This window comes from uncultured Microbacterium sp. (assembly GCF_947488465.1).
In the GTDB taxonomy this organism is placed as follows: Bacteria; Actinomycetota; Actinomycetes; order Actinomycetales; family Microbacteriaceae; genus Microbacterium.
Map to the genome: position 1 here is coordinate 970,848 of NZ_CANKZA010000001.1, position 57,395 is coordinate 1,028,242.

Below are 57,395 nucleotides of genomic sequence, written 5' to 3' on the forward strand. Positions count from 1 at the left end.
TCGGCCTGCGCGATGTTGCGGGCACCGGGGATCACACTCGTGACGCCCGGGCGCGAAGCGATCCACGCGAGCGTCGCCGCGGGCAGCGTCAGGCCCTCCGGCACCGCTGCGGAGAGCTCCTGCACCGCCTGGAGGCCCGTCGCGAAGTCCACACCCGAGAACGTCTCGCCGCGGTCGAACGCTTCGCCGTACCGGTTGTACGCGCGGTGATCGTTCGCGGCGAAGGTTGTCGTGGTCGAGTACTTGCCGCTCAGCAGGCCCGACGCGAGCGGCACTCGCGCGAAGATCGAGACACCGGCATCCACGGCGTGCGGCAGGACCTCGTCGAGCGGCTTCAGCCGGAACGGGTTCAGGATGATCTGCACGTTCGTCACGTTCGGCCGCGCAATCGCCGACAGCGCCTGCGCGCACGTCTCGACTGACACACCGTAGGCGGCGATCGCGCCGTCCGCGACGAGGGCATCGAGCGCGTCGTAGGTCGCGTCGGCGTCGATCACCGCCGACGGCGGGCAGTGCAGCTGCACGAGATCGAGCGTCTCAACGCCGAGGTTGCGGCGCGACCGCTCAGTCCAGGCGCGGAAGTTCTCGGGCGTGTAGTTGGCTGGCTCTTGCGCGAGGCGCCGCCCCATCTTGGTCGCCACCGTGATGTCGTGCCCGGGGCGCGACGCGAGAAAACGCCCGATCAGCTGCTCGCTGCGGCCGTCGCCGTAGACGTCTGCGGTGTCGAAGAGGGTAACGCCCGCGTCAGCGGATGCCGCCAACACCGCCAGTGCGTCATCTTCGCTCACATCGCCCCAGTCGGCGCCGAGTTGCCAGGTGCCGAGGCCGATGGACGAGACGGAACGGGTGGTGCGGCCGAGCGGCTTGTGATTCATAGGGCCAGCGTACGGTTGCGACCTCGGCTCATGCTGTTCCGGGCACCATTGGTCTCGATCGGGACGCTGTGACGACGAAAGATGACCGCAATGCGGCGCCGCCCACTCCTCAAGGGCGGGGCACAGCTGTTTCGACAGACAACGGTTGGCGAGGAGTAAGTGCAGTAGCAACACGTGGCGTGCGCACACCGCTCCACACGACGCCCAGGAGAAGAAACACCAAGGGGGCGGTGTAGTACATGGTGTTACCGAAGAACGCCGATACAAGATAGGTCGCGACCGCCGCCGCGGCATACACGGTGATGTTGTCGACAGCCCTCCCCTGCTGCGCTACCCGTCGGAAGACGACAATCAACGCGCCGAGATATGCCGTCAGCGCTGGCACGCCGAAGAAAGCCGCGTACTGGAGGTACTCATTGTGCGGGCGTCCGTAGCCGCCCGCGAGAAGGTCGGCCGTGCTCTCAATGCCGTTCCCGAACCACGGACTGGATGCAATCATGTCCAGCGTCTGGACCCAGAGACCCCAGCGTCCCGAACCCGAGGCGTCTGCGTCTTCGCCTGACGAGATTGCCTGTGCGTCCGCGCCCAGCGAGACAAGTTCACTGAGAATCCCCACCCCGCCCGACACTGCGGCGATGTGCACGACAGCGGCAACCGTGATGAGCGCAAGCGCTCTTCGAACGAAGAGCCGACCGAGGACCACGAGCCACCCAATGACACCAACGCCAACGAGGGCCAGGGCGACATACGCGCCCAGTGTGTCGTTGAGGAGAAGTGTGAAGAGGATGGAGCCGAAGACGCCGAGCAACAGCATCCGCATCGGCCGGCGAACCGCGAGAAGTGCTCCGCACGCGGCGATAGCTCCCCCGACAGCAAGCATGTAGCCGTAGTGGTTGAGATTCTCAAAGTAAGCGCTCACTCCGCGCGGCAGGGACCAGACACCGCTCGCAACGACACCAGAACCCACGGTGAACAACGTCACGGCGCACGTGATCGTCACCAGAGCCAAGACGCCGCCCACGATCAACCGCCGTAGCGAGCGGCGGAACACTCGGCTCGCGAGAAAGAAGAACCCGACGTAGCTGGCATAAGCGAAAACGGACTCGCGCCGATAGCCATCGCCGCGCCACGTCGCATCGGTCGGGTGCAATAGAGAGGCGATCACTAGCCAGGCGATGAAGGCCAAGAGGAGCAGGAAGGGAAGCTGCTCGCGGAGGAACGACCGATCGAACGTCAGTCCTCGCCCCAGCAACCTATCGATCATCAGCAACGCCCCCAGGGCGAGCGCAGCCACTCCGACTTGCAGATCGATCGACGCGAGCATCCCGATTGAAATACCGGTGGGCTGTTCAATGGCCCACAGCAGGAGTGGTGCTGCGAGCCAATACAAGAGGACAACCGTCGCAAAGCGCTCGTAGAACACATCGGGGATGTGGCTCATCGCCTCGCGCACACTCGGCGCGCGGAGCACCCGTTGGAATGCCTTCATCGTCGTCGCGATCTTCCTGTCGGGTGCGGGTTGAGAGCGTCAGGGACGACGATATCGGGCTGGCCCGCTCCGGAAGGGCGCGAACTCCGGCGGGGCGTGTTGTGGTCTCGACATACCGCGCCTGCAGCACGCCACTCGACCACCGGAGTGAGCGCGCGGCGCTCGACCACCGGGCGGACGCATCCCGCCGCGCGCGCAGCCCCGGCATCCCGGGCAACATTCGTCGCCACACAGAGAGCAAGGTGACCGAAACGGCCCGCAACGCCAGCCCCAGCCGTGGCCCCACCGTCAGACGAAAGCGAGGGCCGGGGATGCTCCCCCGGCCCTCGCTGGTCCTATCCCTCGATCAGGCGCGAGCCTTCGCCCGGCCCTTGCCCTGCACCGTGATGGTGCCGGTGACGGCCGCACTCTCGACCTCCGCGCCGCGGCGGGCGGCGCGCACCTCGGCGAACGAGGTGCCGTAGTACGCGGCCTCCATGAGGGTCTTCATGTCGGCGATCATCGGCATGCGCGGGTTGGCGGGTGCGCATTGGTCGCCGTAGGCGGCCATCGCCAGGTCGTGCAGACCCGCGATGAACGCGGTCTCGTCGACACCCTGAGCCTGGAACGAGCGCTCGATTCCGACGCGGTCACGCAGCTCCTCCACGGCGCGGGCGTAGCTTTCGACGCCCTCCTCCGGCGTGGATGCCGGGAGCCCCAGGTGCTTCGCGATCTCCTGGAACCGCTCGGGCGCGATGTAGCGCTCGTACTTCGGCCAGCTCGTGAGCTTGGTCGGAACCGTACCGTTGTAGCGGATCACGTGCGGCAGGTAGACGGCGTTCGTGCGACCGTGGACCAGCTTGTAGGTGGCACCGGTGACGTGGGCCATCGCGTGCACGATCCCCAGGAACGCGTTGCCGAACGCCATGCCCGAGATGGATGCCGCATTGTGCATCTTCTCGCGAGCCTTGATGTCGGCGGCATCCGTCGATCCGGGAACAGCCTTGGCGCTGCGCTCGATGTTCTCGAAGATGAGCTTGATCGCGTGCAGGCACAGGCCATCGGTGTAGTCGTTCGCGTACACCGACACGAACGCCTCGGTCGCGTGAGTCAACGCGTCGAACCCTGCGTCAGCGACGAGGAAACCGGGCAGCACACGCGTGAGCTCGGGGTCGATGATCGCGACCGACGGGGTCAGCGCGTAATCGGCCAGCGGGTACTTCATGCCGGTCTCGTCGTCGGTGATCACCGCGAACGGGGTCATCTCCGAGCCGGTGCCCGACGTCGTCGGAATGCACACGAGCTTTGCGAGCTTCCCCATCTCGGGGAAGGTGAAGGCGCGCTTGCGCACGTCGAAGAACTTCTCGCGCATGTCGGAGAACTCGATCTCGGGGTTCTCGTACAGCAGCCACATGACCTTGGCGGCATCCATCGGCGAACCGCCACCGAGAGCGACGATCGTGTCGGGGTTGAACTGGCGCATCTGTTCGGCGCCGGCCTTGACCTCCGACACCTTCGGCTCGGGACGCACCTGGTTGATGAGCTGCACCTGCACGCGGTTCTCTCGACGGTTCAGCACATCCATGATCTTGTCGACGTAGCCGAGCTGGGTCATGGTCTGGTCGGTGACGATCGTCACTCGCTCGAGGCCGCGCATGTCAGCGAGGTATTTGATGGAGTTCGGCTCGAAGTAGGTCTTCGCCGGGATCTTGAACCACTGCAGGTTGTTATTGCGCCGTCCGACGCGCTTGACGTTCAAAAGGTTCACCGCCGAGACATTGTTGGAGACCGAGTTGTGCCCGTACGAGCCACACCCCAGGGTCAACGAGGGCATGAAGGCGTTGTAGATGTCACCGATGCCACCGAGCGCCGAGGGGCTGTTCTCGATGATGCGGACGGCCTTGACGACCGCGGCGAAATCGGCGATGACCTGCTGGTCGTTCGAGTGGATCGCACCCGAGTGCCCGAGGCCGTCGAAGTCGACCATCTGACGCGCGAGGTCGATGCCTTCAGCGGGCGTTGCCGCACGGAGAACGGCGAGCACCGGAGCGAGCTTCTCGCGCGTGAGCGGCTCGTGCGGGCCGACGCCGGAGACGTCCGCGAGGATGATCGAGGTGTCCTCGGGAACCGAGAATCCGGCGTGCTCGGCGATCCACTGCGGCGACTGGCCGACGACCGTCGGGTTGAGCTTAGCGCCGGCGCAGTTCTCACTGCCGGCGGCGATACCGAAGATGAACTCCTCCAGCATCCGCTTCTCGTCTGCCGTGGCACGGTAGGCGTGCAGGCGGTCGAACTCGGCGAGCGCTTCATCGGCGATCGGCGCGTCGAGGATGACGGCTTGCTCCGACGCACACACCATGCCCATGTCGAACGACTTCGACAGCACGATGTCGTTGACGGCGCGACCGACGTTGGCGGTCCGCTCGATGAAGGCGGGAACGTTGCCCGCACCGACGCCGAGCGCAGGCTTGCCACACGAGTAGGCCGCACGGACCATCGCGTTGCCGCCGGTGGCGAGGATGAGTGCGACACCGGGGTGGTTCATGAGCTCACCCGAGGCCTCCATGGAGGGCTCGGTGATCCACTGGATGCAGTTCTCCGGTGCGCCGGCAGCGACGGCCGCATCGCGGACGATCTTCGCCGCGGCGGCGGAACAGTTCTGTGCCGACGGGTGGAACCCGAAGACGATGGGATTGCGGGTCTTCAACGCGATGAGCGACTTGAAGATCGCGGTCGAGGTGGGGTTCGTGACAGGGGTGAGCGCGCAGATGACGCCCACCGGATCGGCGATCTCGGTGATGCCGGTGAGTGCGTCGTGCGAGATGACGCCGACCGTCTTCTGCTTGATGATCGAGTTCGTTACGTGCTCGCACGCGAACATGTTCTTGACGGCCTTGTCTTCGAACAGGCCGCGGCCGGTTTCCTCGACAGCCATGACGGCGAGGTCGCCGTGGTGATGGAGGGCGGCCACCGATGCTTTGCGCACGATGTGGTCGACCTGCTCCTGTGTGAAGGTTGCATACTCTGCGAGCGCGACCTGCGCGTTATCGACCAGAGCATCGATCGAGATGGACATGACGGGTTCTCCTCACCCGGTACGGATGGCAGCATCCGTACCCTTGCTGACCGGGTCGAGATCGTGTCTCTCGGCCTTCTTCTCCCAGTATGCACCTTGTGGTCTGACCACACAAGGTTTGGGCCGTGAATAATCCCCGACACCCCCGCGGCGACGCGCCCGCGTCGACGTGCGCCCTGATGTGACCATGACGAAGGGTGCCGGTTCCTCGCGCTGACGCTGGCGTTCGTGGCGTGCGTGGTTGCCGCGTTCGAGTTCCGACTCATCGGCGACGCAATCGAACGCACCACCCTCGCCGCGTTCTACGAACAGCCCGCCGGTGCAACCGACGGCGCCCCCGGCAGCATCATCCGCAGCGAAGAACTCATCGGCGTGCCCTTCGACGCCCGCGCCTGGCGCATCATGTACCGCACGACCGATGTCACCGGCGCGATCGTCGTGTCGACGTCGGGATCGAGGGTCTCCGGTTCATGCTCGATCGGGGATATGTCGTGGCCGCCACCGACTACGTCGGCATGGGCACCGATGGACCCAACTCCTACCTCGTCGGCGAGACCGCCGGCAACGCGATGTTGGATGCCGTCCGCGCCGCCGAAGCGCTGACGGAGACCGGCGCGAGTACCGATGTCGTGATGTGGGGACACTCGCAGGGCGGGCAGGCGGCCCTGTTCGCCGCGCAGCTCGCACCCACCTACGCACCCGAGCTGACGGTCAAGGCCGTCGCCACGGCGGCACCGGCAGCCGACCTCACCGCCCTCATGGGCGACCACCTCACGGATGTGTCCGGCGTGACGATCGGCTCGTACGCCTTCACTGCGTTCTCGGAGGTCTATGCCGACCGGGGTGCCACGCTCGTTTCGAGCCTCACGCTGAGGGTCGATTCCTCGCCCGCGGCCCGCTAGCGTCAGAACGGGTGGGAGGAGAACACCATGGCGGAGTTCGACACGATCATCATCGGCGCGGGGGTGTCGGGCGTCACGGCCGCGAAGCTGCTGCAGCGAGCGGGGCAGCGGGTCGTCGTGCTCGAAGCGCGTGACCGGATCGGCGGTCGCACGTGGACCGATCGGACGGACGGCGACCCCACCGATCGCGGGGCATCGTGGATCCACGGCATCGACGACAGTCCGGTGGCCGCGGCGGCGACCGCGTTCGGCATGCGGACGGTGGAGTTCACCGTCGGCGGCTATCAGCCCGACAGTCGGCCCATCGCGCACTACTCCCCCGACGGCATCCGGCTGACTGACGACGAGGCAGCGGCGTATGTCGCGGACATTCACGCGGTGAATGCTGAGCTCGTGGAGGTGATCGCGGCATCCGCCCCCGGAGATTCGTACCGCGACGTCACCGAGGTCGTCCTTGCCCACCAAGGCTGGAGCCCCGAGCGCACACAGCGGGTGCGCGAGTACGTCGAGCATCGCGCCGAAGAACAGTACGGCGTGTGGATCGAAGAGATGGGCGCGCACGGCCTCGACGACGACACCGTGAACGGCGACGAGGTCGTCTTCCCGGACGGCTACGACCAGCTCGCGACGCACATCGCCGAGGGACTCGACATCCGCCTGCACCACGTCGTCGACACCGTGTCTTGGTCTGCCGACGGCGTCACCGTCCGCACCGCCCACGGCGAAGAGTTTCGGGCGGCGAGCGCGATCGTCACCGTCCCGATCGGGGTGCTCACCTCCGGCGCGTTCACGATCGATCCCCCGCTCCCCGACAGCCACGCCGATCCGCTCAGCCGTCTGAAGATGAACGCGTTCGAGAAGATCTTCCTCACGTTCCGAGAGAAGTTCTGGGACGACGGCGTCTACGCGATCCGCCAGCAAGGCCCCGAGGGGCGCTGGTGGCACTCCTGGTACGACCTGTCGGCCCTCCACGGCACGCCCACTCTGCTCACGTTCGCCGCGGGCCCGGCCGCCGCGCAGACGCGGGCGTGGGATGCCGCAGACGTCGTCCAGGACGTCATGAGACAGCTCCGTCGTCTGTACGGTGCGGACACTCCCGAGCCGACGGGGGTGAAGATGACCGCGTGGCAGGATGACCCGTTCTCGCACGGGGCCTACGCGTACATGGCGATCGGCTCACTCCCCGAGGAACACGACCAGCTGGCCGTGCCGATCGGCGGCGTGCTGCACCTCGCTGGCGAGGCCACCTGGAGCGATGACCCCGCGACCGTCCCGGGCGCGATGCTCTCCGGCCACCGCGCCGCGCAGAACGTGCTGGGTCGGGACATTCCGATCGAAGACGTCTGGGCCTGACGGGAGTTGTGACCGCCGCTTTGCCTAGCGGATCGCGGCGCGGCGCCGCACTTGAGCGTTGAGGCGCTCGGACATGACGAGGCCGAGCGCGACGAGCACGGCGAGGAACAGCGGCAAGATCCACATGCCGGTCCACGCCGAGATCGCGCCGAACAGGGGCGGAGCGAACGTCGAGCCGGTGTACGCCGCGGCCATCTGGATGCCGATGATGGCCTGCGAGTTGCGACGCCCGAAGTTCACGGGAGTGGAGTGGATGATCGCGGGATAGATCGGCGCGCATCCGAGCCCGAGGATGACCAGTCCCGCGAGCGCGACCACGGTGGTCTCCAGCGGGAGGGCCAGCAACACGGCGCCGAGTCCGACTGTCACGAATCCGCCGCGGATGAGCTGCTGATCACCGACGCGGTCGGCGAAGAAGCCCGCGAGAAAGCGCCCCGCGGTGATGCCGAGGAGGAAAAGCGACGCGAACGCCGCCGCGGTGGCGGGCGCGACACCGCGATCGGTGACGAGATAGCTCGACGCCCAGAGGATCGCCGTGCTCTCCAGCGCGCAGTAGGCGAAGAACGCGGTGAGGATCAGGAGCACGCCCGGGATGCGGAGCGCCTGCGCCAGCGGGACGTGCGCGCGATCGGCGGGTTCGTCGCCGTCGTCGTGCGCGGGTAGGGCGACCGGATTGACTTTGCCCCACAGCGGGATGCTGATGAGCAACGCGAAGGTGAGTGCCGCTTGCAGGATGCCGACGATCAGGTAGGCGCTGGACCATCCCCAGCCGGAGGTGAGGGTGAAGCTCATGATGAACGGGCTGATCGACGCGCCGAGACCCCAGCATCCGTGCAACCAGTTCATGTGGCGGGCGGCATAGTGCACCGCGACGTAGTTGTTCAGGGCCGCGTCGACGGCACCCGCCCCGAGTCCGTACGGGATGGCCCAGAGGCACAGCATCCAGAACGAGCCGGAGGTCGAGAAGCCGACGAGGGCGGCCGCCGTCATCCCGACGCTGACGGCGGTCACGACGCCGACGCCGAACCGGCGCGTGACCCGCTCCGAGGCGAGGCTCGAGAAGATCGTGCCACCGGCGATGATCATCGTGATGATGCCGGCGAAAGCGATCGGAACGCCGAGATCCTGGTGCATCATCGGCCATCCGGCGCCGACGAGCGAATCGGGCAAACCGAGACTGATGAAGGCGATGTAGATGATCGCGAGGAGGAGGGAGTACACGGCGGTGTGGGCCTTTCACGGGCTGCAAGCAGGAACACGAAAGGCTCCTGCAATTCGCAAGAGCCCTTCGTGTTCTTTCGACCGTCGGGATGACAGGATTTGAACCTGCGACCCCTTGACCCCCAGGCGTCCAGACGGCGTCGTCGAGGCCGAAATCCGCGTGATTCCGGGCCTCAGGTCATGCAGCGCACGTCACGAGATGCATGGTTTGCATGATTCTGGTCCCCTTCTGGTCCCCCTCCGCCACCGCCTCCCGCGTCTCCCAATGAGCGGTGCTTCAAGTGCCCGAGCACCCAGATTGATCCGCGCACGAGATTCCGAGGCGGGCCGAGGTTGACCGGGTCGAGGGCGCTCAGCAGCACCTCCGAACCCACTTGCGGCGTGCTGTGACCCGAATCCAACCGCCGCAGATGTCTGGGCGCTCTTGCGATTCCTCGATAGCACCACAATGCCCGGACCTCACGTTGCGATCGAAGTCTCGATCAAGCCCTGCCTATGTGGGGAGGCGGCAACGGCTCCTCGCCGCGGGTAGCCAGCCACATTGTGTGCTCCCGACTGATTGCTTCCTCAGCATCCGCCACCGCCTGCGGCCAGTCCTTAGCGCTCACGCCGCGGAGAACATCTGCTTGAACGGCCAGTTCACCTGCCGCCACCCTGTACGCGGAGGTCAGTTGGGAGTGTTGCTTGATCGCCAGCCAGGCGGCTCCTCCTGCAACGAACGCAGCGACGATGCCGGCGAAGTCGAACGGCTCGTCGCGACCTAGGGAAAGAGCGGCAGCTACGATTGCCAGCAACTCACCAAGAAGAAGCGCATAGCGCCACGCCGTAGCACGGACCTCGTTCTTCCGGGCGTTAGACGAGTACCAGGCGCGCTGTTCTTCTGTCCTTTGTTCGAGATAAGCGTCTCTGCGTTCGGAGAATGAAGATCGACGGAGATCGAGCATGCTCTCTGTGAGCACCGCATCGCCAGGACCAACGTTGATTCGGTCCTTGCCACGTTGCAAGACTTCGCTGACTCGGGTTCGAAGCAGTGCCTCAGCTTCTTGTTCAGTGAGAGTCGGACCGAAAGGCTCTCCCTGGACGGCGAAACGCCATGCGAGTGTCTTGGTTGACTCGGCGACCGCGCGTCCGGCGTACCAGTCGCGTTCGGGCTGAAATCGGATCAAAGCTAACTCGGCTAGTGCGGCTACTACGAACGCGAGAAGCACTACAAGGCCAGAGATGTCGAAACTTCCGATGGCGATGCCCAGCGCCGCGGCGAGCGTTGCGATTAGAAGCGCAACTAGTCGGGAGGCGCTTAGCCGGACGTACGCTGTTTGTCCGCGCCCTGACGCTTCGCTTGCCGCATCGTGGATAACGGGCAACGTGATGCTCCCTGGCCCGCGGGAGTTGTTGTGACTGCTCATCGCGTGCATGTACTCATCGTGTTGGTGGGCATCGACCTACCGCGGCTCGTCGCTGCGATTGCTCGCTCGATGGCATCGTCAAACTGATTGACATCTGCTGGAGTGTTCCAGTCGAGAATTTCAGCGCCGTACTCTGTCAACCCTTCGGGGACTGGGGCGTCGGGATCGATACGAATGCCAATGATGCCCTTTCCCTGTTCCTTACTCCACTGGATCTCTTTCTCGACCCACTCACTTTGGGAGGTCTCCTTCCCGATGAGAACGATTGTGGCCGATGACCCTTTGATCCGCTCCTTGATCTTTCGGCTGATGTAATCCGCGTCCTGGCTCTTCACGGGGTCGAGCAGGTGCCGTCCCGTGAAGTCAACGTTGACGTGCTTGTTGTACGTCATCAGGTTCAAGCCACGGGCTTTCATCTGATCGGCATGCTGGTAACTGATAAAGACTCGACGGGTCATGCGCCCTCCTCGGCGGGAGCGAGCGTTGCCATCTGCTTGCACAACGGACACTTCTTCAGCAGTGCGCCGCTCTTGATGACATATCCGCACTCTCGGCATCGCCACTTGCGGTTCCTGGAACTGTTGGGCACCTTCGAGAGCTCAGCGTCTGTCTGGTAGTACTCGGGGGCGTCTGCCCAGCTAAATCCGGCCTCTCGCCCCCACGACGGATACGCGTAGCCTGATCGAGCACGCGCGAACGCTTCGATTCGCTCGACTTCCCCCAAGTATTCGGCTGTGCGGTCAGGGCGCTCGTCGCATATCCGGCGAAGAGTCGCCACAGTCTCAACATCGATCGGTTTCATCGTGCGGAACTGCGTAGAACAGATCGCTGCTAACGGCTCTGCCAGATCGCTCGCGAGGATGGGGTCTATGAAGTGCATCTTGTCGGCAGCGAGGGCGTAGTCGCGGTTGACCGCACCCTGGGTGCCTTCCGTGTACCAGCCAACGTGGTAATACCCGGAGATCACTCTCCCCTGGTGCGGCTTGCGTGTCGTGAGGAAGAAGATGGTGGCCGCGCCATCGAGAACGATCCGATTTCGCATGGACGGCTCACAGGTGGAGAACAGGCCGTATGTTCCGGTCTCGATGTTTGGGTCGCTCTTGTTATCCGCACGTCGGGTGATCTCGCGAACTGGCCATCGGGCGAGGGGCTCAGAGAAGTAGACAGACAGGTAGCCGCGGCCAGCATCGGGGAGCTCGCGCCACGGGTCGCCAAGGCGACGCGCCGCTGCGCCTCCCTCGTGATCCCGGTTCTGTCGCATAGCTTGATGCTAGGGGTGACCTCTGACACATCCCGGGAGCCACGCTGGGCTGAGCGAAGGAGCTGGTGATGGCCAAGACTGATCTCACCATCCGTCGCGGTGCGGTCATCGTGTTCGAGGGCCTCGATCAGACTGGTAAGTCGACTCAGTTGAACCGCCTCCGTGGCTCGCTCGACGCGGAGTCCACGGTGTTCGCTCACATGCCAAGCGGCTTCACTACGTTCACCGAGCGTGTGTACAGAGCGCTGGAGGGCGAGACCGCTGACGAGAAGCCCAGGTCAGGCCTCGCCCAGCAGCTAGCGCATCTCGCGTGCCATGCGGAGTCGGTGCCTGATCTCAAGCGAGCTGCGGAGACGCGATCTTTGATTCTGGATCGTTGGTGGTGGTCCACCCTCGCTTACGGCTGGTACGGCGGATCAGTGAAGCAGTCAGGACTCCCTGAGTCGAGCTTCAAGGAACTCATCGACACGATCTGGTCGCCAATCATGCCGTCTATTGTGTTCGTTTTCCTCGAACCCCACCACCTCGACCCGAACAACGCTCCGGGCGTACAGGATGGCTATCGAGCACTCTTGGACGAGTATGCCGAGTCCGCGGTTGTCGTCCCGGTAGCGAGCGAAGAAGAGACACACTCGTTTGTGACTGAGACGCTTCTGAATCGCGGACTTGCTGCCCGAGTTGAGAATCGATGAGGCGCGGTGGCCGTCTATCGAGATGTGGAGCAGGCGTTCTTAGCCGAGTTGCATGCCGTTGCTGACTCTGGAGAACTTGTTGAGGTCCGCGGAGAGCGGACCCGCGAGCTGCGGGCGCGACTCATCGAGGTGTCTGACATTCGGTCTCGCCACGTTGTGCTCCCCCACCGAAACAACAACGTTTTTGCCTCGATAGCGGAGAGCATGTGGGTGTTGGCGGGCCGAAACGACTTGAGCTTTCTCAGCGCCTATTTAGAGCGCGCGGTCGACTTCTCGGATGATGGCCTGACATGGCGTGCTGGGTACGGCCTCCGGCTCCGAAGCTGGAACGGCGTGGATCAACTCGCGGAGATTGTGAAGATTCTCCGGAGAGACCCGCTCTCGCGGCGTGCCGTCGCGAGCATCTACGATCCCGATCGCGACTTCGTGGAGAGTCGAGATATCCCATGCAACAACTGGCTTCACTTCCTCATGAGGGATGGGCATCTCGACCTCCACGTGGCTGCCCGCAGCACTGACATATGGTGGGGATTTTCAGGCATCAACGCTTTCGAGTGGACACTACTGCTTGAAGTGATGTCGCGGTGGCTCCGATGTATGCCTGGGCGACTGGTCTTCTTTAGCTCTTCCCTGCATCTCTACGAGCGCCACTTCGACCGGGCTTCACGACTTCTAGCCAGTCAGCCGAGCCCGGCGGCGTCCGACGCGACAGGGCAGCCGCAATTCGACACAGATTGGGAGGACGCCCCCGCGGCGTGGGCCGAGTGGATGCGTCTGGAGGCCGGCATCCGCTCTGGCCAAGACCTCGCGGCGCTCGACTGCAACCTCACCGACCCGCTCCTGCTCGCATACATTCGAATGATCGATCTATATTGGTCCGCGCAAAGTGGAGCCGAACCCAGCGTCCTAGACGACAAGCTAGTTGAACTTGGAGACAGCCGGCTTGCCGCCGCCGCGCGCGAGTATCTCGAACGAACTCAACGGTTGCAGCATTGAGCCCGACGCGCTAGGTAGCTGATGCGAGCGCGTTCGAACGGCCGGCGACCCGCTGGTTGATGCCCCACTTTGGGGGGAAAAACGGCCTTACTGGCGGGCCTTGCGGTGCGAACTGCTGTTTGATCCTGTTGCGACTGCCGACTCCACGCACATTGGGGTGCATTACTCGCGCGTACTTGTCGGTTTCGCAAAACAGGTTCTGGCAGTCAATGAGCGTCAAAGCTCTACCGAATAGATCGTCAAAAACGATGCCTTGATCTTCGAACTGCGCCTGTTGCGTGTCGACCATCCATCGGATGATGTCTTCGGGAGGTACACCATTGAGCTGCGGGAAGCACTTCGCGATACCACTGCGCGCGCCCGGTCCAGGCACGACAAAGTCGTTCTCATCGAAGTCGATCACCGAGGTGTAGTTGAGGTCGATCGCCAGTTGATAAGAGAGGAAAGGACCGAGTGAAGGAAACGTCGAAATCGTCTCAAAGACCTGGCTAAGGGACCTAGCGTGCTCGATCTGCGTGGCAACCCCGGAACGGATCATGTGCTCGGTCAGCAGCAGATGGTTGCGATGCTTCCGAACCGCGCCGAACGGCGGGGGCGGAACGATATACGCCGCAGAGTAAACTCTCTCGCCGGTAGCAATTCTTGCGTCGAGAACCTTGCTGTAGGCATCGACATCGAATGTGGATGTTGTGATCTGACCGAATCTTGATTCCAACGCTTCCCATGTCGATGGCTTGTTGAAGAACCGAAACAGTAGAACGCGTAAGACGAGGTTTTCGGGGTCCTGGGGTCCCTCGTAGGCGATACGTATTAGATCTTGTGATACGCGGTCGGCGGCGCGGTAGGCGTTAGTGAAGCGATACTTGGACAGGACTACGTCATCGGTCCATGGGCCAGGTTCGCCGCGTAGCCTCGCGTGATACACGTGCTGCCGTTCGGCCGCGAAGTGCCAGTAGGACGAAAGCACCTCTGAAACGCCGACGTTGTGCCGACCAACTCTCACGCGCCGCATCATGCCTCCTGTCGGTGCTTACCTCCGGCTCCCACGTGTGTCTAGGTTGTCACGAGGGGGCCGGCAATGGCCGGAGACGCGCCACCGTCGCTTGTGGTTCAGGCGTGCGTTCTCCGCGCGCGAGCGGTTCGACCGGCCATGAGTAGAAGGCTGACTGGTCCGATCCAGAGGAACTTGAAGGCGTTCCAGACGAACAGCAGGACTAGCAGGTAGAGCCACCCGGCGCCGCCGTCGTTGATGATCGTGGTGCAGATCGCGGCGGCGTAGAGGTAGGGCACGGCGAGGAGCATCGCGGGGATGCCCCATTTGAGGCCGCGTCTGGTGCGGATGGCGTTGATGAGCAGGTTGGTGGGTGCGTAGCGGAGTACGCCGTAGCCTCGTGCGCTGAGCGCAACGGATGTGCGGAGCATCGCGGGTCTCTCTTCCTCGTCATAGCGCGACGGTGTTCCGTCGTGGAGGCGGCTATGAACCGAGTGCCCTCAGAGGGGCTGTCCCGAAGGACCCGCGTAGTTGGCGAACCTGCCTCGTCATCCAGCGTACGACGGGCGTGCGACAGAGGGAACCCTGTCGGTGGGCGGGCGTGTACCTCGTCGGTGACCTTCGGAGTGAGAGGACACCGATCATGGCGGCGCTGGCGGAGCAGGTACAGGGTGAGCGGATAGCGCGGGTCGCGCTGTCGATGATCGCCGAACCCAACGACCCGACCACCGGCCGGGTTCTCGCCCATCACAACGGGATCGAGACGCTACGGCTGATCGACTCCGACGACGTGCCCGGCCTGCCGCGCGCCGACGTGCTGATGTGGCGCGCGCGGCTGGCGGCGCGGATCACGCCCGACCTGCCCGATCAGATCGCTCAGGCCGAACGGCTCGGGTTCGGCACACTCATCCCGGCCGACAAGGACTGGCCCGCCGGATTGAACGACCTGGGTGAGCGTGCCCCCTATCTGCTGTGGACGCGTGGGGCGGCTTCGTTCCTGACGACGGCGCTGAGCGATCGCGTCACAATCACCGGCTCCCGAGCCGCCACCTCCTACGGCGAGCACATCACCGGCGAGCTGGCGACAGGTATGGCTGATGAGGAACGCATCGTTGTCGCCGGAGGCGCGTACGGGATCGAAGGAGCCGCACACCGCGCTGTCCTCGCGGCCGGCGGGCAGACGATCGCGGTTCTGGCCGGCGGTGTCGACCGGCCCTACCCTGCCGGACACGGCGACCTACTACGCCGAGTTGGTGAGGTCGGCTTGCTGGTGAGCGAGGTGCCGCCAGGGGCCGCGCCGACCCGGCACAGGTTCATCGCCCGGAACCGGCTGATGGCGGCGCTGTCGGGCGCCACCGTGATTCCCGAGGCCAGTGCCCGGTCAGCGGCGATGACCACCGTCCTCGCGGCACGAGACCTCGACCGAGGTGTTGGGGCTGTGCCCGGTCCGGTGACGAGCGCCGCCAGTAGCGGGACGAACGAGCTGATCCGACAGGGCCAGGCGACGCTCGTCACTCAGTCCAGCGACGTGATCGCGTTGCTTGACGCCGATGCTCCCGGACACCCAGTCTCGCGCTCGGAGGTCGGACGGGATTTCGGTCAGCGGCGGCCGTCACCGGGAACGCCGGGACGCTCGATCTGACCGCCTGGTCCTCAGCCTCACCGCACCAGCCTTGGGCAGCGCTCACAGGCGCGGTGCGGGCCGAGTCACGGCGCTCGGTCGCACTTGTTCCCTCGTCGCGTCATCGCCGGAAAGGGATAGCGCGCGGTTGAGGGCGGCGCGGGTTCGTGCGGCGTCGATCTTCTGGCTGGTGCTTTCCGGCGCCGGCCCGAACGGGCTGCGATTGTCGATGATCTGGTAGCGGTCGCGGTAGGCAGCGACGGTACGCGCGGCGCGTCTCCACGCGTCGCGCTGCTTCTTGACGGTTGGCTCGGTGCCGAGCTTCGTGGCCCAGGGCTCTTTGTCGGTGAGGGCGCTGTGGAGCACGGCGTCGGCGCGCTGTTCGATGAGGTCGCGGCGCTCGTCCAGGGCTCGGCGCATCTCGTCGGCCATCGGCCCGCCAGCGTCAGGGATCAGGCCGGCGATCAGTCGAGGTGGTTTGCGGGTGCGGCCAGACCCGGCCGGTCTGGCCGTAGCGCGTGCGAGTCGGGCGTGGATCACGGAGGCGATGTCGTCGGCATCATCCACGTTGCGGGCGGCGATCAGTCGCGGGAGCAGGGTGTCGAGGTCGTGGTGGTTGGCTTCGGCGTGCCGCAGCTCGGCCGACAGCGCGCCGTAGGCGTCGGAGTCGAGCACGTAGCCGACTTGCTCGGGCGTGAGCCCGGCAGCGGCGAGCAGTGTCGACCAGCGGTCGTGCTGTGCGGCTTGCGCGATCGTGTCGAACTCGGCCGCGAGCTGGGTGATCGATCCCCAGTGTTCGTGCTCGGCGGTGATCGTCTCGTGCGCCGACAACTCCGCGCCGACGTGCTGGAGCACGCCGTACAGGACGCTGCGGGCGGTGGTGTTGGGGTTGTCGCCGGGATGCGGCTCGGTGTGTTCGTGATCGTCGCGGTCGACGGCGACGTAGGCGTGGTTTCGCTCGGCGCCGCGGGTCATCGAGACGTAGAAGTTCTCCCGCGTGGTCGTCGGGGTGACCACGACGTGAGAGGTCTGGGTGGTCACGCCCTGCGCCCGGTGCGCGGTGATCGCGTAGCCCAGGTCCAGATGCTCGGCCACATAGTCGGCAGGTAGGACGATCCCGCCGCCGAACCGGCGCCCGGTTGGGCGGATGCTGACCGATCCGTCCTCGCGGACCTGGGTGATCGTCCAGCGGTCGCCGTTGCGGACCCACCGGAGGCCGTTGCGCAGCCGGCGATCGTTGCGGCGGGTGATGACCAGATCGCCTTCCGACGCGGCAGTTCCATCGTGCAGGCCGACCTCGCGGGTCGGGTTCACTTGGCCGTCGATGATCCGATCCGCCCGCGCCCTGTCATTCAGCGTGATGACTGTCTCGTGGGTCTCGGCGACGAGGATCGACGCGAGGCCGGAGGAAAGATCGCGTCGCCAGGCGCTGTAGGCGGCGTCGATCATCGTCTCGGCGTCGCCGCCGGTAATCCGGCCGTGGTCGATGAGCGTGTCGATCGCTTCGGTGTGGCCGTGGCGGAGCTGTAGCGAGGTGGTCTTCTCCCAGGCGTGGGTGAAGCGGTGCAGGTCGTGAAGCTCAGGTGTGTCGTCGCGGGAGTGGACCAGCAGGCCGAACGCGCCGCCGGCGTCGACCGATTGGAGCTGGCCCCAGTCTCCGACCAGCAGGGCCTTCGCTCCGGCCCTCTCGACCTCGCGGGTGATCCGGTCCAGTGAGGCGCTGCCGGCGAGGGAGGCTTCATCGATGATGACGAGCTGACCCGCCTCGAACGTGGTGCCGTGCATGAGGTGGTTCTGCCACCACTTCGCCGTGTTCTCCGTTGCGATCCCCAGATCGTCAGCGAGGACCTGAGCGGCGACCGCCGAAGGCGCCAGCCCGACCACGGACCCGGCGCCGTGCTCCTTCTCCCACGCTCGGCGCAGCGCGTTCATGGCGGTGGTCTTCCCAGCGCCGGCCGGGCCGACCAGCACATCCACGACCCGACCGGACACGGCGATCGCGGCCAACGCCGCGGCCTGGTCCTCGCCAAGCACCCGGCCGCGCGCGTCGGGCGTGCGGGCGATCCGCTCCACCGTCTCCAACGCCACCGCGGGGCCGGCCGTCGCGTCGGCGCGGGCCAGGAGGCGGTCTTCTGCGGCCAGCAGAGCCTCGGATGAGAACAGCGTCGAGTGCCGGGGACGGAACCGCGTCGTGCCGTCCGGACGGCGGAACTCGAGCGGGCTGGTCGCCTGCTCCGGCGGAGTGAGCCGCAGCGAGGCACGCTCGGCAGCGTCCACGACCAGACCGGTGATCGCTTCGCGGTCTTCGACGCTGGCGAACCGCCAGCCCATCAACTGACGGGACGCTTCAGCGTGCAGGTTCCACCGTGTCCAGGTCGAACGCTTCTCACCAAGCGTCTCCATCACCGCCTGCCCGACCTCGCCCACCACGTCCAGCGGCACGTCGTCGGCGCGGAGCACCCGGCGCGCCTCGGCGCCGCTGGTGAGGGCGCGTGCCCATCCGGTCGCGTCCTGGTCTAGCACACGGCCGGCGCGTTGCCGCCACTCCGCGGTGAGGTCGGCCAGCGATCTGATCTGCTTCTCCGGCCGGGTGGCGAGCGTCGCTTGCGCCCGCAGTTTCAGCACCGTCCGGGCTGAGGGCTGTCGGCCGTGCGTGGCGACGTACTCCGCGATGAGCCGATCCTTCTCGGCCTCGATGTGCCGGGTGCGGGTGGAGAACTCGGCCACCAGCTCGTCGGGCACGCCCTCGATCTCCCACGCCGGGTTCCGGTCCCGCCCCCGTTCCCGCGCCTCCCAGTCCAATCCGAGTGTGCGGGTCATCCGGTCGGCTAGGGCAGCGTTATACAGCTCGGAGACAGCGACGACCGCCGAGTGCATCGGCCGCCCGGCGAGGGTCCGCCAGCGGCCGTCTTGGACGGTCAGCACCTTGTTGCTGATGACGACATGGGTGTGCAGCTGGGGGTCACCGGCCCGGCTGTCGTAGTGATCGAACGCCGCCGCGACGACCCCGGCGACGTCGACGTGCGCAACCGCGCCGTCCGGGCCGGTTGCACCGACACGGGTTGCTGCAACCTCGCGCTCGAGGAACGCAACCAGCTCTGCAACCGCCGCATGATGGGCGTCAGCAATCAGCGACTGCGTGCCCGCGTCCGCGACCGCCCAGATCGCAGAGACCGACTTCGGGACGCTGAACGTGAAGTCGAACCCCGCCACCGCGCGACGGGTGCCGCGCTCTGCCTCCTCTGCCTCGATCGCGGCGACCTCCTGGGCACGAGCGGCTGGCCCGAGTACGGGATCGAGTGCGTTGACGCGCTGCGTGATCCGTTCGGTGATCGACGCGAACTGTTGGTAGGCGCGTCCCAGCGGTTCGCCGGTGATCGGGTCATGGCCCATCCCGATCAAGAGCTGTAACTGGGCCTCCGACACCTGAGCACCCTCGACCAGCTCGCCGCGACCCAGTCGGCCAAGGCCCGAGCCCATCCAGAAGCCCGGTGGCGCACCCGCCTCGGCGTAGTAGCGAGTCAGCGGCGTGCTCAGGCGTCGGTCGCCGTCGCCTGCGGCGACCGACTTCAACAGGTACTTGTACCCATCACCGGCCGACATCACCCGCATCGAAACCGTCACGACATTGAGGTAGGCAACGGCGCACGAGAAGGATCGCACGGGACATGGATGGGAGACTTGAGCGGTGAATCTTGACGAGTTGCTCCAGGTGATGGATCGCGCTGCGGCGAACCTCGCCAAGCTCGACGCGGTCTGGGAGCGAGCCCAGCCGATGCTCCCTTCCGGCCCAAGTCGTGGATCGAGCCGAGAGTATGAGGACCTACGGAGAGCCTGGAGCGTGTTGCTGTCCGGGTTGCCGCCAATCGACGGATGGACAGTGACCGAAGAACTCCCCGATGCGGATGCTGCCGGTCAGGCATTCATCGACTACGCAGACATCGGGGAGCCGCCCTTTGCGCTCATGAACCAGTTGGAGGAACCATCCAACCAGCTTGATGAGTACCGATTCCGACTGGCACAGGCCCGGCGTCGAGCGATCCACGAGCGGCTGGACGACCTCACCTCGACCATCAACGAGACCCTTCCACAGGTAGTGGAATCGGTACCGCGCGATTCAAACGATCGACTTGAGGACCCTACGACGGCGGTAATCGAGGACGCGATCAGCGAGATCGAACGACTGCTCGGAGACACCACCGAGCGCGGCGGACGGTGGACCGACCTTCACCGTCACATGCACTTCGGGCAGGGTCACGACTGGCATGACATCGTTGAGATGGATTGGCCTTCGGTTCGTGCGGACATCGAGGCAGCGAGTCTGGCGGAGTCGGACCCGCTGCCGGTCCCTGGGATCGACCTCGGGGTGGCCGCCTCTGCGAGGCCAGCCGGAGCGGCCAGTACCGGCTTGTCGTGGTCCGCTCTCGATGACGACGGATTCGAGCGATTGCTATTCGATCTCTTACGGGCGTTCCCGCGCTATCAGAACGTCGAGTGGCTGATGAAGACCCGCGCGGCGGATCGAGGACGCGACCTGTCGGCAGAGCGCGTCATCCAAGACGACGGCGGGACTACTCGAACCGAACGGGTCATAATCCAGGCGAAGCACTGGACCACCAAGTCGGTCGGCCCCGCCGACGTCACGGGCACGCTCGCGGCGCTCTCGCTGTGGGAACCGCCGCCTGTTCGTGCGCTCGTCATTGCGACGAGTGGACGATTCACGACGGATGCGGTGGCCGTAGCGGAGAAACACAACGCCGATGGAAAGCTGCCCTTCATCGAACTCTGGCCGGACAGCCGACTGGAAACTCTGCTGTCCCAGCGCCCCGACCTGATAGCGAGCCACGGGCTTCGGCCGTGAGCTACGTATCCAAGAAGTCCCATTCGCTGCCAAGTACCCAACGCAACGCAGAGAGCTTGCCGTTGAGCATTCCGAGCTCGAAGTCCGTGTAGGGCCCGAGTTCCCCGGGCTGGGTGTACGTCTCCTCGACACGCTTGCGCGCTGGGCCAGCTATCGCCTCCAGCCGCTCCAACTCCCCCTCGTCGCCAGCCGCGCGCAGCTGGTACTCGTGTTGAAGGGAGCGGTGGTGCCAAACGCGGTCGAACAACATCTTCTCCGCTTCTAGGATTTCGCCAAGTCGCCGCGGTTCCTCAATGAAGTCGGTCTCCGCGAACAGTTCCTTGATCTCGCTGCCGAAGTGAGAGAGCAGAACATCATTGAGACCGTCGACCCCGAGCGCGTACGTGGACCCTTCCGATGCGAAGGTTGCGGAGACATCGGGGTGGGGTTGCCGCTTGTCGCCGTCCTCCGTCGAGAAGTCGGCGCTGTTCGACGTGACGAATGCGTGGGGGTTGCGCGACAGGTCTGATGCACGCGCGGCGGTTGCATAGAGTTCGATGAGCAACGCATCTGCGACGCTGTTGCGTGACCGATGCAACGGAGCGCGTTTTCGCAGCCCGCGTTCGACCACCCCACGGTGCTCGGCATCGGTTGCTTCGACCCGGCGCCCCGTGCGCAAGAGTTCGAGGACCTCATCGAAGTTGCGCGTTGTCATCGCACCGATCAACGGCACATCGCGTGCCAGGTCGGCAATCACCTCAACGGCGTTCTCCACATCGGTGCCGCCGTAGTCTTCGAGGTCCTGCTTGATGAGCTTGAACCGCTGAGCGACGCTGGCCGTCATCGACGCTTCGATCCGTTCTCGATTTCGCTCGAACTCCTCGATCACCAGTTCGGGAACAAGGAGTTCCACGTCCCGCTGATGCACCAGGAGGCGGAGCGCAACGATCCAGCGCTGCCCGTCACGTCGTTTGGACAGGTCGAGCCACGTCGACGTGTCAACGAGTAGGTGCAGCACGTTTCCCACGGTATAGGCCTACGGGCATCTCGGGCTTGAACGCTGCCGGGCGCTCACTACCCCGGCGCTTCTACCTCGTCTGAAAGACGTGTGATGGCTCTGGGCGCCGAGGGCTCCGGCAGAGAGCCGGCTCAGACGAAGAGGCGTCAGCGAGCAGGACAAGGCACTGCGCCTGTTCATAGTGTGTGAAGAAAGCGACAGAGGGCTTCGCCCGTGGAGCAGGTGAGCGCAGCACCTGGCCGGTGACCAGCACGGCAGCGACTTCCTGTGGGGAATCCGCCGGGGATCACCTGTCAACCGGAGTCCCCATGCTCGACGCTGATCGCCACGACCGCTCCCTGCGTGTCGGCTCGGATATGGAGGCCTCGATCTCGCCGTCGAGTACGGCCTTGGGCGCCGAGGCGACCTGGTTCTCCGAGAACAATGACGAGGTCGCCCTCTTCTTCACCCATCACTGGCCCGACTCCCCCAACCTGGGCGACATCTCCACCAACGACTGGGGCGATGTTCCTCCGGTGGATGTGCTCGCCGGGCGCTTCCAGTGGCATGACGACCGGGACGTGTGCTGACGTCACGACCACAGTGTTGGTGTCCCGGTCGCACGTCCGTCGCCTGGTATCCTGGCTTGGTGAGTTCTCCCAAAGCAGACAGGTCAGGGCTGCCGGTCTACCGGTAGCCCGAGATGCCCCAGTCCTTCCTCTAACGGCCCGCGCCGCCGATAATCCGGCCAGCGTAGAGGCCGTGAGTGACCACGCATCCGAAGCACCGGTAGCGCCACGCGTCTACCAACTCCTCACCTCTTGCTTCGGAAGGCACACTCATGCCTGTTTTGCTCTACTTGCTCGCCGTCGCGGTGTTCGCCCAAGGAACCTCCGAGTTTGTCCTCGCCGGTCTCCTTCCTGGCATCGCCACTGACTTCGAAGTCTCACTCAGTCAAGCCGGGCTCCTCACCTCCAGCTTCGCCCTGGGGATGGTCATCGGTGCCCCGGCCATGGCCGCCGCAGCTCGGCGGGTCTCACCGCGCTGGACCCTCACCGGCTTTCTCGCGCTGTTCATCGCCGCCCACGTCGTCGGTGCGATCACCGACAGCTTCGCCGTGCTGCTGACCTCCCGCATCGTCGCAGCGTTGGCGAACGCGGGCTTCCTCGCTGTCGCGCTCTCGACGGTGACCCGAATCGTCCCGGCCGAGCGGCACACTCGCGCCTTGGCGATCATCCTCGGCGGCACCACCGTGGCGCTGATCGCCGGAGTGCCCGCCGGGGCCTTCGTCGGCGACCTGCTCGGCTGGCGTGCCACCTTGTGGGCGATCGCGCTGCTGTGCCTGCCGGCCATCGTCGCGGTGCTAGCGGCCACGCCTACCCGGCCCTCGGAGGCTGCGGGAGTTGGCGGGTCCCGCTCCATCGGCCGTGAGCTGGCAAGTCTGCGATCGCGCCCGGTGCAGTTGAATCTTGTGCTGGCCGTTCTGGTGAACGCCGCGACGTTCTGCACTTTCACCTACCTGGCCGCGATCGCCACTGGCCCGGCCGGACTCACCGAACGCATGGTGCCGCTGCTGCTGGCCGTGTTCGGTATCGGAGCCTTCCTCGGTGTCTACGTCGCAGGACAGTTCGGTGACCGCCATTGGAGACGCCTGATTACCTACACCGGGCCGCTGCTCATGGCCGGGTGGGCGCTGCTGGCGTTCACTAACGCCAGCCCCGCTGCGCTTTGGGTCCTAACCCTGACCCAGGGCACGCTGTCCTTCGCGCTGGGTAGCACACTGATCGCCAGGATCATCGCCACCGCGCACGCCGCGCCGACGATGGGCGGCTCCTTCGCGACCGTCGCGTTGAACATCGGCGCCGTCATCGGACCCATCGCCGGTGGCTTCGCCATCGAAGCCACCGGCGCGGTCGGACCGATTCTCCTCAGCGCGATCTTGGTGTTCTTCGCCGTCCTTCTGTGGAGCAGCATGTCAGTGCTTTCGCGCCGCGGCGGGGCGATGCCAGCTGCTCAATAGCCGGTGAGTTGAGCAGCGATGACCGGCGCTTCCGTACCACCACCACCACCACCGAGCACCCTGAAACGCGCGCGCTGCTCCGCGCGCTGGACCAGTCCCGGTGGGAGTCGGGCCTGGCCGGCGGGCTTGTGAGGCGTGCGTCCCATGTCGGCGTCGATCGCGCATGAGGCGACGCACGCTGCACGAGCGTTCGGGCCAATCGTGTCGCAAACGTCCACGCACCACGAACCCACGCCGCCGATTGCCCACGACTTCGTGAAGCTGATGTTCGTTCGCTCAGGATCGCTGATCCTGTTCAGCGAGTTCGGCCAACAGCCGGCCACCCTGGGCGACGTGGTGATCCTTGCCAGCAACACCCTGTGCGGTGGCGAACCGGAAGGACACGTCACGGTCACCACGGTCTACCTCGACCCGGACTACATCATCGATCAGGTGTTCTGGCAGTACGCGGCCGTGCTGTCAGACAGGCTGCACGCGCAGCAGTTCGCTGAAAGGTTCTACAGCGAGGCCGCTCAGTTGATCCGTCTCGGTGAGGACCGGGCAGGAATGCTGATGCCGTGGCTGGACGAGTTGGTCGCCCTAACGATCGAGGACCGTCCGATGGAAACCTTCCATCGGGTGCAGGCGTTGTGGTTCTCCGTCGCTCACGTCCTGACCCCGTTCGTCACGACGACACCGATCCGCGAATCCTCAACCCAGCGCGAGACGACCTGGCCTACTCAGCCACGGCGACGAGGCTTCTCGCCGTTACGGGCCGAGGCACGGAGAGCCGCCGAACTGTTGCGGGCGGACCCTACGCGTCGGTGGTCGGTGACCGACCTGTCCCGCGAGGTGCATCTGTCGAAGTCGCAGCTTGGCCGCGTGTTCGTGGAGGCGTATGGGAAGTCGCCGATCGCGTATCTGACGATGCTGCGAGCGGAGCGGATGGCGGGTCTTCTGCGCACCACAGACACTCCGATCGCGGTGATCGCCCGTGAGGTGGGATGGAACGATCCTGATTTCGCGGCCCGTCAGTTCCGTCGTAGCATCGGCGTGACGCCGAGCCACTACCGGGCCATCGCCCGCGCGCGTGCCACCACCACCGGGTCCCGATGAAACGGAGACTCGGCGGTGTCATGCGGTACAATCGCGTCCATGCATTTGTACTTCCTGTGACGGCTGAGTAGGCCCACCGCGCTCGTTGAGTAATCCGAGTCTGCGGCGGCCGCTCGTTCTGACCCCTCTGGGGGTCGCCGTCATTTGCGTACCTACCTGCCTGTGGCTGGTGGTGCGTCGTCTCGAAGGACTTCAATGCTCACCCCGACGAACCGTCATCCGGCGCGCCAACGCGCCCAACTCATCGCTTCCGACGTGTCTTTGATGCGCGGAGCCACGCCCGTTCTCCATCATGTCGACCTCACCCTCACTTCCTCATCGCGTGTCGCGATCGTGGGAGAGAACGGGCGGGGAAAATCGACGCTCCTACAGGTGCTCGCTGGCGCCCTGGTCCCGGACAGCGGAACGGTCCAACGCATCGGCACGATCGGTGTTGCCGAGCAAGAGATGACCGCCACTGACAGGCGAACTGTTGGGCAGGCGGTCGCGGAAGCGATAGCCGAACCGCTGGCCGCGTTGGCGACACTTGACGCCGCAGCTCTCGCTCTTGCGGATGGCACGGACCGGGCGGCGGAGGAGTACGCGGCCGCGTTGGAACGTGCCGAAGCGCTCGATGCGTGGGATGCCGAACGGCGCGTGCAGATCGCGCTCGATGCGCTCGAAGCGGAGACGGACTCGACCAGGCTTCTCGCAGACCTCTCGGTGGGACAGCGGTATCGGGTACGGCTGGCGTGCCTCCTGGGCGCCGATCACGATTTTCTACTGCTTGATGAGCCCACCAACCACCTCGATCGAAGTGGGCTTGAGTTCCTGACCGCGCAGCTCCGAGCGCGGAGCGGGGGCGTTGTCGTCGTCAGCCACGATCGCGCGCTGCTGTCCGACATCGCGGAGACCATCGTCGACCTCGACCCGACGCCGGACGATCGTCCGCGCGTGTACGGGAACGGCTATGCCGGCTACCGGGAGGGACGCCTGGCCGAGCGGGAACGCTGGGAACAGGACTACGACCGCCAACAGGCCGAGCATGCCCGGTTGCAGGACAGTCTCAGCGCTGCGCAGAACCGGCTCGTCTCGGGGTGGAGACCAGAGAAGGGCACCAACAAGCATGGGCGAGCCACCCGAGCCGGTGGGCTTGTGCAGAACGTGCACCGACGCCAGGAAGCACTCGAAGCCCACGCCGTCACCGTGCCGGAACCGCCTCAGCTCTTCCGGTTCCCCGACCTCCCCACACGAACTGGCGCGGTTCTCCTCAGCGTCGATCACATCAGCGTCGCCGGGCGGTTGAGCCGGCCAGTGTCGTTCTCACTCTCCCACCGCGGCCGTCTCGTAGTGACCGGCCCGAACGGTGCCGGTAAGTCAACACTGCTGAGCGTGGTCGGCGGTGAGCTGGCTCCGGACACGGGAGCGGTTCGAACGCCTCGGAGCACGCGACTGGGCTTTCTCCATCAGGAGACGACCCTGCCGCCTGATCGGAGAGCGAGCGAGGTGTACGCCACACACGTCGGCGCGCTCGTGTCCGAAGGCACTTTGCGGGAATCAGATGCGATCGGCCTCTCTCAGCTTGGTCTCCTGCGCCCGCGCGAGGCGGGCAAACGAGTGGGCGAGCTCTCGATGGGGCAGCAGCGCCGGCTCGATCTGGCGCTCGTACTCGCGATGCGCCCGCATGTGCTGCTCCTGGACGAACCCACCAACCATCTTTCAATCGCGCTCGTTGACGAACTCACCGACGCGCTCGGAGCGACCGCAGCGGCGGTCGTCCTGTCAACGCACGACCGGCAACTGCTCCGTGACGTTGACGGCTGGCCGAGCCTCGGACTGACGTCGATGGTCGAAGGCGAGGCGCTGGTATGAGCGAAAAGAACCTCAACCGGATACGTGCCCTGCGGCCACTGGCTTCGCGGGACTATCGGCTCCTGTTCGCCGCGGTCGGCATCGAGGTCTTCGGCACCGGGATGTGGACCATCGTGATGGTCTTCCAAGTGCTCGCGCTCGATGACAGCCCGCTCGCGCTCTCAGCGGTCGCAACAGGTATGAGCTTGGGCCTGTTCGCCTTCTCGATCCTGGGTGGCGTTGTCGCCGATCGGTTCTCCAAACGCCGCATCATCATCACCGTGCAGGGATGCACCGCGGCTGTGATGACCGTGGTGGCAGTCCTGTCCCTCACCGAGACGGTCGAACTGTGGCACGTCGGCGTTGCCTCATTCGCGATGGGCGCAGGAAGCGCATTCTTCTACCCCGCCTACAGCGCGTATCTGCCCCAGGTGCTTCCGCCTGAGCAGCTCCTCGCCGCGAACGGGCTCGAAGGCGCTCTCCGACCCTCAATGGGGCAGGGGCTCGGTCCCGCCCTCGGCGGAATCGTCGTCGGCATGTTCTTCCCCGCCATCGGGGCCGTCATCGTCGCAGCCTCGTATGCGATCGCGTTCATCCTCACTCTGTTCCTCAGCCGACGCGACGAGCTGACCACGGTCGCTTCTCCGGAGCAGCACACGAGCGTGTGGGGTGACCTTCGAGCAGGCGTGAACTATGTGGTTCACACACGCTGGTTGCTCTGGACTCTGGTCTTCGGCTCCTCGCTCGCCCTCATCATCCAGGGACCGATCGAAGTGCTGCTGCCCTTCATTACCCGAGACAGATTCGAGGACGCCGAATCCACGTTCGGCTTCCTCCTCGCCGCATTCGGCATGGGCGGGGCGATCGGCTCACTCGTTGTGTCATCGCTGAAACTCCCGCGCCGCTACCTCACATTCATGATCGCCTGCTGGGGCGGCGGAACCCTCCCACTCGCGGTCATCGGCGTCGCCGACAACCTGATTCTCATGCTCGCAGCGCTGTTCATCGTCGGCGCAGCGACCGGAGCCGGTGTCGTCATCTGGGGAACCCTGCTGCAACGTCTGGTGCCGCTCGACATGATCGGCCGAGTCGCGAGCCTCGACTTCTTCGTCTCGATCACCTTCATGCCTGTCTCGATCGCGATCGCAGGACCGCTCTCGCTGCTCGTACCCATCCCCGTGATCTTCATCATCGCCGGTGTCGCTCCACCCGTACTTGCGCTGATCGCGATGCTGATGGGACGCATGCGCGAAAGCGAGATGGAACGCCCAATGGACGAACGCTGAGATGCGGCTGTCCGGGTCAAGAGCATGTTGGGATTCGAGGCACACGAGCAAGGCGTGCGCTCACCCATCACGGCCTTGACCCGGACCGAGCACCATCCGATCGCTCCGGTGGCGTACGACTGCATCAAGGTTGTCATCGTTCGCTCTGGGTCCGTGGTGCTGTTCAGTGAGTTCGGGCAGAGACCCGTTTGTATTGGCGATGTTGTCGTGCTCGGCGCGAATGTCCTGTGCGGGAGTGAGCCAGAAGGCCACGTCACGACGACCACCGTCTTCGCGGACACCGATTACCTGGTCGACCAGGTGTTCTGGCAGCACGTCGGGTTGTTGCAAGATCGACTTGAAGCACAGGACTTCTTTGCGACGACTTATGCCGAGCCAGCCCAGGTTCTCCGACTTGGCGAGGATCGGGCGGGGATGTTGATGCCGTGGCTGGACGAGTTGGTCGCGCTGAGCGTTGAGGATCGACCGGTGGCGAACTTCCATCGGATACAAGCGTTGTGGTTCTCGGTCGCTCACGTCCTGACCCCTTTCGTGAAGGTGACACCGGTGCGGGAGTCCTCCACTCAGCGCGTGAGAACCTGGCCTACTCAGCCGCGGCAACGGGGATTCTTGCCGCTACGGACTGAGGCACGGAGGGTCGCTGATCTACTTCGGGCGGACCCGGTGCGTCGGTGGTCGGTGACTGACCTTGCCCGCGAGGTGCATCTGTCGAAGTCGCAGCTTGGGCGGGTGTTCGTGGAGGCGTATGGGAAGTCGCCGATCGCGTATCTGACGATGCTGCGAGCGGAGCGGATGGCGGGTCTTCTGCGCACCACGGACACTCCGATCGCGGTGATCGCCCGTGAGGTGGGATGGAGCGATCCTGATTTCGCGGCCCGTCAGTTCCGTCGTAGCATCGGCGTGACGCCGAGCCACTACCGAGCGATCGCCCGCGCGCGTGCCGCTACCGGGGCCGGGTGAAACGCGCATCGAGCCGGGTCATATCCGCAGGATCGGCCGTCTCCACCCCACTGCTTCCGAGCGCCCCGGTAGTCCAGTAGAGATTCGTCGGGTTCGTCGCGGAGCCTGACGGTCGCCAGTCTCGTTTCCGTCGTCCGTCTCGTCTTCCTGATCCGCCCGGCGTACCTCGTGGTCGCACGGCTGCTCCCTCTGGGCGTGGCCCAGGCGGAGGGAGGTCAGGCGATGGCTATGAGGAACGAGACGAGGGAAGCGAAGCTCGAAGCTCTCGAAGAACGCATCGTGCGCTCGGTCGAGGAGCTGGTGTCGGGTGAGGACTGGCGGCGGGCGATGGAGTTCGCGGCGCGGTTCCGGTCGCGGTCGTTCAACAACACGCTGCTGATCTGGGCGCAGCACGTGGACGCCTACGAGCAGGGCCGGGTGCCGACGCCGACGCCGACGTGGGTGGCTGGCTTCCAGGACTGGAAGAAGATGGGCCGCTGGGCCGAGGCCGGCGGCGGGTATGAGATTCGTGCGCCGGTCAGGGTGAGGTTCGCGACGGCGACGCCGAAAGACCCGGCCTCGTGGCGGCGCCTGTCAAAGGGTGAGAAGCCGCGCCCGGGCGAAGTCGTGCAGCGTCGGATCGTCAGCGTCGTCCCGGCCCATGTCTGGGATGTGTCCCGGACTCACGGTGCGGAGCTGCCGGAACTGCCGACCCCGAAGCTGCTGGAAGGCAAAGCACCCGTCGGCCTGTGGGAGGGGCTGGCTGCGCAGGTCGAGTCGCTGGGGTACGAGGTGCTGCGGATGCCGGACGCCGACGCGATCCGCGGCGCGAACGGCATGACCGACTACGAGACCCGTCAGGTGCTCGTGCGCACGGACATGGACCCGGCCGCGCAGGTGAAGACCCTCGCGCACGAGCTGGGCCATGTCCGTCTGCACGGGCCGAACCAGCAGGAAGCGCGCCAGCATCGCGGGATCGGTGAGGTCGAGGCCGAGTCCGTCGCGCTGATGATCGCCGCTGCACATGGCATGGACACCAGCGACTACGCGATCCCCTACGTCGCCGGATGGGCGGCCAACGTGGACGGCAAGGACCCGGCGCAGGTCATCCGGGACACCGGCGAGAAGGTCCGGCGCACCGCGACCGAGGTCCTGGGCCAGCTCGACACGATCCAGCTCGGCAACGGCAACCCGACCTCGCTGCGACTCGACCAATCCGACGTCGAACAGTCTGGACCTGCGCGAGCGCCGGAACCGGGACCGCGGGTCGAGCCGCTGCCGGTGCGTGAGCCGCGGACGGTGCAGGCGGTGCCGGAGCAGGGGCTGTGATGGTCGCCCCCTCGGCGTTCGCTGCCCTGTTCGACCGGCTGGACGGTCTGCCGTTGCCGGTCGCGGCGCGCGAGCTGGCGAGGGCCGGAGTGCCGGTGTTCCCGTGCGTGCCGGGCGAGAAGACGCCCCTCGTCCCATCCGGTTTCCGCCGTGCGACGACCGATCCGCGACGGGTGGCGGGGTGGTGGCGGTGGCAGCCGGGCGCGAACATCGGCATCCCGACCGGCGCCGCGTCAGGTCTGGTCGTGATCGACGTGGATGTGCACGGCGTCGACGGATACGCGGCGTACGCGCGGGCGGCCCGCGCGGGTCTGATCCCGGCGCCGCTGGCGACGGTGACCACACCCACAGGCGGGCGGCACGCCTACTTCCCGGCCATCCCAGCCAAGGTGCAGCGGTCATGGGCGGTCGGCAAGGCCGGCGTGGATTGCCGCGGGGACGGCGGCTATGTCATCGCCCCGCCCTCGCTGCTGCGGCTGGACGGCGCCTCGGTCTCGTACCGGGTCGAGCAGGTCGCTTCCGGTGCGGTGGAGCCGGTGGATGCGGGGCGGCTGCGCGACTTCCTCGATCCGCCACCGCCGCGTCGCCCGGCGCGGGAGGGCCAGCCGGTAGCCGGGCGGGAGGACGCGGACCGGCTGGCGGCGTGGCTGTCCCGGCAGGTCAAGGGCGACCGGAACTACAAGCTGTTCTGGGCCGCGTGCCGTCTGGCCGAGGGCAACGTGCCCGTCGCCGATGCCCTGGATGCGCTGGTGCGCGCCGAGCAGCCCGACTTCGGGGAGCGGGAGATCACCCGCACCGTCTACAGCGCCTATCGCAGCGTCGGCGTCGGAGCCGCCCGCCGGGAACGCACCGCGGCACCGGCGAGCCCGCCTGCGGGCGGGCTCGCTCGACGTGACCCAGGGCTCCGAGTGGACGCGGCAAGGGGTCTGGGATGAACAGGGTACGGGGGCGGCGCTGGGCGGTGGTCACATCGGTTGCCGGGACGGTGTTCATCGCGGCCGGCGCGTTCTGGCTGTCGTTCACCGCGTTGGCGGACCTCGCCCGCCGCTCCGGGATCGGGGCCGGGCAGGCGTGGGCGTGGCCGCTGATCGTCGATGGCGTGATCGTGGTGTCCACGGTCGCGGTAGTCGCGCTCGCCGGCGAGAAAGCGGCCTGGTACCCGTGGACGTTGCTGATCGGCGGCGCGGCGGTGTCGGTGACGGCGAACTCTCTGCACGCGGTCGTCGCCGCAGACGCCGACGTTTCCGGCCCGCTCGCGGCCGCGGTCGCTGCGGTGCCGCCGGTGGTGCTGCTGGCGATCACCCATCTGACCGTCGTCCTGACCCGATCCGCAGCGCGTCCTGCCGATGCACCAGCGATCACAGACGCGGTTGAGCGTGTCCCGGTTGTGGCGGCACAGATCGAGACCGAACCCGCCGTGCCCTCGCCTGCCGGGTCCGGCGCCGTCGAGGCCGATGAGGACGGTGGGCTGGATCGTCGGGCGCGGGCGGCGGAGCTGCGCGAGCGGGAGTGGTCGAACAAGGCCATCGCCCGGCACCTGGGGGTGCATCCCTCGACGGTCGGCCGGTGGCTTCCCCGTCCCGAGCATGCCGACGCGCACCACAGCGATGAGGCCGACCCGTCCGGGTCCGAGCCCGTGAGGCAAGGAGCCACGCCATGAGCGACCAGGACCAGACGAACCCGGCGGAGCAGCACCACCGCCATCGCGAACCCGAACAGGCTCCGCAGGCGCGGACGACGCCGACCCCTGCCGAGGATGCGGAGGCGCCGGGAACGCCGGACGCGATCAAGGAGGCCGCGTCCCGCAGAGCCGCGAAGGAGAAGCTGGCGCAGGTGCGGGGCCGGGGCGTGGACTGGGTGCGTCCGAGTGACCTGTTCGCCCACGGCGGCGGGGCTCTGTCCCGACGCGGCATCGACGTCACCGCCGCGGGGAACCGCAGGCTGCGCGCCCCGATCGACAAGGGCGCCCGATGGGTCGCAGAGCGGGCGCGCCGCCTGCCGCCATTGAGCGCGTTCGGGCGTCGTGGCGGCACCGATCGGGGCCAGGCCCGGTCCGGGGTCGGGATGCGGTAGCAGGTGGGGTGAGTCGTGGACGCCGGGCTGGCAGAGGTGAGACCCGCAGGAGCCTGCGGGCGCACCTGCCCGCCAGGAGGTGCCTCGACCATGACCGACAACACCAGCACACCCGGCACGACGAACACCAGCGAGTCCGGTGAGGACTATCGCAGCAGCGAAGGATTGCGCGCCCTGCTGCACCGGCTCCACTCCGCGGGGCGTGGCGCGTGGGAGCAGGACCCGGTGGCGGGCGAGCTGATGGCGTTCGCGGCCGAGAAGTACGCGGCCCTGGCGCACAAGCATCGGCTCGACCCGTGGGAGGCCGCGTCAGCGGCGTTCGACGTGATGCGCACGAAGGCCGCCCGCACCGCGGAGGACCCGTGGGCGGTCGTCACGCACGCGGTGCGGATCACCTGCATCGCCGAGGAACGCGGCCAAGGGCTGCTGTGCTCGACCCATCAGGCGCGCCGGCCCCGCTACTCGGTGTTCCACGACCCCGAACGGCTCTCCGACCGGGAGAACCCGTTGGACGACTACCACCCGGCCTTCCAGGTCACCGATCCGCACGACGGCGACGGGCACGATAGCGAGGTTGAGCGGGATGGGGCAGAGCCGACGTCCGCCACGGCGGCGGTGGAGGATGCGATCACGCTGCTGGTGCTGCTGGGCTGGCCGGCCGAGACCGCGCGGACGGCGGTGGAGCATGTCTGTGGGGCGCTGACCCGGGTCGGGAACCGGCACACCGCCTACGAGACGTTGCGGCGCGACAAGCATGCCCGCGCCTTGCTCGACCTGTCGGGCCGGACCTGGGCGGTGCTGCTGCGTGCGCTGCTGGGCAGTCCGCTGCCGGAGCTCGCGGCGACCGGCGCGGGACGCGGCATGCTTTTGCGGCTGCTGATCGGCGAGACGCTCCCGGTGCTGTTGCGCGACGACGACCTCGTGCTCACCTTGTCGCTGGCCGCGCCCGGCACGAACACGCGCGGCACCGACACGTCGCGGGGTGCGCGATGAGCGCACCGGCGGGGCGCATCGAGCTGGAGCGGACGGTGGACTCCATCACCATCGGGCGCCGGCACCGCACCGACCTGGGCGACCTCGACGCCCTGGCGGCGTCGATCGAGCGGGACGGCCTGTTGCAGCCGCCGACGATCACCCCGGACGGGACGCTGGTGTGCGGGGCGCGGCGGCTCGCGGCGATCAAGCAGCTCGGGCACCGGCGGGTCAGCGTGTGGGTGCGCTCGGGCATCTCAGACCGGCTCGGGCATCTGCTGGCCGAACAAGACGACAACCAGCTCCACAAGGCCCTCAGCCCGATCGAGGCCGCCGGGCTGTATCGGGAGATCAAGGAACTCATGGCCGAGGACGCCGCCCGGAGGAAGGCGGCCACCCAGTTCCAGGACGGGCACGAGCCCGGAAAGCATGGTCCCGCCGATTCGGCGGGACCACCAGCACCCGGCCAGCTCGGGGATGCACGCGCGCAGGCGGCGCGCATGGTGACCGGCTCGTCCTCCTACACGCGGCTGGAGCAGATCGGTTTCCTGCAACACCTGGCCGACGACCCCGCCGTCCCGGAGGTGCTGCGCGCTCAGGCCCGCGACGGGCTGGCGCAGATCGAGGCCGGCGCGCCGGTCAACCCGATCTTCCAGCGTCTCCAGGATGCGCACGCCGACGCCGGCGCCGACCGGGATCGGCGGCTGCATGAGTTGGCCGACGAAGCACTGGCCCGCGTCCATGCCGCCAAGCGCGGCAAGGCCACGAAGCCGGCCGCACCGTCTCGTCGCCCGGTCGACGCGGACGAGGAGCCGGCGCGGTTCTCGGTGCGTGCGTTCGTGCTGACCTGGGGCGAGCTGGAAGCGTGGTGGACGCACTACGACGTGGACGAGCTGGCGGCCGAACTCACCGATGAGCAGATCGAAGTGTTCTTCGCCGCCGTCGAGGGCACGGTCGCGTTTGCCGACCGGCTCCGCACCGCCCGCGCCGGCGCACAGCCGGACCGGCCGCTGCTGCGCGCCCTCTGAACCCCCGCCCGACGCCGCGAGTCGCGGGCGGGCTCACCTCGCGGGTATGAAGACGAATCTCGCCTCCTGGTCCCGTGGCCGGCTGATCGCCGTGATCGCCGCCGGGCTCGTGCTGCTGCTCCTGGTCGGCGTCGGCGTCTACGGGCTCATCACCGGCCCGCGGCCACCCGAGGACCGCGCACCCGACCCTGCGCCCACGGTCACCGCACCGGGCGAGACCGAGCCGGCGGCGCCGGGTCCGCCGCGGGTCGTTCCCTCGCACGACCCGGACGAGTTCGCCCGCAACGTCGCGGAGGCGCTGTTCGGCTGGGACACCGGTTCCGGGCTGATGCCGCTGGACTACACCGCCGGACTCTTGGAGGTCGGCGACCCCTCCGGCAGCGAGCAGGCGGGCCTCGCGTCGGACATCGCCGGCTATCTGCCCTCCCGCGAGGCGTGGATCGAGCTGCGCCAGTACGCCACCGCCCAGCACCTCACGATCGAGCGGTCGTTCGTGCCCGAGGCGTGGGATCAGGCGGTCGAGCAGGCCCAGCCTGGGCAGCTCCCTCCCGGTGCCACCGCGGTCACGATCGAGGGCACCCGCCACCGCGCGGGCGTCTGGAACGGCGAACCCGTCACCGCGGAGCAGTCGGTGTCGTTCACCGTGTTCCTGGCCTGCCCGCCGCCGGCGCCGCAGTTCCGCAGCGGCCTATGTCATGTGCTGCGCCTGTCCCAGCTCGACAACCCGCTCCGATAGCCGGAGGTCCGTGCCGTGTTGAAGAAGGTCGCCGCCGTCGTTCTCGCGCTGGTCCTGCTGGGTCCCATGCTGGGGCTGGTCGGAGTCGGCGTGCTGATGAATCCCGCCGCCGCGAACTGCGTCGTGCCCGGCGGCTCCGTCACCATAGGAGACGTCCCGGAGTCGCTGACGGTCACCACCGCCGAGGGCACCACGCTCACGCTGAACACGACCCAGCTCACGCACGCGGCCACGATCATCACGATCGGCGGCAGCATCGAGGGCGTCGGCCGTCACGGCATCACGATCGCGCTGATGGCCGCGCTGACCGAGAGCACGCTGCGGCAGTTGGCGAACACCGGCGCCTACCCCGAGAGCGGGAACTACCCCAACGACGGCAACGGCAGCGATCACGACAGCTTGGGGCTATTTCAGATGCGGCCGCAGTCGGGCTGGGGCACCGTCGCGGAGCTGATGGACCCGACCTACCAGGCGCGGGCGTTCTTCGGCGGGCCGACCGGCCCGAACTACCCGAGCCCGCGGGGTCTGCTGGACATTCCGGGCTGGCAGCAGATGGACCCCGGCGAAGCAGCCCAAGCGGTCGAAGTCAGCGCCTACCCGGACCGCTACCGCAACTATGAGCCGGTCGCCGAAGCTATCCTCGATGCCCTGACCGGCGCATCCGGCGACGGAACCGGCTCGGCCGGCGCCGCTGTGACGGTCGTGGCGGCGGGTCCGGTGGCGCAGTCCGCGCGCGTGGTGTTCCCGCTCCCGGAGGGGACGTGGGTGCTCACCAGCGAGTTCGGGCCGCGCATCCATCCGATCACCGGAGCGCCGTCGTTCCACACCGGCACGGACTTCGCTGCCCCGGACGGCACCCCTATCCTCGCCGTCGCGGACGGCACCGTGACCGTCGCGGAGTTCTCCGACGGCTACGGCGGACTGATCGTCATCGAGCACCAGATCGGCGGGCAGACGGTCGCGACCGCCTACGCCCACATGTGGCAGTCCGGCATCCACGCCTCAGCCGGTGACCGGGTGGTCGCCGGGCAGCACATCGGCGACGTCGGCAGCTCCGGCAACTCCACAGGACCGCATCTCCATTTCGAGGTCCGGCCCGGCGGCACCAGCGGCGAGGCCGTCGATGCCGCGGCGTGGCTCAACGCCCACAACGCCGCCGACCTGCCCGAAGCCGCGGTCGGCGCCGCCGCCGGATGCGACACCGCCGGCGGCACGGCGGGTGAGCCCGCCCCGGTCGACGGCGACCCTGACCGGCTCGTGGACGATCCCACCAGCGACGGGCAGATCACCGCCCGGATGGTGCACCTCATGGCCCAGGCCCGCGCCGGGTTCCCCGACACCGGCTGGGCCTGCTACTCGCCCCGGCCCGGCACCACCTCGGAGCACCCGCTGGGCCGCGCGTGCGACATCACCTTCGGTAACCCGATCGGGACACCTCCGACGCCCGCGCAACTCGAGGACGGGTGGCGGGTGACGAACTGGATGAAGGACCACGCCGAACCCTTGGGCGTGGAGTACCTGATCTGGCAAGGCAAGATATGGTCCCTCGCCCGCGACGGTGAAGGCTGGCGCGACTACGACGGCGGCGGGATGCACGACCCCGGCGACGTGACCGGCGGACACTTCGACCACCTGCACGTCACCGTCAAGGCCGGTGCGTGATGGACGTGTTCCCCGACTTCGATGGCCTGGCAGGGATCGGTGACCTGGAACAGGTGATCGGCGCGCTGCTCACGATCGTGCTCATCGTCGCGGTGCTGATGGTGGTGGTCTCGGCGATCTGCTGGGCGCTGGGCGCCTCGCACGGCAACCACTCCCTGGCCTTCAAGGGCCGGGTCGGGGTACTCGTCGGCGTCGGCGCGGCCGTCCTCGCCGGTGCCGGGGTGGCGTGGGTGAACTGGCTCATCGTCCTCGGCCGCCAGCTCTGACCGGCACGCCCGGAGCGGCCCGCCCCGTTCGCAGGGCGCGGGCCATTGTCGTGTCGGTGCGCGCTCAGGGTGTGGCTGGCTCACCTCGCCGCTGAACCAGCCATCTGCTCAGCGAGGGAGTAACCGCCGTGATCGACATCGACCCCAACAGCTCCGGCCTGCCCGGCATCGAACAGCTCCGCACCATCGTCGGCGCCGTGATGACGATCGGCCTCATCCTCAGTGTCCTGGCGCTGATCGTGTCCGCGATCGTCTGGGCATACGGCGCCAACAGCTCTAACCCGCATCTGTCCGGGCGAGGCAAGCTCGGCGTGCTGATCTCCTGCGGCGCGGCGGTGATCTGCGGCGCAGCGGTGACGCTCGTGAACTTCTTCTGGGACGTCGGCCAGGCCGTCTGAGGCCCGCACAGCAGGAGATTCGTGATGGGTGTCTGCGATGTGCCGATCATCTCGTCCGTCTGCGATGTGGCCGGCGAGGCGGCCGCGACGGTCGTGGCGGCCCCGTTCGACTGGCTCGCCCAGGCGATGGGCGGCGCGGCCGGCTGGCTGATCGAGGCGATGTGGACGGTGTTCGACACGACCACCCTGGTCGATGTCACCTCGCCCGGGTTCACCAGCGTCTACAACCTGATCTTCGGCATCGGCGTGTTTCTGGTGCTGATCTTCTTCTGCCTGCAACTGATCACGGGGCTGGTCCGCCGCGACCCGACCGCCCTGTCCCGGGCGGCGCTCGGCGCGGCGAAATCGGTGCTCGGTGCGTTCGTCGTGGTCACGCTGACCGCGCTCGCGCTGGAAATCGTGGACCAGCTCTGCATCGGCATCATCCAGGCGTCCGGGGAGACCACCGGGACGATGGGCGACAAGATCATCCTGCTCGCCGCCGGCCTGACCGGCATCAACATCGCCGCTCCCGGTGTCGGGGCGATCGTCACGATCTTCCTGGCTGGGCTGATGATCGCCGCGGTCTTCATCGTCTGGTTCTCGTTGTTGATCCGTAAGGCGTTGCTGCTGGTGGCCGTGGTGCTGGCGCCGATCGCGTTCGCCGGTGCGTCCTGGGATGCCACCAAAGGATGGATCGGCAAGTGGGCGGCGTTCGTGATCGCGCTCATCATCAGCAAGCTGGTGCTCGTCGTGATCTTCCTGCTGGCGATCACCCAGATCGCCACCCCGATCGAGGCGGACATCGCCGCGGTCACCGAGCCGATCACCGGCATCGTCCTCATGGGGATCGCGGCCTTCGCCCCGTACATGGTGTACCGGTTCGTGTCGTTCATCGGGTTCGACCTCTACCAGCAGATGGGCACCGAGCAGGAGGCCAAAAATGCCCTCAACCGGCCCCTGCCGGTGCCGTCCAAGCCCCAGGGCGGCAGCGAGCCGAAGAAGGTTCTCGATGACCCCCAGGGCGGTGCCCCGCAGGGCGGGCCTGGCGGCGGACCGGGCGGCTCGCCGCCGCGCACCCCGGCGCCAGCCGCTGGCGGTGGCGGCGGCGCAGGCGCGGCCGGGACAGGAGCGGGCGCCGGGGCAGGCGCGGGTGCGGGGGCCGGGGCGGGGGCTGCTGCGGCGGGTCCCGCGGCCGCGGTCGTCGTCGGTGCGCAGGTCGCCAGGGGAGCCGCCGAAGCCGGCCCGAAGGCAGGCAAGGCGGTCGCGGGCCAGGCAGAGACCGCCGCGAGCGGCGCCGGGGGCCAGGGCGGTGGTGGTGGCGCTGCGCCGTCGAAGACGCCTCCGCCACCCTCCGCGCCCCAGCCGCGCACGCCCGCACCGTCCAAGCCGGCGCCGCCGCGCACCGGGAAGGAGTGACGCATGTCCACGGAACGGAAGGCGCCCGGGAGCAGGCTGACCCCGGTGAAGTTCTCCCGCCTCACCCGGCGAGGGGTGTTGCTGGGCCTGTCGGTCTCCCAGCTCGTCGCCGCCGGCGTCGGCGGGCTGACGCTGCTGGCGGCGTTCTACGCCGGCGCGGGGATGCTGCTGGCCTACACCGCCCCGATCTGGGTGCTCGCCGCGGTGCTGACCTGGGTGCCCATCGCCGGGCGGCCGATGGTCGAATGGCTCCCTGTCGTGTGCTGGTGGCTGTGGCGGACCACCGGCGGGCAACTGCTGTATCGGCGGCGGATCGTCACCCCGCGCCCGGCAGGCAATCTCGCGCTGCCCGGCGACATGGCCCGGCTGCGGGAGCATCTGGACCCCGAGACCGGCGCGTGCATGATCCACGACCCCCGCCAGGGCAGGCTCACCGTGGTCTGCGAGGTCACCCATCCCGCGTTCGTGCTGCTCGATCCCGGCGAGCAGGAACGCCGGGTCACCTCCTGGGGGCGGGTGCTCGCCACGGTGTGCCGGTCGGGGCGGATCGCGACGCTGCAAGTGCTCGAACGCACCCTGCCGGACTCCGGGACCGGGCTCGCCGAATGGTGGGCCGAGCACGGCACCGCCGACGACTCCTGGGCCGCGACCACCTACGCCGAACTGATCGAGCGGGCCGGTCCCGCCGGGGAACGGCACGCCACCACGATCAGCCTGAGCCTGGATATGAAGACCAGCGCCCGGCAGATCAGGACCGCCGGCGGCGGCATCCGCGGCGGCGCCGCGGTGCTCCGCCAGGAGATGGCGACCCTGACCGCCGCGCTCCGGTCGGCGGACCTGACCGCGGTCGGGTGGCTCGGCCCCGGCCAGGTCGCCGTGATCCTGCGCTCGGCCTACGACCCGGCCGTGGCCGCGACGCTGGAACGGCACGGACGGCTCGGCCAAGACCTCGCCACCGCCGGGCCGGTCGCGGTCACCGAGACCTGGGGAACCCTGCGCACCGACTCCGCCTGGCATGCAGTCCTGTGGGTATCGGAGTGGCCGCGATCAATGGTCTATCCGGGGTTCCTCGCTCCGGTGCTGCTGTCCACCGGCATCCAACGGTCGGTGTCGCTGATCTACACCCCGATGCGCTCCGACCAGGCGGCGCGCGACATCCGCAAGAAGAAGGTCGAACACATCTCAGACGCCGCTCAGCGCGCGCGGATGGGGCAGATCGAGGACGCCGCCCAGACCGCCGAGTACCAGGACGTGCTGCAACAGGAAGCCGACCTGACCGCCGGACACGGGGTGCTTCGCGTCTCCGGCCTCATCAGCGTCTCCGCGCCCACCCTCGACGACCTGGAAGCCGCAACCGCGGCGATCGAGCAGTCCGCGATCCAAGCCTCCTGCGAGACCCGCCGGCTCGTGGGCCAGCAAGCGGCGGCGTTCACCGCGGCGGCGCTGCCGCTGTGCCGCACGGTGTGACCTCGGGGCTCACCTGACCGGCATCGAGAGACCCTGCCCAGATGGAGGCCCGTGATGCCCACGTTCACCGATCCCGCCCGCGACGCCAATGAGGCGTACGAGGCGTTGCGCGGGCTCGCGCACGCCACCCGCACCGTCGAGGACCCGTCCGATACCTACGCGGTGATCGGTGACCTGCTGGGCGGGATGCGCTCGCTCCGGCAAGTCCTGGATCAGCTCGCCACCGTCCACCTGAACCATCAGCACCAGGTCACCGACGAGGCCCGCGACCTGGCCGGCGGGGCGGTCGAGGCGCTGTCCGCGGCCGACGAGCTGCACCAGGCCGGCACGCTCATCGACCAGGCCCACGACCGGCTCAACGCCGCGATGGGCCACTCCGGCCGGATCGTCTGGAACCCACCGACGCAACTCGTTGATCGTTGGGTGGGGGTCGTGTTCCTGCATGGCGAGGACGCCGACCAGGTGCTCGACCTCATCGACCGTGACGGTGTCGAGGCGGGGATCGAGCATCTGTCCGGCTGGGACTACGGCGACGAGACCACCGGCGCCGCCTTGGAGAACGGTGACGTTCACGACGACGCCCCTGTCTATGCCGGGGACCGGCAGGCTGAGACCGGCGCCTACGCGATGACCTACAACCCGAAGGCCGGGCACGTTGCCCTCTACCGGCGGTACCTGATCCCCGCCGATGACGCGATCGACCCGCCCGCCGACACCCCCGTCCCACCTCCGGACCGCGAGACCGGGCGCGACGCGGCGAGACGGCGCAGCGGAGTCCGGGACGGCGGCTGGTTCGAGCATCCCGGTGTCGCCGCCGTCAAGCAGGCCCGGGGGCTCTCGTGGTGAGCCGGGACGAGAAGCTGCACACCGCCGTCCTCGTCGCACCGTCCTCTGAGCGGCGGCGGCTGCGTAAGCAGCGGCGACAGGCCGCCGCCCGGCTCGTCGCCGAGCAACGGCAGGCGGAGAAGGCTACGACCCGCGCGAAGCTGGAGGCTGAGCGCGCCGAACGGCGAGCCACGGTCTACCTGCCCTCGGCCGGTGAGCCAGGGCCAGCCGCGCTCCGTGCTCCGGGGAGGTTTCGGCTGCCTCGGCACCAGGACACCAGCGCCGTCCTGGCCGGCCACTACCCGTTCCTGGCCGAAGCTGGTCTCGGGCCGCAGGGGATGTTCATCGGCCAGGACCTCTACTCCGGGTCGTCGTTCGTCTACGACCCGTGGGTGCTGTACCGGCGGGGCATCATCACCGCCCCGAACCTGATCCTGGCCGGGATCGTCGGCTCCGGGAAGTCCTCGCTCGCCAAGAGCCTCTACACCCGGTCGCTGCCGTTCGGCTACCGCGTGTACGTTCCCGGCGACCCCAAAGGAGAGCACACCGGCGTCGCCGAAGCGGTCGGCGGGAAAGCGATCATCCTCGGGCACGGGATGGGCAACAGGCTCAACCCGCTCGATGAGGGCTACCGTCCCGGCGGCCTCTCTGATCAGGAGTGGGCGACCACGCTGGCTGCGCGGCGCCGGGACCTGCTGGGCGCGCTCACCGAGACCGTCCTTGCTCGAACGCTCGCGCCGCTAGAACACACCGCGATCGACACCGCCCTGGCCGGCGCGGTACGCGATGCCGAGGTGCCGATTCTGCCGATGGTGGTCGACCGGCTGCTGCGCCCCGATCCCGCCGACGATCCAGACGGCCGCCTTGCTGAAGACGGCCGTCAAGTGGGGCACGCGCTGCGACGGCTCGTCGCCGGTGACCTGGCCGGGCTGTTCGACGGCCCGTCGACGGTGAGGTTCGACCCGACGCTGCCGATGGTCAGCCTGGACCTGTCCCGCGTCACCGAGAACTCCACCTTGATCTCGGTGCTGATGACGTGCTCGTCGGCGTGGATGGAAGCCGCCCTGCTCGATCCGAACGGCGGCCGACGCTGGGTCATCTACGACGAGGCGTGGCGGCTGATGTCGCACCCGGCGCTGCTGCGCCGGATGGACGCGCACTGGCGGCTCGCCCGCCACTACGGCCTGGCGAACCTGCTTGTGTTCCACAAGCTCACCGACCTGGAGAACGTCGGTGACCTCGGCTCAGCGAACCGTGCCCTGGCGAACTCGCTGCTGGCGAACGCGGAGACCAGGATCGTCTACCGGCAAGAGACCGACCAGCTCGGCCCCACGGCCACCGCGCTCGGGCTCACCGGCACCGAGCAACGCCTCCTGCCGGGACTGGGCACCGGGCAAGGGCTCTGGCGGATCAAGGACCGCAGCTTCGTCGTCCAGCACCAGCTCCACCCCGCCGAACTGGCCGCGTTCGACACCACCGCCCGCATGACCGGCTCCCCGCAGGGTCACGAATCCTGAACGAGCGGCGGCAGTCCGCTGCTGGCCCACCTCGCCGCTATGAGGAGAGTCGAGCCCGAGTCCGTTCCGGTGTCCATTCCGCTTGTCGTGCTCGACGTGCGCGAGGACGGCACCGTGGCTGTCACTGTCGACGGGAGCCCACTGCACCCGGACCCTTTCGCGCCGCCGTGGCGGCGATCCTCGTTCGGGCAGATCATCGACCGCGCCACGGATGACCGGACGACTCCGGCGCGGGTCGAGGTCCGGGAGGCGGACGGGACGACCTTCACCGACATCATCGCGGCCCAACGTCGCCGAGCACCCCAGCCGCCGCCGGAGTCTGAGGAACCGACATCGCGGCCGGTGTTCCACGCCGTCGAAGGCGACGGGTTCGTTCCCGGTGAGGACGTGGCGGTCGCCGTCGTCACTGGGCACACCGACGCGTCCGGTACCGGCACGGCCCGCGCTCTCATCGACCCCGCCCGGCTCGCGCCGGACGCTGCGGGCGGCGTCGTGGAGGTGGTGCTGTTCGGCCGTATCTCCGGCCTCACGATCTTCCGGCGGCTGCCATGAGCGGTCAGGGTCGGCAGACCGGTTCGTTCGGTGATGAGCTGACCAACGCGGCCATGATCGGGCTCGTCGGTCTGTTCGGCGTCGCCCTGGTGCTCCGCGGTGCCGGGTCCGTCGCGGCATTCCTCACCGGCACGAGCCAGCCCGCCGGTGGTCCCGCCTCCGGGATCGGTGTGCTGTTCGATCCGGGCGATCCCGCTGGCGCCCTGGACGCACCTGACATGAGCCCGGTCGTCTACTGGCTCGTCTCGGGCCTCCTGCTCGCCGTACTGGTCACCGGCGGCGTGTGGGTCTGGTCGCGGCTGCGCCGTCACACGCACCGTGTCGAGCAGGACCCGCGCCGGATGACGGGCATCGCCACGCGGCATGAGGTCGCTGCCGCCGCGTCCGAGAAGGCGCTGCTGCGCCGCGCCGGGAACCTCCGCCCGGGCTTGGATGATCCTCGTCCGCAGGATGTCGGCTACCGGCTCGGTACTTCCAAGGGCGCGAGTGTGTGGGCGTCGGTGGAGGACTCGATCATGGTCATCGGGCCGCCCCGCTCCGGGAAGGGCCTCCACTTGGTGATCCCCGCGATCCTCGATGCCCCCGGCGCTGTCGTGGTGACCTCGACCAGGCCGGACAATCTGACCGCGACGCTGCGTGCCCGCAGCCGGGTCGGGCCGGTCGCGATCTTCGACCCGCAACACCTCGCCGAGGGCTTGCCCGCGGGGATGCGGTGGTCACCGATCCGGGGCTGTGAGTCCCCGCAGACCGCGATGATCCGCGCCACCGGGCTCGCCGCCGGCACCGGCCTCTCATCCGGCGGCGTCGACGGCGGCGGGTTCTGGGAGGGCAAGACCAGGGCCGCGCTGCAAGCGCTCCTGCACGCCGCCGCGATCGACCATCGGCCACCGGCCGAGCTGTTCCGCTGGACCCTCGACCCGACCGCGGCCGCCGACGCGGTGGCGATCCTGACCGGCTCTGTCCAGGCGGCGACCGGATGGGCCGAGTCTCTGGAAGCGATGATCGACGCCGACCCCCGCACCCGCGACTCCATCTGGCAAGGCGTGTCCCTCGCCCTCGGATCGCTCGCCGACCCCAGGGTGCTCGATGCCGTCTCACCCGGCCCCGGCGAGGGCTTCGACCCCGAGCACTTCATCCAGAACAAGGGCACCCTGTTCCTGCTGGCCACCGGGTCCGGCGCGGGAGCAAGCGCCGCGCTCGTCGCGGCGCTTGTGGAAGACCTGATCGAGACCGCCCGCCGCCTGGCCGCACGCTCACCCGGTGCGCGGCTTGATCCGCCGATGCTGCTCGCGCTGGACGAGATCGCCAACCTCTCGCCCCTGCCGTCGCTGCCGACGCTGATGGCCGAGGGCGGCGGCTCGGGCATCACGACGATGCCGGTGCTCCAGTCGCTCGCGCAGGCGCGGGATAAGTGGAACGAGCACCAGGCCGGCGCGATCTGGGATGCCTCGATCGTCAAGGTCATCCTCGGTGGCGCGTCCAACAGCCGCGATTTGCAGGACGTCAGCGCGCTGGTCGGGGAACGCGACGAGTACACCGACTCCGTGACGCTGGGTGACCACGGCACCCGCTCCAATCAGCGCTCCGTCCGGCGGGTGCCGATCTTCCCGCCCGACCGCATCCGCCGGCTCCCGTTCGGCACCGGGGTCGTGCTGCTGCGCTCCGCACCACCGATCGTCACCGACCTGCACCCGTGGCCCCGGCGCCCCGACGCCACCCAGCTCACCTCCGATCGTGCGCAGACAGAGGCCCTGCTGCGCCGCTCTGACATCTGAGCAGCGCCAGTCGCCTCCGCGCCCACCTGCCTGCCACAGCAAGCCCCGGCATGACCGGGGACCGCGAGAGCAGACAGGAGCACACCATGTCCGACGATCCCCGCGACGATGACGCCACCACGGGCGACCTGCCCGGCCCGGACCTGGACGATGACGGCGATGAGGGCTTCGAGGACCCTCTGATCGCCGAGCCTCCGCACCCGATCAACTGGAACTTGCTGAACGCCGACGATGCCGAGGTCGAGTGGCTGGAGCTGAACCGGTGGGTGGACTGGCTGCGGCACACCTACGGTCTGCCCGCCGCGGTGATCCCGCCCGCCTGGTACGCCCACCCGGAGCTGTTGTGGGAGCTGTCCGCGCTGCACCTGCACTGGCTGTGCGCCTACGACCCCGAGCAGAACGGCTCTGCGCCGCTGGGCTGGCACCGCGACTTCGCCGACGCCCGCCAGCGGCTGCGTGAATGGGTCGCCGCCTCGGGCACGAAGCTCGACCACGACCGTCCCACCCGGCAGACCGTCTGGCCCGGTGAGGAACCCGCCGACCCGATCGAAGACGTGCCGATCATCGACCGCGACGCCGAGTTCGTGGAGTTCGTCATGGCCGACGTGCAGGCTCGCCGCGATGCCGAGGAAGCGTTCTACCGCACCCTCGACCCCGACACCGGTGAACTGTCATGAGCGACGACGGAACGCTCGTGGTGTCGCCGCTTATGCACAGCCGTGAGGTCGCGGCGTACTTGAAGGTCTCGGAGTCGACCCTGTCGCGGTGGCGGTCCGCGGGCATGGGGCCGCCGTTCCTGCGCCTCGGCGGGATCGCCCGGTACCGGCTCGATGCGGTGGACCGTTGGCTGGGCGATCTGGAACACGACCATGCCCCGGAGAGCTAAGCCGCAGCCGACCGCCGAGCCCAAGCCGGTCCCGCCGATCGGGGTGAAGGTCTCCACGGACATGGAGCGCCGCTCCTACGGCATCCGCGCCCGCGCCCGGTGGACCGACCCGACCAGCAAGCGCCGGGTGATCCGATCGGAGATCGTGCGGGACGAGGCCGCCGCGCACGCGTTCTTCGACCACCTCCGCAACTCCTCGACCAAGGGCATGGACGTGTCCATGACGCTGCTGGAGTTCGTCACATCCATCGGCGACCGGTGGGCGCGGGGCCTGGACCCGACCTCCACCGGCGAGACCTACGGCTACGGGCTGAAGCTCCGGGTGCTGCCCGCGCTCGGGCACCTGCCAGTCACCCAGATCACCGCCGGCATCATCGACCGCACCATTGATGAGTGGGAACAGCGCCACGGCGCCTCGACTATCAAGAACACCATCGCCCCGCTCGTGCGGGTGCTCGATGAAGCCGTGCGGGACGGGCTGATCCAGATCAACCCCGCGAAGAACCGTGCCAAGCGGAGCCTGAACCGCAACGCCTTCCGCGGCCAGGCGGCCGAGCACGCCTCCCCGCGGGCGCACGCGATCCCGGACATGAAGACCCTCAACCGGCTCGCCCGCGCGTGCGGGAAGGTCCATCAGTCCTACAGCGACTTTGTGATGCTCGCCGCGCTGCTCGCGGCCCGGTCCTCGGAGGTGTCCGGGTTGCAGGTCGGGGACGTCGACTTCGACAAGAACCTCGTGGTGATCCGCCGGCAGGTGTTCCCCGGCAAGGGCGGACTGGTCACCAAGCCGACCAAGAGCCGCAAAGAGCGCCGCGTGCCGATCCTCGAACCGCTCCGGCCCGTGCTGGAACGCCTCACCGGCGGCAAGGAGCCTGGGGACTCGTTGCTGGTCGGCCCGAAGGGCGGCTACCTCACCACCGCGACCGTCCGCGATGCCACCAACTGGGACGGCATCGTCGCGAAGCTCGGGCTGCCCGACCTCACCCGGCACGGGCTACGCCACACCGGGGCGACCTGGATGGCCGACGCCGGCATCCCGCTGCACGTCCTCCAAGACATCCTCGGCCACGCCTCAATGGAGACCACCCGCGGCTACCTCCACCCGGACGACCGTCACCTCGCGTCGGCGGCCGAGCAGGCCAACGCCTTCCTCTCCGCCGCCGGACAGCGCAAGCACGCTCGGCGCAGTGGCCCGGCGTCTCGGAGCCTGTGATGCGCTCCCACCCCCGCGGGAGTGCTCCCGGAAGCGTTCTGGTCCCCTTTTGGTCCCCTTATCCACAGGAAGCGGGTTCGGGGCGGTCCGTTCGTCCACAGACGGCCGCCGGCGAGAGCGCCGGGGGGACCAGAGGGGGACCACGGAAAACGACCCCGAGCATGAAGAAGCCCAGGCGAGAAACCTACTCTCACCTGGGCTTTTACGTCGGGCTGACAGGATTTGAACCTGCGACCCCCTGACCCCCAGTCAGGTGCGCTACCAAGCTGCGCCACAGCCCGTGGCATGGATTTCCAGTTGTTCGGGCCGACCAGAGCGGGGTAAACCCCTTGACCCCCAGTCAAGTGCGCTACCAAGCTGCGCCACATCCCGGTCCATCGTCCGCACGCGGACAACTCCCCTATCCTACCCGTTCCGGATCGTGCCCGCGAACCGTTGTCGATGTCGGCGTCGTCCGTGTCGCTGACGCTCCGCTGAGCGGGCAGAATCGAGAGCATGGCTGCTTCCACCGTGCGCGTCGACGCGTGGCTGTGGGCCATCCGTGTCTACAAGACTCGCTCGGCCGCGACGACCGCGTGTCGCGCGGGACACGTCCGCGTCGGCGGAGAGAAGGCGAAGGCCGCTCAGCCGGTGCGGATCGGGGACGAGCTCCGCGTGCGCCAATCCGGGTTCGACCGCATCCTGGTGGTGCGGCAGCTGCTGACCAAGCGCGTCGGCGCCCCGGTCGCTGCGCTCGCGTACGAGGATCGCACGCCCGTGCGTGAACCGGTGGCCCTGGTCGCCGTGCGTGACCGCGGTGCCGGCCGCCCGACCAAACGCGAGCGGCGCGACATCGACCGCCTGCGCGGGCGAAGCCTCGACCGCGACGCCGACGGATAACGGGCGCGAATCGTCGCTCCCACGCGCGGTGACGACAAAACGCGCCCGCGATATCCCGGGTGGAGCGGCCTCAGCGCCGGTGACGGGCGAGCGCTAGGTCCACGGCCAGCAGCACGAGCCCGGTCAGAACGTAGATGAGCAGATCGCGGGCATCGAACACCGTCCCGAACACCAGCATGAGCGGCGCCCAGGCCTCGCCCCAGCGGACGGGAAGCCCGGTGAGTTGGAACAATTCGACGGCGACGCACCAGCCGATCGCGATGGCGCCGACCAGCCCGGGTGACCATCGCGGCGCAACGACCACGATGCCGCCGTAGATCGCGGCCGTGTACAGCGCATCGCCCGCGATATCGGTGGCAGGGGTGTCCGGAAGCGCCGTATGCACGATCAGGCCCGCGAATACCGTCAGAACGAAGCCGGCGAGCGCGACGACCCGGCGCCGCGCAACCCGCGTCCCCGTCACAGCAGGTCGCGTAGCCATCCGACGGGTCGAACGGATGCTGCCACCCGCTCGAGTCGCGTCGCCAGTTCACGGTCGCTCGTCACCGCCGTGACGGTGCGACCGGTCACGATCAATCTCTCGGCGGTCGCCACGATCGCGTCATCGCCGGCCCCCGCCGCGCGCACGACCGTGACCCCGGCGATGTCGCCGGCTGCCCGGGCCTCTCCCTCGAGCACGACGACGATCTCGGGGAACCAGGTGTCTTCGGGCAGGTCCAGAGGGGCGGCATCCACACCCCGCGCGGCGACATCCACGAGCTGGGAAAGGAGCCGGTCAGCCGCACCGGAGCGATCCCGCCACCATCCGTCCGGCACCGATCCGACGACGTTGGCCGCATCGACCAGCACGACGGGGCGGACATCGAGGAGCGCCCGCAGGCGCGGCCACGACGCGGCGAAACCGGGGTGCAATGGATATCCGTCGACGGCCTCGAGTGGCACCCACGAAAGCTCACGACTCTCAGGGTCGCTGATCACCGGCTCGAACGGCTCGGTGACATCTGCGACCACGGTGGCATAGGTCCAGACCCCCGCGTCGTACACGCTGATCATCCGGGGACGAACGGCGTCGGCCGGAACCCCGGCTTCTTCCGCCGATTCACGCAGCGCTCCGTCGCACGCCGACTCGCCCTCGTGGCGCGCTCCGCCCGGCAGCCCCCACGTGTCACCGTGATGGCTCCAGGCGACGCGGTGCTGCAGCAAAACCCCGCGGTCAGCGTCCACTGCCAGCAGGCCGGCCGCACCGAAACGTCCCCAGAATCGGGTCCCGTCCGGCGTCACGACCCAGGCGTCACCGGGATCGCGCGGCCCATCGGGGCGGCGCGGCTCACCGGGGCGGGGCGGCTCGATCGTCACGATCCCAGCCTGTCACACCCGGCGGACGCCGCGGCATCCATCCGCACCCGTCTGTGGTCGGGACACATTCGGCGACACGCCACATGTGCACTCGACGCGCAGTCTGACCACTACATATTGTGGTCAGACATCACCCGTTCTCCGAGAGGATCCTCATGAACCGCGCCACTGTCTCCGCAAAAGACACGATCGACGAGTACCTGGCGCGTGCGGATTGGCGGGTGAACGCGAATGCGAACCAGGGCTATTCGCTCGGCGGGATGATCCTGAACTCCGCCGGCAAGCTCATCGCGAATTACTGGCTGAACGAGGTCTACTCCGCGGCGACGGGTGACGCCCACCGCGAGGGCGATATCCACATCCACGACCTCGACATGTTCGCCGGGTACTGCGCGGGCTGGTCGCTGCGCATGGTCCTCGAGCAAGGGTTCAATGGCGTCGCCGGCAAGATCGCGTCCCAGCCGCCCGCACACTTCTCCAGCGCGCTGGGCCAGCTCGTGAACTTCCTCGGGACTCTGCAGAACGAGTGGGCCGGTGCGCAGGCCTTCAGCTCGTTCGACACCTACCTGGCGCCCTACGTTCGCCGTGACAACCTGTCTCTCGACCAGGTCCGTCAGGCAATGCAGGAGTTCATCTTCAACCTCAACGTCCCGTCCCGCTGGGGTACGCAGACGCCGTTCACGAATCTCACGTTCGACTGGGTGTGCCCCGACGACCTGCGCGAGCAGCATCCACTCGTCGCGGGCGAGGTACAACCCTTCACCTACGGCGACCTCGCGCCCGAGATGGCGATGATCAATCGCGCGTTCATCGAGGTGCTGTCCACCGGCGATGCCGACGGGCGCGCCTTCACGTTCCCCATCCCGACCTACAACATCACGAAGGACTTCGACTGGGAGGGCGAGAACGTCGAGGCCTTGTTCGGTATGACGGCGAAGTACGGTCTCCCCTACTTCCAGAACTTCGTGAACTCCGACCTCGATCCACACATGATCCGATCGATGTGTTGCCGTCTCCAGCTCGATCTCACCGAGCTACTGAAACGCGGAAACGGACTGTTCGGCTCGGCGGAGCAGACCGGCTCGGTCGGTGTCGTCACGATCAACTGCGCGCGTCTCGGATTCGTGCACTCCGCGGATGAGCAGGCCGCGCTCGACCGGCTCGATGAATTGCTCCTGCTCGCCCGCGACAGCCTCGAAGCTAAACGCATGATCATCGATCAGCACATCGAGGCGGGCCTCTTCCCCTACACGAAGCGCTATCTCGGCACTCTCGACAACCACTTCTCGACGATCGGGGTCAACGGCGTCAACGAGTACGTCCGCAACCTCACCCGCGGCGAGGACGACATCACCACGGATCGAGGTTTCGCCCTCGCAGAGCGCCTCCTCGACCACGTGCGTGCGCACATGGTGACCTTCCAGGAGCAGACCGGGCACATGTTCAACCTCGAAGCGAGTCCGGCGGAGGGGGCGACCTATCGCTTCGCGAAAGAGGACATCGCTCGTTTCGACGGCATCCGTCATGCGGGGACCGCAATGAATCCGTACTACACGAACTCATCCCAGCTGCCCGTCGGGTTCACGGCCGATCCGTTCCAGGCGATGGCCATGCAGGAACCGTTGCAGCAGAAGTACACCGGCGGAACGGTGCTGCACCTGTACCTCGGTGCCGCGATGCCCTCGGCGGCGGCGTGCCGCGATCTCGTTCGTCGGTCCCTCGAGCGGTTCCGCTTGCCGTACATCACCATCACCCCGACCTTCTCGATCTGTCCGCAGCACGGATACCGCTCCGGCGAGCACGCGACATGCCCCGACTGCGGCGCGGAGTGCGAGGTGTGGACCCGCGTGATGGGTTACTTCCGGCCCATCGCCAGCTTCAACATCGGCAAGAAGGGCGAAGCTCAAGAGCGCACGTATTTCACGGCTGCACAGGAGGAGTCATGCCCCGCATCGCTTCAGCCCACGAACTGAACATCGCCGGCGTCACCGCGTTCTCGACGGTCGATTGGCCGGACATGCTCGCCGCGACGGTCTTCCTGCAGGGCTGTCCGTGGAACTGCTTCTATTGCCACAATCCGGCCCTGATCGATCCCCGCGCAGACGGGGCGATCGCGTGGAGCGACGTCGTCGACCTCTTGTGCGACCGCATCGGGCTACTGGATGCGGTCGTCTTCTCCGGCGGGGAACCGACCCTGCAGCGGGCGCTCGTGCCCGCGATGGACATGGCTCGAGCCCTCGGGTTCCGCGTCGGATTGCATACGGCGGGCGCCTACCCCGGCCTACTCGCGCAGGCGCTGCCGCACGTGGACTGGGTCGGGCTCGACATCAAGGCACTCCCCGACGACTACACCGTCGTGACGGGTGCGTCGCCGAGCGCCGCGCACGCGTGGCGGTCGCTCGAACTCGTCCTGGGCAACCGCATGCTGCGCGCAGCGACCGACCGGCCGCTGGAGGTCGAGGTGCGAACGACCGTGCATCCCGCGGCGATCGACGACACGCGCCTGCGCGAACTCGGATGCCGCCTCGCCGACGCCGGCGTGGATGCCTGGGCGGTGCAGCGGTTCCGCGAGACCGGAACCCGGCATCCACTCCCCCGGGTCGATGACACCGCGGCCGCGCTGCGCCTGGACGACCTACCCACCGAGCGCTTCCGCTCGTTGGTCGTTCGCTGACGGCCCGTATTCAGTCTGCGCGTGTCAGCCGGCCCCGCTGGGGCCCGCAATCACGCCCGACGCAGCTGGAGCAATGTCCACGCAGACTGAATACGGACCAGCCGGCTGATCCGCCGACGCCGGAAGGCGCTCCGGCGGCCGCGGTCAGCGCTGGCGCTTTTCGCGCACGCGCATGTTCGTGACGATCGGGGTGCCCTCGAAGCCGAAGATCTCGCGCAGACGCCGCTGGATGAACCGGCGGTAGCCCGGGTCGAGGAATCCGGTCGTGAACAGCACGAAGGTCGGCGGGCGCGTCGAGGCCTGTGTGCCGAACAGGATGCGGGGCTGCTTGCCGCCGCGCAGCGGATGCGGGTGCTCGGCGACGAGCTCGGCCAGGAAGGCGTTGAATTTGCCGGTGGGGATCCGCTGATCCCACGACTCGAGCGCGGTCTCAAGCGCCGGCACGAGCTTGTCGAGATGGCGACCGGTGCGGGCGGAGATGTTCACGCGTGGAGCCCACGTCACATGCGCGAGGTCCTGCTCGATCTCGCGCTCGAGGTAGCGGCGACGGTCGGCGTTCTCCATGTCGTCGTCGTTCAGACGATCCCACTTGTTGAACGCGAGGACGAGCGCACGGCCCGACTCCAGCACCAGGTCGATGATGTTGAGATCCTGCACGCTGATCGACTGCGACACGTCGAGGACGACCACCGCAACCTCAGCTTTCTCGAGAGCGGCCGAGGTGCGCAGCGATGCGTAGAAATCCGCGCCCTGTTGCAGGTGCACACGGCGACGGATGCCGGCGGTGTCGACGAAGCGCCAGAGCTTGCCACCGAGGTCGACAAGCTCATCGACCGGGTCACGGGTCGTGCCCGCGAGCTCATTGACGACAACGCGCTCTTCTCCGGCGGCCTTGTTCAGCAGCGACGACTTTCCGACGTTCGGGCGCCCGAGGATCGCGACGCGACGCGGTCCACCGATCTCGTTGCCGGCGACGGCCGACACCTCGGGAAGGACCTTCATGACTTCGTCCAGGAGGTCCGCGACACCACGGCCGTGAATTGCCGACACCGGGTGCGGCTCACCGAGTCCCAGACTCCACAGCGCGGCAGCTTCCGGCTCGTGACGCGCATCGTCGACCTTGTTGGCGATCAAGAAGACCGGCTTGTCGGAGGTGCGCAGCATCCGCACGACAGCCTCGTCGGTCGCCGTGGCGCCGACCATCGCGTCGACGACGAACAGCACGACGTCGCACAGTTCGATCGCCACCTCGGCCTGGGCTGCGACAGAGCGGTCGATACCGCGGGCATCCGGCTCCCACCCGCCCGTGTCGACGAGCGTGAAGCGGCGCTCCATCCACTCACCCTTGTAGGTGACGCGGTCCCGGGTGACGCCCGGGGTGTCTTCGACGACGGCCTCGCGGCGACCGAGGATGCGGTTGACGAGAGCGGACTTGCCGACGTTCGGCCGTCCGACGATCGCGATGACCGGTAGCGCCGGCAGCACCTCGTACCCGTCCTCGTCGCCGTCGAACCCCTGGAGCAGGTCGGCGTCTTCCTCGTCGAGCTCATAGTCGGCGAGCGAGGCCCGCAGGCCCGCCGCCCGCTGTTCGGCGAGTTCCTCGTCGAGGTTCGCGAGCTTCTCTTCCAGACGGTCGGGGCCGCCTTCGTATTCGTCTTCGGCGCTCATGCGGCCGCTCCTGTCGCTGCACGGATGACGTCCAGGACGCCCTCCACGGTCTGTGTGAAATCGAGTTCGGTCGAATCGACCACGCGCACGCCCTCGGCGGCGGTGAGAAAGTCGACGACCTGGCTGTCTGCCGCGTCGCGGCGGTGCAGGGCGTCCGCGACGGTCGCGGCATCCTGCGTGGAAACTTCGGCGCTGCGTCGCGCGGCGCGCACGTCGGGCGCCGCGGTCAGCAGAATGCGTACGGGGGCGTCGGGCGCCACGACGGTCGTGATGTCTCGGCCTTCGACGACGACCCCGGGGCGAGCGGATGCCGCCACCAGCGCGCGGAAGACCTCGTTCACCCGCCGTCGCACCGCCGGCACGCGGGCCACACCACTGACCGCACTCGTGACCCGGGGATCGCGGATCGCGTCAGTGACGTCCGTCTCCCCCACGCGCACCCAGTAGTCGTCGGGATCGAGCGAGATCGCATAGGGGAAATCGTCGGCCGCGGCCAGAACGACATCGGCATCGCCCGTGTCGGCGCCTCGCTCGAGCACGTGCCACGCCAGGGCACGGTAGGCGGCTCCGGTGTCGAGGTAGCCGTAGCCGAGCCGCCGGGCGACCTCTTTCGAGACGCTCGACTTGCCGCTACCGGCGGGTCCGTCGACGGCGATGGTGATCACACCGGTCCCGGAGCGTGTCGAAGTGTTCATGTCGGGATGCTCGCGATCTTCCAGCCGCGCACGGTGAGGCCGTCGACGGCCTGGCGCACGGCACCGGGGATGACGCTGATTTCGGCCAGGCCGAACTGTGCGCCGGGAGAATGCTCGAGCCGGAGGTCTTCGACGTTGACGGCGAGTTCACCGAGATCGCCGAACAGGCGGCCCAGCTGACCGGGGGTGTCATCGACCATGACGACGACGTGCTCGAACCGGCGGTTCTGACCGTGCTTGCCGGGAAGGCGGTCGACGCCGTCGTTGCCGCGTCGGATCGTGTCGGCGAGGGCGCGCCGCGCACCGGGCGTTTCGGGATCGCGGAGGGCACCCGCGACCGTGTGCAGATCATCGGCGAGGGCGGCCAGCACATCCCCCACCGGGCCGGCGTTGGCCCCGAGAATCTGCACCCACAGTTCCGGGGCGGAGGCGGCGATGCGAGTCGTGTCGCGCGCCCCCTGTCCGACGAGGCGGAGCGACCCTTCGGGCGCGTCGGCGAAGCGGGCCGCGAGGAGCGATGCCACCAGCTGCGGCGCGTGGGAGACGAGCGCGACCGAACGATCGTGCTCCTCGGGGGTCATTTCGATCGGCGTCGCCCCGAGATCGAGCGCCAGCGCTTCGACCAGGGCGAGATCGGCGGCCGGAGTCTCTTCATCGCGGCACACGACCCACGGGCGCCCGACGAAGATGTCGGCGCGGGCCGAGATGGCGCCGCCGCGTTCGCGGCCCGCCATCGGGTGCGAACCGATGTAGTGAGTGAGGTCGAGTCCGCGGCGCTGCAGCTCGTGGAGAGGCTCGAGCTTGACGCTCGCGACGTCGGTGACGACCGCATCCGGAAACGCCGTGAGCTCGCGCTCGATGACATCCGCGGTGACGTCCGGCGGGACGGCCACCACGATCAACCTCGGTTGATCGTCCTCTGCGGCTGCGCGGCCGGCCCCGTAGTCGATCGCGAGACGCAGCTGCGCGGGCGAGGCATCGGTCAGGATGACGTCAACGCCGAGCGCAGTGAGTGCATGCCCGATGCTCGCGCCGAGCAAGCCCGCCCCCACGACGCGTACGCTCCCGGTGACGCGTGCCGCGCGGGCGCGCGCCGGGGCACGGGTCGTGTCGGTCACGGGTATCTCCGGTCATCCGTCTGTGGCTCAGTGATCGGCGGCCGGCTCATCCGGCTCGGCGGCATCACGGCGCGAAAGAGTGAGCAATGCGCCACGTTCCACTGTAGTCAATTCACGGGCGCGGCCCGCTGGGAGCGTCCCCAGGTGCAATGGCCCGAACTGGCGGCGGACGAGGTCGATGACCGGGTGACCGACCTCCGCCATCATCCGGCGCACGATCCGGTTGCGCCCGGAGTGCAGGGTGAGTTCGACCAGGCTCGTCCCCCCGGCTGCGGAGGCATCGAGCAGACGCGCCTTGTCGGCGGCGATCGGACCGTCCTCGAGCTCGACACCCTTCGTCAGGCGCGCGATCGTCTGTGGCGACACACGACCGGTGACCTTCGCGATGTAGACCTTCGTGACGCCGAACGACGGATGCGCGAGCACATGTGCCAGGTCGCCGTCGTTCGTCAGCACCAACAGCCCGCTGGTCTCGGCATCCAACCGGCCGACGTTGTACAGCCGCTCCGGCCAGTCCTGCGTGAAGCGGCGGAGGTCGGGACGCCCCTGCTCATCCTTCATCGTCGACACGACACCGGTCGGCTTGTTCAGCACGACATACCGCTTCGTGGCGTCGAGCTGGATCGCGGTGCCGTCGACGTCGACGAGGTCGGATGCCGGGTCGATCCGGGAGCCGAGCTCGGTGACGACCCGGCCGTTGACCCGCACGCGCCCCTCGGCGATGTACTGCTCGCAGACGCGCCGCGATGCAACACCCGCATTCGCGAGGACCTTCTGCAGGCGCACGCCCTCGGTGTCGCGTTCGTCTTCCGTCATCGCAGAACCTCCGTGTCGAACCCGGCTGAGCCGTCATCGAGCAGCGGCGCAATGTGCGGCAGCTCGTCGAGCGAGTTGATCCCGAGGTTGACGAGGAGCGCATCGGTCGTGCCGTAGTTGATCGCTCCCGTCTCGGGATCGGTGAACAATTCGGTGATCAGCCCGCGTGCGACGAGCGTGCGCACGACCGAGTCGACGTTGACGGCGCGGATCGAGGCCACTTGACTGCGCGTCACGGGCTGCTTGTAGGCGATCACCGCGAGGGTCTCCAGCGCCGCCTGCGACAGCCGCGACGGTGCCTGCGAGTTCACGAATTCCGACACGACGTCGTCGTACTCTTCGCGGACGTAGAGGCGCCACCCGCCGCCCACTTCGCGCAACTCGAACCCGCGGCGCGGGCCGCCGGTCACGCCGTCGAAGTCGGCGACGAGCGCGTGGATCGCCTTGCGCACGGCGGGCACCGGTGCCGCCACGGCGGCGGCGAGCGCGACGAGGCTCTGCGGCTCGTCCACGATCAGCAGGATCGCCTCGAGGCGTCGCGCAACATCGATCGGATCACTCGATCGCTGGGGCGCATCAGCCTCGGTCACCTCACTGCGCGCGGGTGTCGAAAGGTCATCGGTCATAGTCGGCTCCCAGGGTGGCGAGGTTCTCTTCGGACCAGCGTTCGGCGGTCCAGCGCAAGGTCAGCTCGCCGAGGGGTTCGAGCTGTTCGAACGAGAGCGCCGCGTGGCGGTAGAGCTCCAGCACCGCCAGGAATCGGGCAACGACGATGCCGGATTGCGCGACTCCCGCGACCAGTTCACGGAAGTTGAGGGTACCGGCATCCCGCAGGAGCGTGACGACGATCGCCGCCTGCTCACGGATCGAGACCAGCGGCGCGTGCAAGTGGTCGAGCCCGACGTGCGGGATCTCCTTCGGCGCGAATGCCAGCAGAGCGATCGCCGCGAAGTCGTCGGCCGACAGCGTCCAGACGAGTTCCGGCACTGCACGGCGATACTTCTCATCGAGCCGCACCGAGCGCGTGTGTCGCCGGTCTTCGCGCTGCAGGCAGCGGGAAAACCACGCCGACACCTCCTTGAACGCGCGGTACTGCAGCAGGCGGGCGAACAGCAGGTCGCGCGCTTCGAGCAACGCGACCGATTCGGCATCGACCAGTTCACCCTGGGGCAAGAGCCCCGCGACTTTCATATCGAGGAGGGTCACCGCAACCACGAGGAACT

Annotated in this window: 53 protein-coding genes and 2 tRNA genes (2 of these 55 cut by a window edge); 34 read left to right on the forward strand and 21 right to left on the reverse strand. The window is 67.8% G+C overall.

The window, feature by feature from the left end:
* From Q0653_RS04685 to adhE, 3 genes are all read right to left on the reverse strand, one after another.
* Positions 1–875: the 5' portion of an aldo/keto reductase gene (locus Q0653_RS04685; protein ID WP_298942956.1), read on the reverse strand. 109 nt of this gene lie to the left of the window's left edge; 875 of the gene's 984 nt are visible here — the first part of the coding sequence; its start codon is at positions 873–875; its stop codon lies off the left edge, out of view.
* A 109-nt stretch (positions 876–984) separates the two neighbouring features.
* On the reverse strand, positions 985–2,364 hold the full coding sequence (locus Q0653_RS04690) for an O-antigen ligase family protein (protein ID WP_298942959.1): 1,380 nt from the start codon (positions 2,362–2,364) through the stop codon (positions 985–987).
* A gap of 346 nt (positions 2,365–2,710) precedes the next feature.
* Positions 2,711–5,419, reverse strand: coding sequence for a bifunctional acetaldehyde-CoA/alcohol dehydrogenase (gene adhE / locus Q0653_RS04695; RefSeq protein WP_298942960.1), 2,709 nt, complete (start codon positions 5,417–5,419; stop codon positions 2,711–2,713).
* 470 nt (positions 5,420–5,889) lie between these two features.
* On the opposite strand from adhE, the gene Q0653_RS04700 reads away from it, so the two are divergent.
* Together Q0653_RS04700 and Q0653_RS04705 are read left to right on the forward strand one after the other, a co-directional pair.
* Positions 5,890–6,321 (forward strand): lipase family protein, encoded by a 432-nt coding sequence (locus Q0653_RS04700; protein WP_298942963.1) that lies wholly within the window; start codon positions 5,890–5,892, stop codon positions 6,319–6,321.
* Between the two features lie 27 nt (positions 6,322–6,348).
* Positions 6,349–7,674, forward strand: coding sequence for an NAD(P)/FAD-dependent oxidoreductase (locus tag Q0653_RS04705; protein WP_298942965.1), 1,326 nt, complete (start codon positions 6,349–6,351; stop codon positions 7,672–7,674).
* Between the two features lie 24 nt (positions 7,675–7,698).
* Here the strand turns inward: Q0653_RS04705 and Q0653_RS04710 are convergent, their stop codons facing one another.
* The 4 genes from Q0653_RS04710 to Q0653_RS04725 form a co-directional block, all read right to left on the reverse strand.
* The gene (locus tag Q0653_RS04710) at positions 7,699–8,895 is read right to left on the reverse strand and encodes an MFS transporter (protein WP_298942966.1); all 1,197 of its coding nucleotides are present in this window, start codon (positions 8,893–8,895) and stop codon (positions 7,699–7,701) included.
* A gap of 482 nt (positions 8,896–9,377) precedes the next feature.
* On the reverse strand, positions 9,378–10,310 hold the full coding sequence (locus tag Q0653_RS04715; RefSeq protein ID WP_146357627.1) for a DUF4231 domain-containing protein: 933 nt from the start codon (positions 10,308–10,310) through the stop codon (positions 9,378–9,380).
* Positions 10,298–10,759 carry a TIR domain-containing protein gene (locus tag Q0653_RS04720; protein ID WP_192575933.1) on the reverse strand — a complete coding sequence of 154 codons (462 nt, stop codon included), beginning with the start codon at positions 10,757–10,759 and terminating at the stop codon, positions 10,298–10,300. The genes Q0653_RS04715 and Q0653_RS04720 overlap by 13 nt, the downstream gene beginning before the upstream one ends.
* The gene (locus Q0653_RS04725) at positions 10,756–11,562 is read right to left on the reverse strand and encodes a rubredoxin-like domain-containing protein (protein WP_146357631.1); all 807 of its coding nucleotides are present in this window, start codon (positions 11,560–11,562) and stop codon (positions 10,756–10,758) included. The genes Q0653_RS04720 and Q0653_RS04725 overlap by 4 nt, the downstream gene beginning before the upstream one ends.
* Positions 11,563–11,630: 68 nt before the next feature.
* Here Q0653_RS04725 and Q0653_RS04730 point away from each other — a divergent pair, with 68 nt between their 5' ends.
* Together Q0653_RS04730 and Q0653_RS04735 are read left to right on the forward strand one after the other, a co-directional pair.
* Positions 11,631–12,254, forward strand: coding sequence for a hypothetical protein (locus tag Q0653_RS04730; RefSeq protein WP_146357633.1), 624 nt, complete (start codon positions 11,631–11,633; stop codon positions 12,252–12,254).
* A gap of 6 nt (positions 12,255–12,260) precedes the next feature.
* Positions 12,261–13,250, forward strand: coding sequence for a thymidylate synthase (locus Q0653_RS04735; protein WP_146357635.1), 990 nt, complete (start codon positions 12,261–12,263; stop codon positions 13,248–13,250).
* Between the two features lie 10 nt (positions 13,251–13,260).
* Here the strand turns inward: Q0653_RS04735 and Q0653_RS04740 are convergent, their stop codons facing one another.
* Together Q0653_RS04740 and Q0653_RS04745 are read right to left on the reverse strand one after the other, a co-directional pair.
* Complete coding sequence (locus Q0653_RS04740; RefSeq protein WP_225792833.1) at positions 13,261–14,265, reverse strand: nucleotide kinase domain-containing protein; 1,005 nt, start codon at positions 14,263–14,265, stop codon at positions 13,261–13,263.
* Between the two features lie 95 nt (positions 14,266–14,360).
* Positions 14,361–14,672, reverse strand: a complete 312-nt coding sequence (locus Q0653_RS04745; RefSeq protein ID WP_146357637.1) for a sulfate permease — start codon at positions 14,670–14,672, stop codon at positions 14,361–14,363.
* A gap of 212 nt (positions 14,673–14,884) precedes the next feature.
* Here Q0653_RS04745 and Q0653_RS04750 point away from each other — a divergent pair, with 212 nt between their 5' ends.
* A complete protein-coding gene (locus Q0653_RS04750) occupies positions 14,885–15,883 on the forward strand; it encodes a DNA-processing protein DprA (protein ID WP_146357639.1) in 999 nt (332 codons plus the stop codon).
* A gap of 42 nt (positions 15,884–15,925) precedes the next feature.
* Here the strand turns inward: Q0653_RS04750 and mobF are convergent, their stop codons facing one another.
* The gene (gene mobF, locus Q0653_RS04755; protein WP_146357747.1) at positions 15,926–19,465 is read right to left on the reverse strand and encodes a MobF family relaxase; all 3,540 of its coding nucleotides are present in this window, start codon (positions 19,463–19,465) and stop codon (positions 15,926–15,928) included.
* Positions 19,466–19,550: 85 nt separating this feature from the next.
* Here mobF and Q0653_RS04760 point away from each other — a divergent pair, with 85 nt between their 5' ends.
* Positions 19,551–20,723, forward strand: coding sequence for a restriction endonuclease (locus Q0653_RS04760; RefSeq protein ID WP_225792834.1), 1,173 nt, complete (start codon positions 19,551–19,553; stop codon positions 20,721–20,723).
* 1 nt (position 20,724) lies between these two features.
* On the opposite strand, the gene Q0653_RS04765 is transcribed toward Q0653_RS04760, so the two are convergent.
* Entirely contained in the window at positions 20,725–21,729 is a 1,005-nt protein-coding gene (locus Q0653_RS04765) for a PIN domain-containing protein (RefSeq protein ID WP_225792835.1), read from the reverse strand.
* Positions 21,730–22,028: 299 nt separating this feature from the next.
* Between Q0653_RS04765 and Q0653_RS04770 the strand changes: the two genes are divergently transcribed.
* From Q0653_RS04770 to Q0653_RS04890, 25 genes are all read left to right on the forward strand, one after another.
* Entirely contained in the window at positions 22,029–22,289 is a 261-nt protein-coding gene (locus Q0653_RS04770) for a hypothetical protein (RefSeq protein ID WP_146357641.1), read from the forward strand.
* A gap of 251 nt (positions 22,290–22,540) precedes the next feature.
* Complete coding sequence (locus tag Q0653_RS04775) at positions 22,541–23,719, forward strand: Cmx/CmrA family chloramphenicol efflux MFS transporter (RefSeq protein ID WP_146357643.1); 1,179 nt, start codon at positions 22,541–22,543, stop codon at positions 23,717–23,719.
* Between the two features lie 240 nt (positions 23,720–23,959).
* The gene (locus Q0653_RS04780) at positions 23,960–24,814 is read left to right on the forward strand and encodes an AraC family transcriptional regulator (RefSeq protein ID WP_298943135.1); all 855 of its coding nucleotides are present in this window, start codon (positions 23,960–23,962) and stop codon (positions 24,812–24,814) included.
* Between the two features lie 195 nt (positions 24,815–25,009).
* Positions 25,010–26,665 (forward strand): ABC-F family ATP-binding cassette domain-containing protein, encoded by a 1,656-nt coding sequence (locus tag Q0653_RS04785; protein ID WP_146357647.1) that lies wholly within the window; start codon positions 25,010–25,012, stop codon positions 26,663–26,665.
* Positions 26,662–27,930 carry an MFS transporter gene (locus tag Q0653_RS04790; protein ID WP_146357649.1) on the forward strand — a complete coding sequence of 423 codons (1,269 nt, stop codon included), beginning with the start codon at positions 26,662–26,664 and terminating at the stop codon, positions 27,928–27,930. The genes Q0653_RS04785 and Q0653_RS04790 overlap by 4 nt, the downstream gene beginning before the upstream one ends.
* 24 nt (positions 27,931–27,954) lie before the next feature.
* Positions 27,955–28,890: an AraC family transcriptional regulator gene (locus Q0653_RS04795; protein ID WP_298942999.1), complete on the forward strand. Its 936-nt coding sequence runs from the start codon at positions 27,955–27,957 to the stop codon at positions 28,888–28,890.
* Between the two features lie 222 nt (positions 28,891–29,112).
* Positions 29,113–30,198 carry an ImmA/IrrE family metallo-endopeptidase gene (locus Q0653_RS04800; protein ID WP_146357755.1) on the forward strand — a complete coding sequence of 362 codons (1,086 nt, stop codon included), beginning with the start codon at positions 29,113–29,115 and terminating at the stop codon, positions 30,196–30,198.
* Positions 30,198–31,133, forward strand: coding sequence for a bifunctional DNA primase/polymerase (locus tag Q0653_RS04805; RefSeq protein ID WP_146357758.1), 936 nt, complete (start codon positions 30,198–30,200; stop codon positions 31,131–31,133). Before Q0653_RS04800 ends, Q0653_RS04805 begins: the two co-directional genes overlap by 1 nt.
* Complete coding sequence (locus tag Q0653_RS04810; RefSeq protein WP_146357652.1) at positions 31,130–31,858, forward strand: DUF2637 domain-containing protein; 729 nt, start codon at positions 31,130–31,132, stop codon at positions 31,856–31,858. Before Q0653_RS04805 ends, Q0653_RS04810 begins: the two co-directional genes overlap by 4 nt.
* A complete protein-coding gene (locus Q0653_RS04815; RefSeq protein WP_146357654.1) occupies positions 31,855–32,271 on the forward strand; it encodes a hypothetical protein in 417 nt (138 codons plus the stop codon). Before Q0653_RS04810 ends, Q0653_RS04815 begins: the two co-directional genes overlap by 4 nt.
* Before the next feature lie 90 nt (positions 32,272–32,361).
* A complete protein-coding gene (locus Q0653_RS04820) occupies positions 32,362–33,264 on the forward strand; it encodes a hypothetical protein (protein ID WP_146357656.1) in 903 nt (300 codons plus the stop codon).
* Positions 33,261–34,271: a ParB N-terminal domain-containing protein gene (locus tag Q0653_RS04825; RefSeq protein ID WP_146357658.1), complete on the forward strand. Its 1,011-nt coding sequence runs from the start codon at positions 33,261–33,263 to the stop codon at positions 34,269–34,271. The genes Q0653_RS04820 and Q0653_RS04825 overlap by 4 nt, the downstream gene beginning before the upstream one ends.
* A 46-nt stretch (positions 34,272–34,317) precedes the next feature.
* On the forward strand, positions 34,318–35,007 hold the full coding sequence (locus Q0653_RS04830) for a hypothetical protein (RefSeq protein ID WP_146357660.1): 690 nt from the start codon (positions 34,318–34,320) through the stop codon (positions 35,005–35,007).
* A 15-nt stretch (positions 35,008–35,022) separates the two neighbouring features.
* A complete protein-coding gene (locus Q0653_RS04835; protein WP_146357663.1) occupies positions 35,023–36,669 on the forward strand; it encodes a peptidoglycan DD-metalloendopeptidase family protein in 1,647 nt (548 codons plus the stop codon).
* Positions 36,669–36,935, forward strand: coding sequence for a DUF6112 family protein (locus Q0653_RS04840; protein ID WP_146357665.1), 267 nt, complete (start codon positions 36,669–36,671; stop codon positions 36,933–36,935). Before Q0653_RS04835 ends, Q0653_RS04840 begins: the two co-directional genes overlap by 1 nt.
* Before the next feature lie 128 nt (positions 36,936–37,063).
* The gene (locus Q0653_RS04845; protein WP_146357667.1) at positions 37,064–37,333 is read left to right on the forward strand and encodes a DUF6112 family protein; all 270 of its coding nucleotides are present in this window, start codon (positions 37,064–37,066) and stop codon (positions 37,331–37,333) included.
* A 24-nt stretch (positions 37,334–37,357) separates the two neighbouring features.
* The gene (locus Q0653_RS04850) at positions 37,358–38,731 is read left to right on the forward strand and encodes a conjugal transfer protein TrbL (protein ID WP_298943014.1); all 1,374 of its coding nucleotides are present in this window, start codon (positions 37,358–37,360) and stop codon (positions 38,729–38,731) included.
* Positions 38,732–38,734: 3 nt separating this feature from the next.
* Complete coding sequence (locus tag Q0653_RS04855) at positions 38,735–40,198, forward strand: SCO6880 family protein (RefSeq protein WP_146357669.1); 1,464 nt, start codon at positions 38,735–38,737, stop codon at positions 40,196–40,198.
* Positions 40,199–40,252: 54 nt separating this feature from the next.
* Positions 40,253–41,044, forward strand: coding sequence for a hypothetical protein (locus Q0653_RS04860; RefSeq protein ID WP_146357671.1), 792 nt, complete (start codon positions 40,253–40,255; stop codon positions 41,042–41,044).
* A complete protein-coding gene (locus Q0653_RS04865; protein ID WP_192575935.1) occupies positions 41,041–42,540 on the forward strand; it encodes an ATP-binding protein in 1,500 nt (499 codons plus the stop codon). The genes Q0653_RS04860 and Q0653_RS04865 overlap by 4 nt, the downstream gene beginning before the upstream one ends.
* Before the next feature lie 69 nt (positions 42,541–42,609).
* On the forward strand, positions 42,610–43,092 hold the full coding sequence (locus Q0653_RS04870) for a hypothetical protein (RefSeq protein WP_366521954.1): 483 nt from the start codon (positions 42,610–42,612) through the stop codon (positions 43,090–43,092).
* The gene (locus tag Q0653_RS04875; protein WP_146357677.1) at positions 43,089–44,867 is read left to right on the forward strand and encodes a TraM recognition domain-containing protein; all 1,779 of its coding nucleotides are present in this window, start codon (positions 43,089–43,091) and stop codon (positions 44,865–44,867) included. Before Q0653_RS04870 ends, Q0653_RS04875 begins: the two co-directional genes overlap by 4 nt.
* An 86-nt stretch (positions 44,868–44,953) precedes the next feature.
* Entirely contained in the window at positions 44,954–45,544 is a 591-nt protein-coding gene (locus tag Q0653_RS04880) for a hypothetical protein (protein WP_146357679.1), read from the forward strand.
* On the forward strand, positions 45,541–45,753 hold the full coding sequence (locus Q0653_RS04885; RefSeq protein ID WP_146357681.1) for a helix-turn-helix domain-containing protein: 213 nt from the start codon (positions 45,541–45,543) through the stop codon (positions 45,751–45,753). Before Q0653_RS04880 ends, Q0653_RS04885 begins: the two co-directional genes overlap by 4 nt.
* Entirely contained in the window at positions 45,737–46,966 is a 1,230-nt protein-coding gene (locus Q0653_RS04890; protein WP_192575936.1) for a site-specific integrase, read from the forward strand. The genes Q0653_RS04885 and Q0653_RS04890 overlap by 17 nt, the downstream gene beginning before the upstream one ends.
* 207 nt (positions 46,967–47,173) lie before the next feature.
* Here Q0653_RS04890 and Q0653_RS04895 read toward each other — a convergent pair.
* Positions 47,174–47,247 (reverse strand) — tRNA-Pro (locus tag Q0653_RS04895).
* A gap of 20 nt (positions 47,248–47,267) precedes the next feature.
* Positions 47,268–47,338, reverse strand: a tRNA-Pro gene (locus tag Q0653_RS04900).
* Between the two features lie 123 nt (positions 47,339–47,461).
* On the opposite strand from Q0653_RS04900, the gene Q0653_RS04905 reads away from it, so the two are divergent.
* Positions 47,462–47,845, forward strand: coding sequence for an RNA-binding S4 domain-containing protein (locus tag Q0653_RS04905; RefSeq protein ID WP_298943027.1), 384 nt, complete (start codon positions 47,462–47,464; stop codon positions 47,843–47,845).
* Between the two features lie 70 nt (positions 47,846–47,915).
* Here Q0653_RS04905 and Q0653_RS04910 read toward each other — a convergent pair whose 3' ends face one another.
* Positions 47,916–48,326, reverse strand: coding sequence for a DUF2809 domain-containing protein (locus Q0653_RS04910; protein ID WP_298943029.1), 411 nt, complete (start codon positions 48,324–48,326; stop codon positions 47,916–47,918).
* Entirely contained in the window at positions 48,305–49,201 is an 897-nt protein-coding gene (locus Q0653_RS04915) for an NUDIX hydrolase (RefSeq protein ID WP_298744961.1), read from the reverse strand. The genes Q0653_RS04910 and Q0653_RS04915 overlap by 22 nt, the downstream gene beginning before the upstream one ends.
* A 155-nt stretch (positions 49,202–49,356) precedes the next feature.
* Between Q0653_RS04915 and Q0653_RS04920 the strand changes: the two genes are divergently transcribed.
* Together Q0653_RS04920 and Q0653_RS04925 are read left to right on the forward strand one after the other, a co-directional pair.
* A complete protein-coding gene (locus Q0653_RS04920; RefSeq protein ID WP_298943032.1) occupies positions 49,357–51,174 on the forward strand; it encodes a ribonucleoside triphosphate reductase in 1,818 nt (605 codons plus the stop codon).
* Positions 51,144–51,875, forward strand: coding sequence for an anaerobic ribonucleoside-triphosphate reductase activating protein (locus Q0653_RS04925; protein ID WP_298943034.1), 732 nt, complete (start codon positions 51,144–51,146; stop codon positions 51,873–51,875). The genes Q0653_RS04920 and Q0653_RS04925 overlap by 31 nt, the downstream gene beginning before the upstream one ends.
* 144 nt (positions 51,876–52,019) lie before the next feature.
* Here Q0653_RS04925 and der read toward each other — a convergent pair whose 3' ends face one another.
* The 6 genes in view from der to Q0653_RS04955 are tightly spaced (at most 27 nt apart) and all read right to left on the reverse strand, a layout consistent with a single transcriptional unit that may run on beyond the window.
* Positions 52,020–53,543, reverse strand: coding sequence for a ribosome biogenesis GTPase Der (der, locus tag Q0653_RS04930; protein ID WP_298744955.1), 1,524 nt, complete (start codon positions 53,541–53,543; stop codon positions 52,020–52,022).
* On the reverse strand, positions 53,540–54,238 hold the full coding sequence (gene cmk, locus Q0653_RS04935; protein ID WP_298744954.1) for a (d)CMP kinase: 699 nt from the start codon (positions 54,236–54,238) through the stop codon (positions 53,540–53,542). Before cmk ends, der begins: the two co-directional genes overlap by 4 nt.
* Entirely contained in the window at positions 54,235–55,356 is a 1,122-nt protein-coding gene (locus tag Q0653_RS04940; protein ID WP_298744952.1) for a prephenate dehydrogenase, read from the reverse strand. Before Q0653_RS04940 ends, cmk begins: the two co-directional genes overlap by 4 nt.
* Positions 55,357–55,383: 27 nt before the next feature.
* Positions 55,384–56,172 carry a pseudouridine synthase gene (locus Q0653_RS04945; RefSeq protein WP_298744950.1) on the reverse strand — a complete coding sequence of 263 codons (789 nt, stop codon included), beginning with the start codon at positions 56,170–56,172 and terminating at the stop codon, positions 55,384–55,386.
* Positions 56,169–56,798: an SMC-Scp complex subunit ScpB gene (scpB, locus tag Q0653_RS04950; RefSeq protein ID WP_298943035.1), complete on the reverse strand. Its 630-nt coding sequence runs from the start codon at positions 56,796–56,798 to the stop codon at positions 56,169–56,171. Before scpB ends, Q0653_RS04945 begins: the two co-directional genes overlap by 4 nt.
* Positions 56,788–57,395: the 3' portion of a ScpA family protein gene (locus Q0653_RS04955; RefSeq protein WP_298943036.1), read on the reverse strand. It continues 232 nt past the right edge of the window; only the last 608 of its 840 coding nucleotides appear in the window; its start codon lies beyond the right edge, outside the window; its stop codon occupies positions 56,788–56,790. Before Q0653_RS04955 ends, scpB begins: the two co-directional genes overlap by 11 nt.

Coding starts and splice junctions, on each gene's coding strand:
- Q0653_RS04690 (WP_298942959.1), bottom strand. CDS start 2,364: ATGAAGGCATTCCAACGGGTGCTCCGCGCGCCGAGTGTGCGCGAGGCG.
- adhE (WP_298942960.1), bottom strand. CDS start 5,419: ATGTCCATCTCGATCGATGCTCTGGTCGATAACGCGCAGGTCGCGCTC.
- Q0653_RS04700 (WP_298942963.1), top strand. CDS start 5,890: ATGCTCGATCGGGGATATGTCGTGGCCGCCACCGACTACGTCGGCATG.
- Q0653_RS04705 (WP_298942965.1), top strand. CDS start 6,349: ATGGCGGAGTTCGACACGATCATCATCGGCGCGGGGGTGTCGGGCGTC.
- Q0653_RS04715 (WP_146357627.1), bottom strand. CDS start 10,310: ATGCACGCGATGAGCAGTCACAACAACTCCCGCGGGCCAGGGAGCATC.
- Q0653_RS04720 (WP_192575933.1), bottom strand. CDS start 10,759: ATGACCCGTCGAGTCTTTATCAGTTACCAGCATGCCGATCAGATGAAA.
- Q0653_RS04725 (WP_146357631.1), bottom strand. CDS start 11,562: ATGCGACAGAACCGGGATCACGAGGGAGGCGCAGCGGCGCGTCGCCTT.
- Q0653_RS04730 (WP_146357633.1), top strand. CDS start 11,631: ATGGCCAAGACTGATCTCACCATCCGTCGCGGTGCGGTCATCGTGTTC.
- Q0653_RS04740 (WP_225792833.1), bottom strand. CDS start 14,265: ATGATGCGGCGCGTGAGAGTTGGTCGGCACAACGTCGGCGTTTCAGAG.
- Q0653_RS04745 (WP_146357637.1), bottom strand. CDS start 14,672: ATGCTCCGCACATCCGTTGCGCTCAGCGCACGAGGCTACGGCGTACTC.
- Q0653_RS04750 (WP_146357639.1), top strand. CDS start 14,885: ATGGCGGCGCTGGCGGAGCAGGTACAGGGTGAGCGGATAGCGCGGGTC.
- mobF (WP_146357747.1), bottom strand. CDS start 19,465: ATGTCGGCCGGTGATGGGTACAAGTACCTGTTGAAGTCGGTCGCCGCA.
- Q0653_RS04770 (WP_146357641.1), top strand. CDS start 22,029: ATGCTCGACGCTGATCGCCACGACCGCTCCCTGCGTGTCGGCTCGGAT.
- Q0653_RS04775 (WP_146357643.1), top strand. CDS start 22,541: ATGCCTGTTTTGCTCTACTTGCTCGCCGTCGCGGTGTTCGCCCAAGGA.
- Q0653_RS04785 (WP_146357647.1), top strand. CDS start 25,010: ATGCTCACCCCGACGAACCGTCATCCGGCGCGCCAACGCGCCCAACTC.
- Q0653_RS04790 (WP_146357649.1), top strand. CDS start 26,662: ATGAGCGAAAAGAACCTCAACCGGATACGTGCCCTGCGGCCACTGGCT.
- Q0653_RS04795 (WP_298942999.1), top strand. CDS start 27,955: ATGTTGGGATTCGAGGCACACGAGCAAGGCGTGCGCTCACCCATCACG.
- Q0653_RS04800 (WP_146357755.1), top strand. CDS start 29,113: ATGGCTATGAGGAACGAGACGAGGGAAGCGAAGCTCGAAGCTCTCGAA.
- Q0653_RS04805 (WP_146357758.1), top strand. CDS start 30,198: ATGGTCGCCCCCTCGGCGTTCGCTGCCCTGTTCGACCGGCTGGACGGT.
- Q0653_RS04810 (WP_146357652.1), top strand. CDS start 31,130: ATGAACAGGGTACGGGGGCGGCGCTGGGCGGTGGTCACATCGGTTGCC.
- Q0653_RS04815 (WP_146357654.1), top strand. CDS start 31,855: ATGAGCGACCAGGACCAGACGAACCCGGCGGAGCAGCACCACCGCCAT.
- Q0653_RS04820 (WP_146357656.1), top strand. CDS start 32,362: ATGACCGACAACACCAGCACACCCGGCACGACGAACACCAGCGAGTCC.
- Q0653_RS04825 (WP_146357658.1), top strand. CDS start 33,261: ATGAGCGCACCGGCGGGGCGCATCGAGCTGGAGCGGACGGTGGACTCC.
- Q0653_RS04830 (WP_146357660.1), top strand. CDS start 34,318: ATGAAGACGAATCTCGCCTCCTGGTCCCGTGGCCGGCTGATCGCCGTG.
- Q0653_RS04840 (WP_146357665.1), top strand. CDS start 36,669: ATGGACGTGTTCCCCGACTTCGATGGCCTGGCAGGGATCGGTGACCTG.
- Q0653_RS04850 (WP_298943014.1), top strand. CDS start 37,358: ATGGGTGTCTGCGATGTGCCGATCATCTCGTCCGTCTGCGATGTGGCC.
- Q0653_RS04855 (WP_146357669.1), top strand. CDS start 38,735: ATGTCCACGGAACGGAAGGCGCCCGGGAGCAGGCTGACCCCGGTGAAG.
- Q0653_RS04860 (WP_146357671.1), top strand. CDS start 40,253: ATGCCCACGTTCACCGATCCCGCCCGCGACGCCAATGAGGCGTACGAG.
- Q0653_RS04875 (WP_146357677.1), top strand. CDS start 43,089: ATGAGCGGTCAGGGTCGGCAGACCGGTTCGTTCGGTGATGAGCTGACC.
- Q0653_RS04880 (WP_146357679.1), top strand. CDS start 44,954: ATGTCCGACGATCCCCGCGACGATGACGCCACCACGGGCGACCTGCCC.
- Q0653_RS04885 (WP_146357681.1), top strand. CDS start 45,541: ATGAGCGACGACGGAACGCTCGTGGTGTCGCCGCTTATGCACAGCCGT.
- Q0653_RS04890 (WP_192575936.1), top strand. CDS start 45,737: ATGCCCCGGAGAGCTAAGCCGCAGCCGACCGCCGAGCCCAAGCCGGTC.
- Q0653_RS04905 (WP_298943027.1), top strand. CDS start 47,462: ATGGCTGCTTCCACCGTGCGCGTCGACGCGTGGCTGTGGGCCATCCGT.
- Q0653_RS04910 (WP_298943029.1), bottom strand. CDS start 48,326: ATGGCTACGCGACCTGCTGTGACGGGGACGCGGGTTGCGCGGCGCCGG.
- Q0653_RS04920 (WP_298943032.1), top strand. CDS start 49,357: ATGAACCGCGCCACTGTCTCCGCAAAAGACACGATCGACGAGTACCTG.
- Q0653_RS04925 (WP_298943034.1), top strand. CDS start 51,144: ATGCCCCGCATCGCTTCAGCCCACGAACTGAACATCGCCGGCGTCACC.
- der (WP_298744955.1), bottom strand. CDS start 53,543: ATGAGCGCCGAAGACGAATACGAAGGCGGCCCCGACCGTCTGGAAGAG.
- cmk (WP_298744954.1), bottom strand. CDS start 54,238: ATGAACACTTCGACACGCTCCGGGACCGGTGTGATCACCATCGCCGTC.
- Q0653_RS04945 (WP_298744950.1), bottom strand. CDS start 56,172: ATGACGGAAGACGAACGCGACACCGAGGGCGTGCGCCTGCAGAAGGTC.
- scpB (WP_298943035.1), bottom strand. CDS start 56,798: ATGACCGATGACCTTTCGACACCCGCGCGCAGTGAGGTGACCGAGGCT.